Origin of the sequence: Methylobacterium sp. Leaf361 (assembly GCF_001424445.1) — a bacterium.
In the GTDB taxonomy this organism is placed as follows: Bacteria; Pseudomonadota; Alphaproteobacteria; order Rhizobiales; family Beijerinckiaceae; genus Methylobacterium.
This window is the reverse complement of record NZ_LMPY01000003.1, coordinates 1-55,118: the sequence shown is the minus strand read 5'-3', so window position 1 is coordinate 55,118 and position 55,118 is coordinate 1. Positions and strand designations below refer to the sequence as shown.

55 protein-coding genes and 8 pseudogenes (1 of these 63 running past the window's edge) are annotated in these 55,118 nt (G+C 69.3%); 35 read left to right on the top strand and 28 right to left on the bottom strand.

Translation table 11 applies throughout. The annotated features are described in order from the left end of the window. The 12 genes from poxB to ASG32_RS03805 form a co-directional block, all read left to right on the top strand. On the top strand, positions 1–1,524 hold the 3' portion of the coding sequence (gene poxB, locus ASG32_RS03860) for a ubiquinone-dependent pyruvate dehydrogenase (RefSeq protein ID WP_056522834.1). It extends 204 nt beyond the left edge of the window; the window shows 1,524 of its 1,728 coding nt (coding positions 205–1,728); the start codon falls outside the window, past its left edge; it ends in the stop codon at positions 1,522–1,524. 30 nt (positions 1,525–1,554) lie between these two features. Further along, positions 1,555–1,953, top strand: a complete 399-nt coding sequence (locus ASG32_RS03855; protein ID WP_056522832.1) for a hypothetical protein — start codon at positions 1,555–1,557, stop codon at positions 1,951–1,953. An 11-nt stretch (positions 1,954–1,964) separates the two neighbouring features. Continuing rightward, complete coding sequence (gene mqo, locus ASG32_RS03850; protein ID WP_056522830.1) at positions 1,965–3,476, top strand: malate dehydrogenase (quinone); 1,512 nt, start codon at positions 1,965–1,967, stop codon at positions 3,474–3,476. A 107-nt stretch (positions 3,477–3,583) separates the two neighbouring features. Further along, positions 3,584–4,996, top strand: a complete 1,413-nt coding sequence (locus ASG32_RS03845) for a cytochrome ubiquinol oxidase subunit I (protein ID WP_056522827.1) — start codon at positions 3,584–3,586, stop codon at positions 4,994–4,996. 6 nt (positions 4,997–5,002) lie between these two features. Then, positions 5,003–5,989 (top strand): cytochrome d ubiquinol oxidase subunit II, encoded by a 987-nt coding sequence (gene cydB / locus ASG32_RS03840; protein ID WP_056522825.1) that lies wholly within the window; start codon positions 5,003–5,005, stop codon positions 5,987–5,989. 47 nt (positions 5,990–6,036) lie between these two features. Next, a complete protein-coding gene (locus ASG32_RS03835; protein WP_056522823.1) occupies positions 6,037–7,893 on the top strand; it encodes an FUSC family protein in 1,857 nt (618 codons plus the stop codon). Beyond that, positions 7,890–8,114 (top strand): DUF1656 domain-containing protein, encoded by a 225-nt coding sequence (locus ASG32_RS03830; protein ID WP_020091025.1) that lies wholly within the window; start codon positions 7,890–7,892, stop codon positions 8,112–8,114. Before ASG32_RS03835 ends, ASG32_RS03830 begins: the two co-directional genes overlap by 4 nt. A gap of 1 nt (position 8,115) precedes the next feature. Further along, on the top strand, positions 8,116–9,111 hold the full coding sequence (locus ASG32_RS03825) for an HlyD family secretion protein (protein ID WP_056522821.1): 996 nt from the start codon (positions 8,116–8,118) through the stop codon (positions 9,109–9,111). 92 nt (positions 9,112–9,203) lie between these two features. Then, on the top strand, positions 9,204–10,235 hold the full coding sequence (locus ASG32_RS03820) for an aldo/keto reductase (RefSeq protein WP_056522820.1): 1,032 nt from the start codon (positions 9,204–9,206) through the stop codon (positions 10,233–10,235). A gap of 135 nt (positions 10,236–10,370) precedes the next feature. Continuing rightward, positions 10,371–11,309 (top strand): pirin family protein, encoded by a 939-nt coding sequence (locus tag ASG32_RS03815; protein WP_020091028.1) that lies wholly within the window; start codon positions 10,371–10,373, stop codon positions 11,307–11,309. Between the two features lie 165 nt (positions 11,310–11,474). Then, on the top strand, positions 11,475–12,011 hold the full coding sequence (locus ASG32_RS03810) for a hypothetical protein (RefSeq protein ID WP_056522817.1): 537 nt from the start codon (positions 11,475–11,477) through the stop codon (positions 12,009–12,011). Between the two features lie 31 nt (positions 12,012–12,042). Then, positions 12,043–12,561 (top strand): hypothetical protein, encoded by a 519-nt coding sequence (locus ASG32_RS03805; protein ID WP_056522815.1) that lies wholly within the window; start codon positions 12,043–12,045, stop codon positions 12,559–12,561. Between the two features lie 51 nt (positions 12,562–12,612). Here ASG32_RS03805 and ASG32_RS03800 read toward each other — a convergent pair whose 3' ends face one another. Continuing rightward, entirely contained in the window at positions 12,613–13,056 is a 444-nt protein-coding gene (locus tag ASG32_RS03800; RefSeq protein ID WP_020091031.1) for a MucR family transcriptional regulator, read from the bottom strand. 121 nt (positions 13,057–13,177) lie between these two features. Here ASG32_RS03800 and ASG32_RS03795 point away from each other — a divergent pair, with 121 nt between their 5' ends. Further along, positions 13,178–14,146, top strand: a complete 969-nt coding sequence (locus ASG32_RS03795; protein ID WP_026604602.1) for a helix-turn-helix domain-containing protein — start codon at positions 13,178–13,180, stop codon at positions 14,144–14,146. A 7-nt stretch (positions 14,147–14,153) separates the two neighbouring features. On the opposite strand, the gene ASG32_RS03790 is transcribed toward ASG32_RS03795, so the two are convergent. From ASG32_RS03790 to ppk2, 3 genes are all read right to left on the bottom strand, one after another. Then, positions 14,154–14,381, bottom strand: a complete 228-nt coding sequence (locus tag ASG32_RS03790) for a hypothetical protein (RefSeq protein ID WP_020091033.1) — start codon at positions 14,379–14,381, stop codon at positions 14,154–14,156. Between the two features lie 571 nt (positions 14,382–14,952). Then, complete coding sequence (locus ASG32_RS03785; RefSeq protein ID WP_157861893.1) at positions 14,953–15,201, bottom strand: hypothetical protein; 249 nt, start codon at positions 15,199–15,201, stop codon at positions 14,953–14,955. Positions 15,202–15,279: 78 nt separating this feature from the next. Beyond that, complete coding sequence (gene ppk2, locus ASG32_RS03780) at positions 15,280–16,227, bottom strand: polyphosphate kinase 2 (protein WP_244491790.1); 948 nt, start codon at positions 16,225–16,227, stop codon at positions 15,280–15,282. Between the two features lie 154 nt (positions 16,228–16,381). On the opposite strand from ppk2, the gene ASG32_RS03775 reads away from it, so the two are divergent. Together ASG32_RS03775 and ASG32_RS03770 are read left to right on the top strand one after the other, a co-directional pair. Beyond that, complete coding sequence (locus tag ASG32_RS03775; RefSeq protein WP_020091037.1) at positions 16,382–16,657, top strand: hypothetical protein; 276 nt, start codon at positions 16,382–16,384, stop codon at positions 16,655–16,657. Positions 16,658–16,714: 57 nt separating this feature from the next. After that, positions 16,715–17,575 (top strand): hypothetical protein, encoded by an 861-nt coding sequence (locus ASG32_RS03770; protein ID WP_020091038.1) that lies wholly within the window; start codon positions 16,715–16,717, stop codon positions 17,573–17,575. Between the two features lie 24 nt (positions 17,576–17,599). On the opposite strand, the gene ASG32_RS03765 is transcribed toward ASG32_RS03770, so the two are convergent. The 6 genes from ASG32_RS03765 to ASG32_RS03740 form a co-directional block, all read right to left on the bottom strand. Next, positions 17,600–17,980: a response regulator gene (locus ASG32_RS03765; protein WP_056522811.1), complete on the bottom strand. Its 381-nt coding sequence runs from the start codon at positions 17,978–17,980 to the stop codon at positions 17,600–17,602. 128 nt (positions 17,981–18,108) lie between these two features. Next, positions 18,109–19,461, bottom strand: a complete 1,353-nt coding sequence (locus tag ASG32_RS03760) for an LLM class flavin-dependent oxidoreductase (protein ID WP_056522809.1) — start codon at positions 19,459–19,461, stop codon at positions 18,109–18,111. A 19-nt stretch (positions 19,462–19,480) separates the two neighbouring features. Then, on the bottom strand, positions 19,481–20,029 hold the full coding sequence (locus ASG32_RS03755; protein ID WP_056522807.1) for a cupin domain-containing protein: 549 nt from the start codon (positions 20,027–20,029) through the stop codon (positions 19,481–19,483). A 19-nt stretch (positions 20,030–20,048) separates the two neighbouring features. Beyond that, complete coding sequence (locus ASG32_RS03750; RefSeq protein WP_056522805.1) at positions 20,049–20,987, bottom strand: ABC transporter substrate-binding protein; 939 nt, start codon at positions 20,985–20,987, stop codon at positions 20,049–20,051. After that, a complete protein-coding gene (locus ASG32_RS03745) occupies positions 20,987–22,081 on the bottom strand; it encodes an LLM class flavin-dependent oxidoreductase (protein WP_056522803.1) in 1,095 nt (364 codons plus the stop codon). The genes ASG32_RS03750 and ASG32_RS03745 overlap by 1 nt, the downstream gene beginning before the upstream one ends. 27 nt (positions 22,082–22,108) lie before the next feature. Beyond that, positions 22,109–23,254 (bottom strand): acyl-CoA dehydrogenase, encoded by a 1,146-nt coding sequence (locus ASG32_RS03740; RefSeq protein WP_056522801.1) that lies wholly within the window; start codon positions 23,252–23,254, stop codon positions 22,109–22,111. 490 nt (positions 23,255–23,744) lie between these two features. Here ASG32_RS03740 and ASG32_RS03735 point away from each other — a divergent pair, with 490 nt between their 5' ends. Genes ASG32_RS03735 through ASG32_RS03725 form a run of 3 tightly spaced genes read left to right on the top strand, consistent with a single transcriptional unit; the run spans position 23,745 to position 26,643 of the window. Beyond that, on the top strand, positions 23,745–24,845 hold the full coding sequence (locus tag ASG32_RS03735; RefSeq protein WP_056522798.1) for an ABC transporter substrate-binding protein: 1,101 nt from the start codon (positions 23,745–23,747) through the stop codon (positions 24,843–24,845). Between the two features lie 8 nt (positions 24,846–24,853). Continuing rightward, entirely contained in the window at positions 24,854–25,858 is a 1,005-nt protein-coding gene (locus tag ASG32_RS03730; protein WP_056522796.1) for an ABC transporter permease subunit, read from the top strand. Then, entirely contained in the window at positions 25,852–26,643 is a 792-nt protein-coding gene (locus ASG32_RS03725) for an ABC transporter ATP-binding protein (protein ID WP_056522794.1), read from the top strand. The genes ASG32_RS03730 and ASG32_RS03725 overlap by 7 nt, the downstream gene beginning before the upstream one ends. 12 nt (positions 26,644–26,655) lie before the next feature. Here the strand turns inward: ASG32_RS03725 and ASG32_RS03720 are convergent, their stop codons facing one another. The 4 genes from ASG32_RS03720 to ASG32_RS03705 form a co-directional block, all read right to left on the bottom strand. Continuing rightward, positions 26,656–28,014, bottom strand: a complete 1,359-nt coding sequence (locus ASG32_RS03720) for an MFS transporter (protein ID WP_056522792.1) — start codon at positions 28,012–28,014, stop codon at positions 26,656–26,658. 40 nt (positions 28,015–28,054) lie between these two features. Next, positions 28,055–28,969 carry an amidohydrolase family protein gene (locus ASG32_RS03715; protein ID WP_056522790.1) on the bottom strand — a complete coding sequence of 305 codons (915 nt, stop codon included), beginning with the start codon at positions 28,967–28,969 and terminating at the stop codon, positions 28,055–28,057. Between the two features lie 4 nt (positions 28,970–28,973). Next, complete coding sequence (locus tag ASG32_RS03710) at positions 28,974–30,209, bottom strand: MFS transporter (protein ID WP_056522788.1); 1,236 nt, start codon at positions 30,207–30,209, stop codon at positions 28,974–28,976. 86 nt (positions 30,210–30,295) lie between these two features. Further along, positions 30,296–31,036, bottom strand: coding sequence for a GntR family transcriptional regulator (locus ASG32_RS03705; protein WP_056522786.1), 741 nt, complete (start codon positions 31,034–31,036; stop codon positions 30,296–30,298). Positions 31,037–31,259: 223 nt separating this feature from the next. Between ASG32_RS03705 and ASG32_RS03700 the strand changes: the two genes are divergently transcribed. The 8 genes and pseudogenes from ASG32_RS03700 (at position 31,260) to ASG32_RS03665 (ending at position 38,626) form a co-directional block, all read left to right on the top strand. Then, the gene (locus tag ASG32_RS03700) at positions 31,260–31,439 is read left to right on the top strand and encodes a hypothetical protein (RefSeq protein ID WP_234081819.1); all 180 of its coding nucleotides are present in this window, start codon (positions 31,260–31,262) and stop codon (positions 31,437–31,439) included. A gap of 408 nt (positions 31,440–31,847) precedes the next feature. Continuing rightward, positions 31,848–32,187: pseudogene (locus ASG32_RS33240) on the top strand (catalase-peroxidase); the annotation flags it as partial. Position 32,188: 1 nt separating this feature from the next. Next, positions 32,189–34,308 (top strand): annotated as a pseudogene (gene katG, locus ASG32_RS03695) (catalase/peroxidase HPI); the annotation flags it as partial. Positions 34,309–34,547: 239 nt separating this feature from the next. Beyond that, entirely contained in the window at positions 34,548–34,862 is a 315-nt protein-coding gene (locus ASG32_RS03690) for a hypothetical protein (protein WP_056522783.1), read from the top strand. A gap of 92 nt (positions 34,863–34,954) precedes the next feature. Beyond that, positions 34,955–35,941: a phospholipase D-like domain-containing protein gene (locus ASG32_RS03685; RefSeq protein WP_056522779.1), complete on the top strand. Its 987-nt coding sequence runs from the start codon at positions 34,955–34,957 to the stop codon at positions 35,939–35,941. Continuing rightward, on the top strand, positions 35,919–36,521 hold the full coding sequence (locus ASG32_RS03680) for a chromate transporter (protein WP_042671600.1): 603 nt from the start codon (positions 35,919–35,921) through the stop codon (positions 36,519–36,521). The genes ASG32_RS03685 and ASG32_RS03680 overlap by 23 nt, the downstream gene beginning before the upstream one ends. Continuing rightward, positions 36,518–37,045, top strand: a complete 528-nt coding sequence (locus ASG32_RS03675; protein WP_056522777.1) for a chromate transporter — start codon at positions 36,518–36,520, stop codon at positions 37,043–37,045. Before ASG32_RS03680 ends, ASG32_RS03675 begins: the two co-directional genes overlap by 4 nt. Positions 37,046–37,378: 333 nt before the next feature. Beyond that, positions 37,379–38,626 (top strand): annotated as a pseudogene (locus tag ASG32_RS03665) (IS3 family transposase). Between the two features lie 264 nt (positions 38,627–38,890). Here the strand turns inward: ASG32_RS03665 and ASG32_RS03660 are convergent. The 11 genes from ASG32_RS03660 to ASG32_RS03610 all read right to left on the bottom strand — a co-directional run bounded on the left by ASG32_RS03660 (position 38,891) and on the right by ASG32_RS03610 (position 48,044). Next, a complete protein-coding gene (locus tag ASG32_RS03660; protein WP_056522769.1) occupies positions 38,891–39,586 on the bottom strand; it encodes a VIT family protein in 696 nt (231 codons plus the stop codon). Positions 39,587–39,613: 27 nt separating this feature from the next. Next, complete coding sequence (locus tag ASG32_RS03655; RefSeq protein WP_056522765.1) at positions 39,614–39,874, bottom strand: hypothetical protein; 261 nt, start codon at positions 39,872–39,874, stop codon at positions 39,614–39,616. 47 nt (positions 39,875–39,921) lie between these two features. After that, positions 39,922–40,440, bottom strand: coding sequence for a cupin domain-containing protein (locus ASG32_RS03650; protein WP_056522762.1), 519 nt, complete (start codon positions 40,438–40,440; stop codon positions 39,922–39,924). A 302-nt stretch (positions 40,441–40,742) separates the two neighbouring features. Then, on the bottom strand, positions 40,743–41,408 hold the full coding sequence (locus ASG32_RS03645; protein WP_056522759.1) for a response regulator: 666 nt from the start codon (positions 41,406–41,408) through the stop codon (positions 40,743–40,745). A gap of 101 nt (positions 41,409–41,509) precedes the next feature. Continuing rightward, positions 41,510–41,740 carry a hypothetical protein gene (locus tag ASG32_RS03640; RefSeq protein WP_056522755.1) on the bottom strand — a complete coding sequence of 77 codons (231 nt, stop codon included), beginning with the start codon at positions 41,738–41,740 and terminating at the stop codon, positions 41,510–41,512. Positions 41,741–41,871: 131 nt separating this feature from the next. After that, on the bottom strand, positions 41,872–42,927 hold the full coding sequence (locus tag ASG32_RS03635) for a dipeptidase (RefSeq protein WP_056522752.1): 1,056 nt from the start codon (positions 42,925–42,927) through the stop codon (positions 41,872–41,874). Between the two features lie 23 nt (positions 42,928–42,950). Then, positions 42,951–44,300, bottom strand: a complete 1,350-nt coding sequence (locus ASG32_RS03630; RefSeq protein ID WP_056522749.1) for an MFS transporter — start codon at positions 44,298–44,300, stop codon at positions 42,951–42,953. A 163-nt stretch (positions 44,301–44,463) separates the two neighbouring features. Next, the gene (locus tag ASG32_RS03625) at positions 44,464–44,850 is read right to left on the bottom strand and encodes a Rid family hydrolase (RefSeq protein WP_056522746.1); all 387 of its coding nucleotides are present in this window, start codon (positions 44,848–44,850) and stop codon (positions 44,464–44,466) included. Between the two features lie 58 nt (positions 44,851–44,908). After that, entirely contained in the window at positions 44,909–45,781 is an 873-nt protein-coding gene (locus tag ASG32_RS03620; protein WP_056522743.1) for an MBL fold metallo-hydrolase, read from the bottom strand. Positions 45,782–45,820: 39 nt separating this feature from the next. Next, positions 45,821–46,612: a creatininase family protein gene (locus ASG32_RS03615; protein WP_056522740.1), complete on the bottom strand. Its 792-nt coding sequence runs from the start codon at positions 46,610–46,612 to the stop codon at positions 45,821–45,823. Positions 46,613–46,625: 13 nt separating this feature from the next. Further along, the gene (locus tag ASG32_RS03610) at positions 46,626–48,044 is read right to left on the bottom strand and encodes an MFS transporter (RefSeq protein WP_082557738.1); all 1,419 of its coding nucleotides are present in this window, start codon (positions 48,042–48,044) and stop codon (positions 46,626–46,628) included. Positions 48,045–48,176: 132 nt separating this feature from the next. Here ASG32_RS03610 and ASG32_RS34895 point away from each other — a divergent pair. The 4 genes and pseudogenes from ASG32_RS34895 to ASG32_RS03600 all read left to right on the top strand — a co-directional run. After that, positions 48,177–48,311, top strand: a pseudogene (locus tag ASG32_RS34895) (hypothetical protein); the annotation flags it as partial. Between the two features lie 12 nt (positions 48,312–48,323). Further along, on the top strand, positions 48,324–48,572 hold the full coding sequence (locus ASG32_RS34890; protein ID WP_244491814.1) for a TCP11 family protein: 249 nt from the start codon (positions 48,324–48,326) through the stop codon (positions 48,570–48,572). Next, complete coding sequence (locus ASG32_RS34885) at positions 48,565–48,822, top strand: TetR/AcrR family transcriptional regulator C-terminal domain-containing protein (protein WP_348271884.1); 258 nt, start codon at positions 48,565–48,567, stop codon at positions 48,820–48,822. Before ASG32_RS34890 ends, ASG32_RS34885 begins: the two co-directional genes overlap by 8 nt. A 64-nt stretch (positions 48,823–48,886) precedes the next feature. Continuing rightward, entirely contained in the window at positions 48,887–49,609 is a 723-nt protein-coding gene (locus tag ASG32_RS03600; RefSeq protein ID WP_082557737.1) for a TetR/AcrR family transcriptional regulator, read from the top strand. A 389-nt stretch (positions 49,610–49,998) separates the two neighbouring features. Here ASG32_RS03600 and ASG32_RS32120 read toward each other — a convergent pair. Next, positions 49,999–50,235 (bottom strand): annotated as a pseudogene (locus ASG32_RS32120) (transposase); the annotation flags it as partial. Between the two features lie 293 nt (positions 50,236–50,528). Here ASG32_RS32120 and ASG32_RS32115 point away from each other — a divergent pair. The 4 genes and pseudogenes from ASG32_RS32115 to ASG32_RS34880 all read left to right on the top strand — a co-directional run. Further along, entirely contained in the window at positions 50,529–50,990 is a 462-nt protein-coding gene (locus tag ASG32_RS32115; RefSeq protein WP_082557736.1) for a MucR family transcriptional regulator, read from the top strand. A gap of 112 nt (positions 50,991–51,102) precedes the next feature. After that, positions 51,103–51,435 (top strand): annotated as a pseudogene (locus ASG32_RS32110) (transposase family protein); the annotation flags it as partial. Between the two features lie 354 nt (positions 51,436–51,789). Then, positions 51,790–52,119, top strand: a complete 330-nt coding sequence (locus tag ASG32_RS03595; RefSeq protein WP_056522737.1) for a hypothetical protein — start codon at positions 51,790–51,792, stop codon at positions 52,117–52,119. A gap of 71 nt (positions 52,120–52,190) precedes the next feature. Beyond that, positions 52,191–52,388: pseudogene (locus ASG32_RS34880) on the top strand (IS630 family transposase); the annotation flags it as partial. Positions 52,389–52,419: 31 nt separating this feature from the next. Here ASG32_RS34880 and ASG32_RS03590 read toward each other — a convergent pair. Beyond that, a pseudogene (locus ASG32_RS03590) lies at positions 52,420–52,848 on the bottom strand (transposase); the annotation flags it as partial. 1 nt (position 52,849) lies between these two features. Beyond that, a partial coding sequence (locus tag ASG32_RS03585) for an IS256 family transposase (RefSeq protein WP_244491810.1) occupies positions 52,850–53,896 on the bottom strand: 1,047 nt, incomplete at its 3' end. Positions 53,897–54,095: 199 nt separating this feature from the next. Between ASG32_RS03585 and ASG32_RS03580 the strand changes: the two genes are divergently transcribed. Next, positions 54,096–54,908: a hypothetical protein gene (locus tag ASG32_RS03580; RefSeq protein ID WP_056522729.1), complete on the top strand. Its 813-nt coding sequence runs from the start codon at positions 54,096–54,098 to the stop codon at positions 54,906–54,908. The last annotated feature ends 210 nt before the right edge of the window (positions 54,909–55,118 follow it).

The following is a 55,118-nucleotide window of genomic DNA, read 5'->3' as shown; positions in this document are numbered from 1 at the left end:
GTCTGCGCCGGATCCTGCGGGCCGGGCAACCTGCACCTGATCAACGGCCTGTTCGACGCGCACCGCTCCCGCGTGCCCGTGCTGGCCATCGCGGCCCAGATCCCCTCGGCGGAGATCGGCCGGGGCTACTTCCAGGAGACGCACCCGCAGAACCTGTTCCAGGAATGCAGCCATTACTGCGAGCTGGTCTCCTCGCCGGCCCAGCTGCCCGGCGTGATCGAGACCGCGATGCGCATCGCCATCGCCGAGCGCGGGGTCGCCGTCGTGGTGATCCCCGGCGATGTCGGCCTCATGGCCATGCCGGGGAACGCGCCCGAGCTCTCCGCCGCCCTGGTGCCGCCCCCGCCCGTGGTACGCCCGCGCGAGGCCGACCTCGACGCGCTCGCCGGGATGCTCAACGCGGCCGGGCGCGTGACCCTGTTCTGCGGTCGCGGCTGCGCCAGCGCCCACGCGGAGCTGCTGCAGCTCGCCGAGGCGCTGAAGGCGCCGGTCGTCCACGCGCTCGGCGGCAAGGAGCACGTCGAGTGGGACAATCCCTACGACGTCGGCATGACCGGCCTGATCGGCTTCTCGTCGGGCTACCGGGCGATGCTCGACTGCGACACCCTGCTGCTGCTCGGCACCGGCTTCCCCTATCGCCAGTTCTACCCGGACGACGCCAAGGTCGCGCAGGTCGACCTGCGGGCCGGGAGCCTCGGGCGCCACTGCCGGATCGATCTCGGCCTGATCGGCGACGTCGGGGAGACGATCGCGGCGCTGCTCCCGAAGCTGCAGGCCAAGACCGACCGGGCGCATCTCGACGACAGCCTCGCCCATTACCGCAAGGCCCGCGCCGGGCTCGACGCGCTGGCGGTCGGCAAGCCCGGCGGCAAGATCCACCCGCAATACGTCGCCCGGACGCTCAGCGAGGCGGCCTCCGAGGACGCGGTCTTCACCTTCGACGTCGGCACGCCGACGATCTGGGCGGCGCGCTACCTCGCCATGAACGGCAAGCGCCGGCTGATCGGCTCGCTGAACCACGGCTCGATGGCCAACGCCCTGCCGCAGGCGATCGGCGCGCAGGCGGCCTATCCCGGGCGGCAGATCATCTCGTTCTCCGGCGACGGCGGCTTCGCCATGCTGATGGGCGACCTGCTGACCCTCAACCAGCACAAGCTGCCGGTGAAGATCGTGGTGCTGAACAACGGCACGCTGGGCTTCGTCGAGATGGAGATGAAGGCGGCGGGCTTCCTCGAGACCGGCGTCGAGCTGGTGAACCCGGACTTCGCCGCCATGGCGAGCGGGGCCGGCATCTTCGCCCGGCGCGTGGAGGACCCGGCCGCGCTGCCGGACGCGATGGCCGCGATGCTCGCCCATGACGGCCCGGCGCTGCTCGACGTCGTCTCGGCCCGCCAGGAGCTGTCGATGCCGCCGAAGGTCGGCCTCGAGCAGGTGACGGGCTTCGGGATGTGGCTCGCCCGGGCGGTCATCGACGGGCGCGGCACCGAGATCATCGACCTCGCCAAGACCAACCTCTGGCGCTGAGGCGCCCTTCCGAAGCCGGAGCTCTGCCCGATGATCCGCTGCGTACGCATCTGGACCGGTGACGACGACAATTCCTACTTCGAGGAAGGCGTCATCGACCTGCCTCATGGCGAGCGCGGCGACATCCTCAGCGGCACGACCGACGTGGTCTCGATCTCCTTCCGCGAGACCCAGGCCGGCGGGACCTACGCGTGGCACGCGGCGCCGACCCGGCAGTTCGTCATCACCCTGCGCGGCACCCTCGACTTCCAGACGAGGGCCGGCGCGCACTTCACGATCCGCCCCGGTGACATCCTCATCGCCGAGGACACGGCCGGCTCCGGCCATTCCTGGCGCCTCGTCGACGACGAGCCCTGGTGCCGGGCCTACGTGATCCTCGCCTCCGGCGCCGAGGCCCGGCTCCCCTTCGTCCCGAACAAGACCGCCTGAGGAGGGGCCCGATGGCCGCCATGAGCTTCGACGACGCTCCCGACGTGGTGCTGATCGGCGCCGGGATCATGAGCGCGACCTTCGGCACGGTCCTGAAGGAGCTGGAGCCGTCGCTCAGGATCGCGATGTTCGAGACGCTGCACGACTGCGCGCAGGAGAGCTCGGAGGGCTGGAACAACGCCGGCACCGGCCACGCGGCCAATTGCGAGCTGAACTACACCCCCCAGCGCCCCGACGGCAGCGTCGACATCGCCAAGGCGCTCGAGGTCAACACCGAGTTCGACATCTCGCGCCAGCTCTGGGCGCACCTCGTGCGGAAGGGCGCGATCCCGGACCCCCGCGCCTTCATCCATCCCTGCCCGCACATGAGCTTCGTCTGGGGGGCCGAGAACGTCGCCTTCCTCAAGGCGCGCTACGCCGCGATGTCGGCCCACCACTGCTACCACGGCATGGAGTACAGCGAGGACCCGCAGGTCATCGCCGGCTGGGCGCCGCTGATCATCGAGGGCCGCGCCCCCGGCGAGCCGATCGCCGCCACCCGGATCGTCACCGGGACGGACGTCGATTACGGCGCCCTGACGCACCTGCTGGTCGGGCAGCTCGCGGCGCAGCCCGGCTTCGCCGTCCACTACAACCGCAAGGTCGTCGCCCTCGACCGGGTCGACGACGGCCGCTGGGCCGTGACCGTCGAGGACACCTACGACGGCACGCGCCAGACCGTGACGGCCAAGTTCGTGTTCATCGGCGCAGGCGGCGGCTCGCTGCCGCTGCTGCAGGCCTCGAAGATCCCGGAGGGGCGCGGCTACGGCGGCTTCCCGGTCTCGGGCATCTGGCTGCGCTGCGACGTCGACGCGGTCAGCGCGCGCCACCACGCCAAGGTCTACGGCAAGGCCGCCTCCGGCTCGCCGCCGATGTCGGTGCCCCACCTCGACACCCGCATCATCGGCGGCAAGCGCTCGCTGCTGTTCGGGCCCTACGCGGGCTTCTCGTCGCGCTTCCTGAAGCACGGGTCGCTCACCGACCTGTTCACCGCGCTGACGCCGCACAACATCGTGCCGCTGCTGGACGTCGCCAAGGACAACGTCGCGCTCACCGAGTACCTCGTGGGCCAGGTGCTCCAGAGCTCCGACCACCAGTTCGCGACCCTCAAGGACTTCTTCCCCAAGGCGCTGAAGCAGGACTGGACCTCGGCGGTGGCCGGCCAGCGGGTGCAGACGATCAAGCCGACCGGCAAGGCGAACCCGCTGGAGGAGGGCTACCTCGAATTCGGCACGGAGCTGGTGGCCGCGGCCGACAACTCGATCTGCGCGCTGCTCGGCGCCTCGCCCGGCGCCTCGACGGCGGCCTTCATCGCGGTCGAGGTCCTGGAGAAGTGCTTCGCCGACCGGCTCACGCCGGATGCCTGGCTGCCCCGCCTCAAGGCGGTGATCCCGACCTACGGCATCGACCTCAAGCGGGACGCCGAGGCCTGCCGCCGCACCCGGGCCGAGACGGCGCCGGTCCTGAGGATCGAGAACGTCTGACAGATTCGCGAGGCGCGGTTCCCCGCGCCCCGCCGGCGGACATCTGAGGGTGCGGCGCGCCCGGCCCGCGGCGGCGGACCGGCGAGCTTCGGCCGGAGAGAGGAACGATGGACATCTCCGCCCTGATGCTCTCGCGCATCCAGTTCGCCTTCACGGTGTCGTTCCACATCATCTTCCCGGCCTTCACGGTCGGGCTGGCGGCCTGGCTCGCTTTCCTGCAGGCGCGGGCGATGATCTCGCGCGAGCCGGTCTACGACCGCCTGTTCGCCTTCTGGCTCAAGATCTTCGCCGTCGCCTTCGGGCTCGGCGTCGTCTCCGGCATCGTCATGGCGTTCCAGTTCGGCACCAACTGGAGCGAGCTCGCCCGCCGCACCGGCCCGATCCAGGGGCCGCTCCTCGGCTACGAGAGCTTCACGGCCTTCGCGCTCGAGGCCTCGTTCTTCGGGGTGCTGATGTTCGGCCGCGCCCGCGTACCGCGCTGGTTCTACCTGTTCGCCTGCCTGATGGTCTGCCTCGGCACCAGCCTGTCGTCGTTCTGGATCCTCGTGAACAACTCGTGGATGCAGTACCCGACCGGCTTCGCCCAGCGCCCGGACGGCGTGTTCGTACCGACGGACTGGTGGGCGATCATCTTCAACGGGGTCGTCTGGGTCCGCTTCCCCCACATGGTCCTGGCCGCCTACGTCACCACCAGCTTCTGCGTGGCCGCGACGGGGGCGTGGTACATGCTGCGCGGCAGCGACCGGATCGAGGCCCGCGCCATGATCCGGATGGGGCTCGGCCTCGCCGCGATCCTGGTGCCGCTGCAGCTGTTCTTCGGCCACCTCACCGGCGACTACGTCGTCAAGCACCAGCCCTCGAAGATCGCCGCGATCGAGGGCCACTGGGAGAGCCAGGCGCCGGCCGGCGAGATCCTGTTCGCCTGGCCCGACGAGGCGCAGGAGAAGAACCACTTCGTCATCGCGCTGCCCGCCCCGATCGGCAGCCTGATCGACGACGGCACCCTCACCGGCAAGGTTATCGGCATCAAGGACATCCCCAAGGCCGACCGGCCGCCGGTGCTGATCCCGTTCTTCGCCTTCCGCATCATGGTCGGCTGCGGGCTGCTGATGCTGGCGCTGGCCTGGGGCGGGATGGCCTTCTACGCCACCGGGCGGCTGGAGCGGGCGCGCTGGCTGCAATGGGCGATCTTCCTGTCGTTCCCGCTGGGCTTCGTGGCGACCCTGACCGGCTGGTTCACCGCCGAGGTCGGGCGCCAGCCCTGGACGGTCTACGGCCAGCTGCGCACCGCCGACGCGGCGACGCCGTTCCTGGCCGCGCCGCAGGTTGCGACCTCCCTCGCCGTGTTCGGCGCGGTCTACGCGCTGATCTTCGCGGCCGGCACCGTCTACATCTACCGCATGCTCAAGGCCGGCATCCTGCCGACCCCGGCCCGTGCGGGAAGCGCCGCCAACCCCAAGCGGCCGCTCGCCGTGCCGGGCGACAGTCCCGGCACCCCCAGCAGCAATCCTGCGGAGTGAGCGGCCGTGATCGAATTCTGGGCCGCCGCCCTCGCCCTCACCCTGATGCTCTACGTGCTGCTCGACGGGTTCGACCTCGGCATCGGCATGCTGTTCGGGATCGCACCGGACGAGATGGCGCGCCGGCACATGATGCAGGCGATCGCCCCCGTCTGGGACGGCAACGAGACCTGGCTGGTGCTCGCCGCCACGATCCTGTTCGGGGCCTTCCCGACGGTCTACGCGCTGCTGCTCTCGGCCTTCTACCTGCCGCTCCTCCTGATGCTCGCGGCCCTGATCCTGCGCGGCGTCGCCTTCGAGTTCCGCTACAAGTCCCGGCGGCTGCGGCGGGTCTGGGACGCGGGTTTCGTGGGCGGCTCCTACTGCGCGGCCTTCGTGCAGGGCGTGACGGTCGGGGCGCTCGTGCAGGAGCTGCCGGTGCAGGGCGGGCTCTATGCCGGCGGGGCGTTCACGTGGCTCACGCCCTTCTCGCTGCTCTGCGGACTCGGCCTGTGCCTCGGCTACGCGCTGCTCGGCGCCGCGTGGCTGTGCGGTAAGACCGAGGCCGACGTGCGCGACCTCGGCTTCCGGCTGCTGCCGCGGCTCCTGCTGGGCGTCCTGGTCTTCCTCGGCGCGGCCTTCGCGTACGCGCTGGCGATGAACCTGCGGGTGCTGCACCGCTGGGTCGAGCGGCCCGAGATGCTGGTCCTGCCGCTCGTGGGGGCCGCGGCCTGCGCCGGGCTCCTCTACGCGGCGCGGCGCCGGATCGATGCCCTGCCCTTCCCGCTGGTGGCGCTGATCTTCGCCGCCGCCTTCGCGACGCTCGCCGCCTCGTTCCTGCCCTACATGGTGCCGTTCAGCGTGACGGTGACCGAGGCGGCGGCGCCGGAGGCGAGCCTGTCCTTCATGTTCTGGGGCGCGGGCATCGTGGTCCTGCCGATCACCCTGATCTACACCCTGGTGGTCTACCGGGTGTTCAAGGGGAAGGTCGACATCGCCGAGCACTATGACTGAGCCTGCAGCCGGGTTCCCGGACCTGCCCCGGCCGGCGAGGCCGCGCGATGGCCGGTGAGGTTGCGCTCTCCGAGGACGCGCCGGGCCTCCTGCAGCGCCTCGCGGCGTGGTGGCCGCGCGAGGCGGCCGAGGCCGTGCGCATCGCGCTCACCGCCATCGCGGCGGTCTGGCTCGCCATGTGGCTCGAGCTGGCGCTGCCGCACTGGGCCGGCTGGACGGTCATCTCGGTGACGCTCGCCACCCGCGCGGCCTCCCTGCGCAAGAGCCTGTGGCGCGCCGGCAGCACGCTGGTGGGCGTCACCGTCGCGATGGTGCTGGTGGCCAATTTCGCCCAGGCGACCCTGGCCTTCGACCTCGCGCTGGCCCTGTGGATGGGCCTGCTCACCGCGGCCTCCAGCGTCGAGAGCGGCCAGCGCGCCTACGGCTTCGCCTCGATGGGCTTCACCGTGCCGATCATCGCGCTGGCCGACGTGCAGAACCCCGAGGCCGTGTTCCAGATCGGCGTCGACCGCTGCTCGACGATCCTGCTCGGGATCGGCTGCGCCTACGCGTCGAACGTGTTCGTGGCGCCGGGCGTCCCCGCCGTCAGCCGCGCCCTGGCGGGGCGGCTCGAGGCGGCCGCGGAGTCCTGCGACGCCTGGATGGCCGCCCTGCGGCGGGGCGAACGGCCCGGCCCGATGCCGATCGCCGCGGTCATGACCCTGGGCGAGGAGGTCACCGACACGTTCACCGAGCAGCCCTCCCTGCGCTCCGGCGGCCGCGGCATCCGCAACGCCGCCCCCCGACTGCGGCGGGTGCTCGCCGTGGGCCTGCTGCGGGCGCTGCTGCCGGACCGGCCGGGATCGCGCTCGACCGACCTGATCGGGGCCGGCGGGGCGATCGCCGTCCGGCAGGTCGGGCGCGTCCGGGTCTCGGCGCGGCTCCTGCGGGCCGGCGGGCGCGTGGGCCGGCGGCGCGTCCCGTTCCGCCCGCACCTGCTCCTGTGGAACGACCTGGACTGGGACGGCTGGCACGCCTTCGACAACGCCCTGCGCACTGCGGCCGCCGTCCTGCTCGTCAACGGCTTCTGGTACGTCACCGGCTGGTCGCACGGGGCCGGCGCCGCGACCTGGGCGAGCCTCGTCTGCGTCCTGCTCGCCGCCCATGCCGACCCGCGGGCGGAATCCCGCGCCTTCCTGGTCGGCGCGCTGCTCGCCGGCGTGGTCGGGCTCACCGTCCGCTACACCCTGCTGACGACCACCGGGAGCTTCGCGCTGCTGGCCGCGGTGCTGCTGCCGGTGGCGATGCTGGCGGTGGTCGGCCGCGCCGACAAGCGCGCGATCTACGGGATCGGCTTCGGGTTCTTCGTCTTCGGCGTGCTCGATCCCAAGAACCCGATGACCTACGACCTCGCCGACTCGCTCAACACCGTGCTGGCCGAGCTGCTCGGCATGGCGGTGGCGGCGATCGCGTTCGCCGCCCTGCCGCCGCCGGTGAGCGCCGCGACCCTGCGTCTGCGGGCCCGACGCCGGCTGGTCCGGTCGGTGCGGGGCGCGGCCCTCGACCCGGCGCTCCTGCTGCCGCCGCTCGACCGCTACCTCGCCCGGGGCTTCGGCCGACTCGCCCTCATCGGCGCGGACGACGCGGCGGCCCGGAGCGGCGAGCGCCTGCTCGTCATCGGGCTCCTGCTGCTCGCCCTGCGGGAGACGGACGATCGGGAGGGCCGCCGCGTCGGCCGGGCGGTCTGGGCGCGGCTCGCCGCGTCCCGTCCGGCGGGGCCGGAGACGGCGCCGGATCCCTTGCGCGCGCTCGCCGACCGGGCGACCCTGCCCCTCCAGGCGGAGCGCATCGGGGCGCTGGCCGCCCTCGTGTCGGATCTCGACCGCGCGGGCTGGCCGAACCTCGATCCGGGAGGGCGGGCGTGATCGGCGTGGTCGGATTGCGGGCGGTCGACGTGCTCGGGCTCTTCGTCGAGCCCGCGGTGATCTGCCTGCTCGCCGCCCTGGTGATCACCTGGGCCCTGCGCTGGATCCTGGACTGGATCGGCATCAACCACCTTGTCTGGAACCGCGCCCTGTTCGACTTCAGCCTCCTGACCGCCGTGACGGCGCTGCTGATCCTGTCCCTGCGCGTCCAGGGCCCGTGAGATGGCCCTGAAACCGCGACCGTCGCTGCGCGACTGGCAGCCGCCGCCCGCCTACAACGTCGCCGCCACCCTGCTGGCGCTGGCGGCGGCCGTGGGCCTCGCCTACCTCGCCTTCCTCTACTACGCCTACACGCCCTGGACCCGGGACGGGCGCGTGCGCGTCTACACCGTGCAGGTGGCGCCCGAGGTCTCCGGCACGGTGGTGGCGGTCCGGGTCCGCGACAACCAGTTCGTCCGCAAGGGCGACGTGCTGTTCACGATCGATCCCGGCACGTTCAGGAACGCCGTGACCCAGGCCGAGGGCGCCCTCGCCAGTGCCCGGGCGCGGGCCGGGTACCTCGCGGGGATCGCGCAGCGCACCGCCGATCTCGACGACCTCGCCACCACGCCGCAGCAGAAGCAGACGACCAGCGGCCAAGCGCAGGCCGCCCAGGCCGACGTGGTCCAGGCGGAGGGCGCGCTGGCGCAGGCGCGGCTCAACCTGGAGCGCACGACCCTGCGGGCGACCGTGAACGGCTGGGTCACCAACCTGCTGCTGCAGGAGGGCGGGTTCGCCGCCACGGGACAGCCGGCGCTGACGCTGGTCAACGGCGACAGCTTCTGGATCGAGGGCTATTTCGAGGAGACGCAGCTCCCGCGCATCGGCGCGGGCGACGCCGCGCGCGTGTCGCTGATGGCGTGGCCGGACCGTCCTATCCGGGGGCGCGTCACCGGCCTCGGCCGCGGGATCAGCGTCGCCGACGCCGCCCCGGGCGTCCAGGGGCTGCCGACGGTCAACCCGATCTTCACCTGGGTCCGGCTGGCGCAGCGGGTGCCGATCCGGATCGACCTCGACGACGTGCCCTGCCCGATCGTGCTGGCGGCCGGGATGACGGCGAACGTCGCGATCCTGGCGGAGAAGGCCGGGTCGCCGGACGCCCTGCCGCCCGACCGGCGCACGGGCGCGGCCGCCGGCCAGCGCTGCGACGGGGCGCCGGTCGTCGAGTCGCGGCGCTGACGGCCCGCGCCGGCCGGGAAAACCGGGCGGCGCGGCGCGTTGATCCGGCAGGCGCGCCGCCGCGCGGCGGCCGCGATCGCGACGAGGACCCGATGGACTACAGGCAGTTCGGACGCTCCGGCCTCACCGTGCCGGTGCTCAGCTTCGGCACCGGCACCTTCGGCGGCACGAACGAATTCTTCCAGCGCTGGGGGCAGACGGACGTCGCCGAGGCGACCCGCATGGTCGATCTCTGCCTCGATTCCGGGGTCAACTTCTTCGACACGGCCGACATCTACTCGGGCGGCGCCTCGGAGGAGATCCTGGGCCAGGCCCTGAAGGGCAAGCGCGACCGGGCGCTGATCTCCACCAAGGCGACCTTCCGGTTCAACGACGAGCTGAACCAGGTCGGCTCCTCGCGCTACCACCTGGTCCGCGCCTGCGAGGCCAGCCTGAAGCGGCTCGGCACCGACCATATCGACGTCTACTTCATGCACGGCTTCGACGCCCTCACCCCCGTGGACGAGACGCTGCGGGCGCTCGACGACCTCACCCGTGCGGGCAAGATCGGCTATATCGGCGCCTCCAACTTCTCGGGCTGGCAGCTGATGAAGGCGCTCGCGACCTCCGAGCGCCACGGGCTCGCCCGCTACGTCGCCTACCAGGGCTACTACGCGCTGATCGGCCGCCACTACGAGTGGGAGCTGATGCCGCTCGGCCTCGACCAGGGCGTCGGCCTGATGGTCTGGAGCCCGCTGGGCTGGGGCCGTCTCACCGGCAAGATCCGCCGCGGACAGGCCAACCAGAGCGGCCGCATCGCCGCCGGCGGCGCCGAGGGCGGGCCGCCGGTCTCCGACGACTACCTGTTCGGCGTGGTCGACGCCCTCGACGCCGTGGCGGCCGAGACCGGCAAGACGGTGGCGCAGGTCGCGCTCAACTGGCTGCTGACCCGGCCGACCGTGTGCAACATCGTGGTCGGCGCCCGCAACGAGGAGCAGTTGAAGCAGAACCTCGGCGCCCTCGGCTGGACCCTGACGGCCGAGCAGGTCGCCCGGCTCGACGCGGCGAGCCAGGAGACCCCGATCTACCCGTACTGGCACCAGCGCGGCTTCGACGAGCGCAACCCCAAGCCGACACCCTGGTAGGCCGTCGCCCCGGCCGGGACGATCGGGCGATTTTTTGGAAACGATGCGTTTCGATCGTTTCTGTTCCAACCCGGACGCTCCCGGTCCAGGATGCCTGCGGATGGGGGGCCGATCCCCGCGCGGAGGAGCAAGGCGATGAGCTGGCACAGTGCCGATGACCCGATCCCGGGCGACCATTTCAGCTGCGACGCGATCCAGACCCTGATCGTGCCCCGCTCGCGCGATCTCGGCTCCTTCGCGGTGCGCCGGGCGCTGCCCTCCACCGAGTGCCGGATGGTCGGCCCCTTCATCTTCTTCGACCAGATGGGCCCCTCGGAATTCCTCCTCGGGCAGGGCATGGACGTGCGGCCGCACCCGCATATCGGCCTCTCCACCGTCACCTACCTGTTCGACGGCGAGATCATGCACCGCGACAGCCTCGGCACGGAGCTGCCGATCCGGCCGGGCGAGCTGAACTGGATGACCGCCGGCCGCGGCATCACGCACTCGGAGCGCACCGCCCCGACGCTGCGTCAGACCGGCTCCCGGCTGTTCGGCATCCAGAGCTGGGTCGCGCTGACGGACCGGGACGAGGAGAACGCCCCCGCCTTCGAGCACTACGACGCCGCCGCGCTGCCTGTCCTCACCGGCGAGGGCAAGACCGTCCGGCTGATCGCCGGCGAGGCCTTCGGCGCGCGCTCGCCGGTCCGGACCTCGAGCCCGATGGTCTACGCCGACGTGGCCCTCGAGGCCGGCGCCGTCCTGCCCCTCGATCCGACCTACGACGAGCGGGCGATCTACACGGTCGCGGGCGCCATCGAGATCGCCGGCGACGGCTTCGGCCCCGGCCAGCTGCTGGTGTTCCGCCCCGGCGACCGCATCAGCGTGCGCGCCACGGAATCGGCCCGGTTCATGGTGCTGGGCGGCGAGCCAATGGACGGTCCGCGCCACCTGTGGTGGAATTTCGTCTCGTCCCGGCCCGAGCGGATCGCGCAGGCCAAGGAGGATTGGCGCCAGGGCCGGTTCGACACCGTGCCGAACGACGCCGAGTTCATCCCGCTGCCGGAGGACCCGCAGCCCGTCCGCTACCCGTGAGACGGCCCGCGATCCGGCGGTCCCGCGCGACGTCGCACGGGTATCGCCGCGACAGCGCAACCCTAGCGCGAACATTAAGGAGTTGTTAACCATTTTCCGTCGGTGTGAGGCGGACGCCGATGCCTCACCGAAGGCTTGCGCTGCACCCTGTCGGCAGGACGCGTGATGGAACAGACGAAGCACCCCAAGGCCGAGGCGCTGGACCAGATCGATGCCGTCGCGCGCGACGCCCGCGAGCCGACGACCCGGATCCGCACCGGCAACCTCGTCCTGCTCGCCGCGGACGAGCGCGTCTCGGCGCAGGGGCGCAACCAGAACTCGTCGCCGGTCGAGCGGTGGCCCGACTTGCTGGAGCGGGTGCAGGGCGCGGCGCGCTACATCCGGGACGTCGAGGACCGGGCGCAGGAGCAGGAGACGCACGTCCAGGACCTGCTGCGGCAGGTGCGCGCCGACATGGACGCGGCCCGCGCCCAGGTGCTGGCGGCCGAGCGGGAGACCCACGAGGTCCACGCGCAGGCGATCAAGCTGATCCAGGCCGCCGAGGACCGGGCCGCGGCCGCCGAGGAGCGGGCCGCGGCGGCGGAGCAGATGCTCCAGCGCATCGCCGAGACGATCGACGCGGAATTCGTGATGCAGCCGGGCGGACAGGTGACCGGCCAGGCGGGCAGCGCTCGGGCTTCCGCGACGCGGGCGGCTTCGTGACCGGCGCGGGCCCGGCGGGATCGCCACGGCGATGAACGCGACGTTCTGGGCCCAGCTCGACGCCCGCATCGCGCGTGAGCGCGGAGAACCGACGGAGCCGGCTCCGGGGGTCGCCGACGGCCACCTCGTGGCCGACGCACCGAGCCCGGCGGCGCGTTCCGAAGCGTCCCCCGAACCCGATCCGGAGACGCCGTCGCGGCCGGTGGCGGACTGGAGCCAGATCCTCGACACCCTGTCGGCCGCGACCGTCGCGAAGCAGGCGCAGGATCAGCGCCTGCACCAGCAATCGACCGCCTGCGAGACGCTGGCCGCGGATCTGGAAGCCGCCCAGCAGGAGATCCGGACCCTGCGGGCGCTCCTGGAGGAGGCGCGGGCGCAGGCGGCGCGGCAGGTCCACGAACGCGAGGCGGAAGCCGACCGGCGCGTCCGGGAGGCCGAGGCGCGGGCCGAGGCCGCGACCTTGCGGGCGGCGGCGGCCGAGGATTGGCTCAAACGGATCGAGCAGGCGAGCCGGGATCTGCTGCCCGACGGACGGCACGCGGCCGCCTGAGGCCGGGAGCGCCAGCCACGAATCAGCCGCGGCCTGCCGAGGCGGGTCGGCTCAGGCGGCGCGCTCGCCCGGCACGCCGAGGCCGATGGAGCGCGCCAGCGCGGACCGGCGCTCGGCATATTCCTGCGCGACCATCGGATAGTCGGCCGGCAGACCGTAGCGCTCGCGGTAGCTCTGCGGGTGCAGGCCGTGGGCCGTGAGATGGCGCTTGAGCGTCTTGTACCGGCGCCCGTCGATGAAGCTCACGATGCCGTCGGGCCGGATCGAGCTGCGGATCTGCGCGGCGGTAGGCCGGTCGCGCAGCGCGTCCGTGTCCCCCGCCGCCTCGATCGACGCCGCCCCGTTGGCGGCCAGCGCGGTGATCGCGTCGTGACACTGCGCGATGAGGGTCGGAAGGTCGGCGGTCGGAACCCGATTGTTCGATACATAGGCAGCGACGAGCCCTGCCGTCAGCACGATATTGGATTGGGGGCTGACGAGGGACGAATCGGACACGTTATGGGCTCCTGACAAGGTCGAGAACCCTCTTAGGTTGGTCGGCGCCGTTGCGCTTGCCTGAAAGCGTGCTACCGTTTTCCCGAGCGCGCGCGGCGAAGCATGAATACAAGAATTTTCTATGAGGACTTTGTTCTCTACGGCGGATTTCAAGCCGAAAGACAGTTTCCGCCTCTGGCGTGAGACGATCTTCGAGCGGATCGTGCCGGTCGAACTTACGCCTGCCGTGGCGCACGCTTTCACCGGCACGCTGGAGGCCGCGGAGGTCGGGCCGCTGCTGATCACGCGCGTGACGCAGAGCGCCGTCACCACCGTCGCGACCCCGGACACGATCCGCCGGCACGGCAAGTACGAGACCCTGAACGTCGCCATCACGCTCAAGGGCCGCGTGTTCAGCGCGCAGGACGACCGCACCGCGATCCAGAATCCCGGCGACATCGTCGTGATGGACCGTCGGCCGGCGACGATGGCCTCCGACGTTGACACGCAGACGCTGTTCGTCGAGCTGCCGCGCGCGGCCCTGGAGCGCGCCCTCGGCTCGACGCGCCGGTTCACGTGCCTCACGATCGGCGCGGATCAAGTCGGCACGTCGATGGTGACGACCTTTTTCCAGGAACTGGTCCGCAACGCGGAGCGCCTGACGCCGGACATGTCGAACCGCATGGCGTCGGTCGGCGTCGATCTCATCGTCGCGAGCATCGCGGAACGCCTCGCGCACGAGACCCCCAAGAACATCCAGGGCGTCCTGATCTTCCAGCGCGCGCTGGCCCACATCGAGGCCCATCTCGGCGACCTGAACCTCGACCCCGCCCGGCTCGCGGCGGCCGTCGGCGTGTCGCTGCGCCACCTCCAGGCCCTGTTCCGCGAGCAGGACCGCAACATCGCCGACTGGATCTGGCGGCGGCGGCTGGAGACCGCCGCGCAGCGTCTCGCCGATCCCGGCTTCGCCCATCTGGCCGTCGGAGAGCTGGCCTACAGCTGCGGCTTCTGCACCCAGAGCCATTTCAGCCGCCGTTTCAAGGACAGCTACGGGATCTCGCCGAGCGAGTACCGGTGGCGCAACCGCGGCGCGGACCAGCTCGCCGGCTGACGTCCGGCTACTGCAGGACGGCGCCCGCGGTGTTCGCGCGGATCCATCCCGGAGCGAGGATGTCGCCGCCCTCGGTGATGATCCAAGGATTGGCATCCTCAGCGTCGATCGCCGCGACCGCGGCGGCGAGGGCGGCCCGCAGCGTCGGGAAACTGTGCGACACGGCCACCCGGGCCGGCGCGTAGCCCGGCCAGAGGGTCAGTTCGGCGGGTCGGTCGAGATCGGTCGGCAGCATGGGTCGTGCGGGGCTGGAGGGGCACGCCGCCTGGGCCGCGGGCGTGCGGGGAAGCGGACGGAGAGCAGGCGCGCTCAGGCGGCCTTCGGCTTCGGCCGGGGCACGCGCACCTCGACCATCTGGCCGGTCATCGGGTTGAGGATCAGCATGTCAGCACGTCTCCGGTGGACCTGCCCGTAGAACGCCCGCCGATCGCGCCCGGATCGGGGCGGTCGGCGCAATTGTGCGGTTTGGGTAAACCGATCGTTCACCGTGAAGGCGCGCCGTTCATCCGCGCCGTCTCCGCCCCAGATTACAACCGGGCGTCGTGTGGTCGGAGGTCGGTACACCTACCGTTTTAGGCGTAGGATCCGACGCGCGTCGTCGCGATGGCCGAGCCGCGGGCATACAAAAGCCCGCCACGGCAGGACCGGGCGGGCGGAGTGGCGGCATAGGGTCGGGAGGTTCGCCGTGGCGGCGACCTGCCATCCCGCCCATGACGGCCGCATGACAGCGGTATGCCAGCGCGATCACAGCGGCAGGCCACCCCACGAATATCGCGCGACCGTCGCGCGACAGGCGGCCGATCCGGTCAGACCCGCTCCGGCTCCGCCAGCAGGATGGCGGCGCGGATGGCGGCCCGGCGCAGCCCGGCATCGGCCCAGGGCTGATCGATCAGCGTCCGGGCGAAGGGATGCGAGGCCACCGCGGCCGCGGGATCGATGCGGAAGCCGTTCCCGAACGCCACCGAACCGGGCGTGGGATCGGCCAGATAGGCGTCGACGACGGCCGAGACGTCGTCATCGACGATATCCAGGGTCGTGAACAGGTCGAGAGTCATGGGGCGCTTCGCCATGGCGGCGCTATAGCCGCGGCACCGCGACAGGATCACGACTCCCGCGCCGTCTCCGCGCGGCGATCAGAACGCGGCCGGAACGATCATCGCGGCGGGGACCGGGCCGCGCACGTAGTCCGCGTGCCGCAAGCGCTCGGGCAAGTGGACCGCCGGGTGGTCCACGCTGCCGTAGGGGATCTGGTCGAGCAGGTGGCTGATACAGTTCAGGCGGGCCCGTCGCTTGTCGACTGCCTCGACCACCCACCAGGGCGCCTCGGGGATATGGGTCCGCGCCAGCATGTCCTCCTTGGCCCGGGTGTAGTCCTCCCAGCGGCGCCGCGACTCGACGTCCATGGGCGACAGCTTCCACTGCTTGAGCGGATCGTGGATCCGCATCCGGAAGCGGAATTCCTGCTCGGCATCGGTGATCGAGAACCAGTATTTTACCAGGACAATGCCGGAGCGCACCAGCATGCGCTCGAACTCGGGGACCGACCGGAAGAACTCCTCGACCTCCGCCTCGGTGCAGAAGCCCATGACCCGCTCGACGCCGGCGCGGTTGTACCAGGAGCGGTCGAACAGCACGATCTCGCCGCCGGCGGGCAGATGGGAGACGTAGCGCTGGAAATACCATTGCATCCGCTCGCGCTCGCTCGGGGCAGGCAAGGCGGCGACGCGGCAGACGCGGGGATTGAGGCGCTGGGTGATCCGCTTGATCACGCCGCCCTTGCCGGCCGAGTCGCGGCCCTCGAACAGCACGACCACGCGCAGTTTCCGGTCCTGCACCCAGTCCTGGAGCCGGACCAGCTCGTGCTGCAGCCGGAGCAGCGCGCGGAAATAGACCTTGCGGTCGAGATGATCGGGCGGCGCGCCGTCGAGCTCGGCCGCGAGCCGGTCGAGGCGATCCTCCTCGAGCCCGAGTTCCAGCTCCTCGTCGTAGCTGTCGGCGAGGTCACGCCGGATCGCCTCCAGGGTGGCATCCGAGGTGGCATTCAAGGTGGCATCCGGTGCAGAGCTGTCGTCGGGCCGCATCGCCGGTTCTCCTGCGCGTCGCGGGGCCGACCTAGAGCAGCGTTCCGTGACACGCCTGAGAAAGCGCCGCGCCCGCGGCGGCCGATCACATGTCGCGCCCGTGATCGTTCCGTCATACGGTTCCGCCACCGATCGGGGCGACCGGAGATGCGTCATGGCTGGAGAAGCGAAGAGGGCCGGGCCGAAGCGCCGGCGGGACGACCCCGATCCGGCGCGCGCCGAGGGCGAGAAGGTCGGCGCGCGCATCGATGCCGCCTTCGAGAAGCTCGCCGGGAAGCTGCGCGCCCGCGCCGACAGGGCCCGCGCCAAGCTCGACGCGGCGACGAAGGCCGAGAAGCGGGCGGTGCTGCTGCGCCGCTACGAACTCTACGCGGACGCGGCGGCCTATCTCGAGGAGCGGCTCGTCGATCGCGGGGGGCGATCCGCGTGATCTCCATCGACCCGGCCGGGCGCGGCGCCGCCCGACGCAGCTGACGGCGAGGATCCCATGTTCGACGCGACCAAGATGCTCGCCGACGCCCTCGGCGAGCACCTGGCCCTGACCTACCAGCGGACCTTCGGCAGCCGGGAGCCGCGCTACGCCGAGATCATCGAGGCCGCGGCGCGCCTGACGATCGAGCGGATCGTCGGGAGCGACGCCCTCTACCATGACGGCGACCACACGGCCCTCGTCACCCTGGTCGCCCAGGACATCCTCCGCGGCCGCTTCCTGCAGCAGGGCATCACGCCCGAGGACTGGCTGCACATGATCCTGGCCGCCCTCTACCACGACATCGGCTACGTGCGCGGCGTCTGCGCCGGAGACCGGCTGCAGGCCTTCGTCATCGACGCGCAGGGCACGACCGTCAGCCTGCCCCGTGGCGCCTCGGACGCGGCGCTGGCGCCCTACCACGTGGAGCGCTCGAAGCTGGCCGTGCAGGAGCGCTTCGGCACGCACGATCTCGTCGACGCGTCCCGGGTCATACGGGCGATCGAGCTGACCCGCTTCCCGGTCCCCGAGGACGATTCCCATCGCGAGACCGGGACCGAGGCCGGGCTGCTGCGGGCGGCCGACCTGATCGGTCAGCTCGGCGACCCGCTCTACCCGCGCAAATTGAACGCCCTGTTCCACGAATTCGCCGAGATCGGCGTCAACGCGGAACTCGGCTACGACAGCCCGGCCGACCTCGCGGAGCGCTACCCGTCGTTCTTCTGGGGCAAGATCGAGCCCGTGATCGGGGACGCGATCCGGTTCCTCGACCTCACGGTCGAGGGGCGGGGCTGGGTCGCGAACCTCTACGCTCACGTCTTCGCCATCGAGCACGACCGCCGGCGCATGGGCCCGCATCCCGGGCCGGGCCCCCTCTGAGGCCGCGCGGGCGGCGCGGCGGCCTCAGGCGGCCGCGACGAGCCTGGTCACGGCCCGGACCAGCTCCGCCGCCACGAAGGGCTTCTCCAGGATGGGCCGGCTCGCCTCGGCCGGGGCGCCGGTGACCCGCACGTCGCCGGTGGCGAACAGGTACGGCACGCCGAGGACGCCGAGACGCTCGGCGACCGGATAGACGCTGTTCCCGTCGCCCAGATTCACGTCGAGCACCGCGGCGTCGGGCGTCTGCTCGGCGATCAGGTCCAGGGCGAGATCCGCGCGCGGGACCGGACCGATCACCTCGGCCCCGGCGCTGTGCAACCAGCGCTTGACCTCGCTGGCGATGAGATACTCGTCCTCGACGACGAGGACGCGGCACCCGGACAGGGGCGGAACAGCCTCGAGCACGATCCCCTCCCATCGGCGCGCGACGATCCGAGAACAACCGCGCGACACGACCGGAGGTTCGCGCCGTTCGCATGATCCGCCACGCACCCCGACGGCGCGGGACCGCGCCGGCCCGCGCGGCGGGTCGATCAGCCCCTTGGCCGAGCCGGGGCGTCGGGCGGGAAGAAGCGGTTGGCCGGCCGCGCGAGGCCGAGATGGTCGCGCAGCGTCGTCCCCGCGTAGTCCCGGCGGAACAGCCCGCGCCGCTGCAGCTCCGGCACCAGCCGGTCGACCACGTCGTCGAGACCCTCGGGCACGAACGGGAACATCACGTTGAAGCCGTCGCAGGCGCGCGTATCCAGCCACTCCTCCATCCGGTCGGCCACCTGCGCGGCCGTGCCGACCATCTGCAGGCCGCCGTAGCCGCCGACCTTGCGGGCGTGTTCCCGCACGGTCGCGCCGGTGCGCCGGGCGTAGTCGACGATCTGGGCCTGCCCGCTCTTGCTGGCGTTGCTCTCGGGGAGCTCCGGGAGCGGCGCGTCGAGGTCGAAGCCCGTCGCGTCGACGCCGAGGCGGACCGAGAGGTTGGCGAGGCCGCTGTCGGGATGGACGAGGTCGTCGAGACGCGCCTTCTTGGCCTGCGCCTCGTCCTCCGTCTCGCCCAGGACGATGAAGCAGCCGGGCAGGATCTTGAGCTGGTCCGGGTCGCGCCCCGCCGCCGGCATGCGGCCCTTCACGTCGGCGTAGAAGGCCCGGGCCGCCTCCACGGTCGAGGCCGCGCCGAACACCATCTCGGCGGTCTCGGCGGCGATCTGCTTGCCGGCCTCGGAGGCGCCGGCCTGGACGATCACCGGCCAGCCCTGCACCGGCCGGGCGACGTTGAGCGGGCCCTTCACCTTCAGGAAGTCGCCGCGGTGGTCGAGGACGCGCATCTTCGCCGGGTCGAAGAACAGGCCGCTCGCCGGATCCATCGTGAAGGCGTCGTCGGCGAAGGAATCCCACAGGCCGGTCACCACGTCGAAGAACTCGCGGGCGCGGGCGTAGCGGGTGGCGTGCTCCAGATGCGCGTCGCGGCCGAAGTTCAGGGCCTCGTCCGGGTTGCCGGAGGTGACGAGGTTCCAGCCGGCCCGCCCCTTCGAGATATGGTCGAGCGAGGCGAACTTGCGGGCGACGTGGTAGGGCTCGTTGTAGGTTGTCGACGCGGTGGCGATCAGGCCGATCCGATCGGTGAGCACGGCGAGCGCCGGCAGCAGGGTCAGCGGGTCGAACGACGTCACGGTGGCCGAGCGGCGGAGCGCCGCCACTGGCATGTTCATCACCGCGAGGTGGTCGGCCATGAAGAACGCGTCGAACTTCGCGGCCTCCAGCCGCCGGGCGAAGTGCGCGAGGTGCTCGAAGTTGAAGTTCGCGTCCGGATAGCCGCCCGGATAGCGCCACCACGCGGTGTGGATGCCGACCGGGCGCATAAAGGCGCCGAGATGCAGCTGGCGGTCCCGGCTCATCGCTGCCGTCTCCGGTCTCTCACGGATGCTTGTGGATCGGGTCGACCCAGTACACCGTCTCGGGCGCCTCGGCGGCCTCGACGTCGGGCAGGTTGACCACCACCGCCTCGTTGTCCGAGCGCACCAGCACGCAGTGCAGCGGCTCGTCGGTCGAGGCGTTGATCTCCTGGTGCGGCACGAAGGGCGGCACGAAGATGAAGTCGCCCGGCCCGGCCTCGGCGACGTATTCGAGCCGGTCGCCCCAGCGCATCCGGGCGCGGCCCGAGACCACGTAGATCACGCTCTCCAGTTCGCCGTGGTGGTGCACGCCGGTCTTGGCGTCGGGCTGGATCGCCACCGTGCCGGCCCAGATCTTCTGGGCACCGACCCGGGCGGCGTTGATCGCGGCCTGCCGGTACATGCCGGGCGTCTGCGCGGTGTTGGCGTCGAGCCGGTCGCCGGGGATCACCCGAACGCCGTCGTGCTTCCAGCGCTCGGACGCCCCGTGATCGTGGGCGTGAGCATGGGCGTGATCGTGGGCGTGGCCATGATCGTGGCTGTGGCCGTGGTCGTCGCCGTGGTCGTGCATGTCGGGTCCTCCCGCGCCATCATTGCACGGTGGCGGCGGTTTGCGAGACGCTCGTGTCGAGGATCGCCTCGGCCCGCGGCGCGCGGGCCTTCGGGATCAGCCCGGCGCGGACGTAGAGATCGATGTTGCGCTGCTCGTCGGCGATCACGGACGCGTCGATCGGGACGGCCCGGTAGGCGGCGCGGCCGAACCAGCGCAGCGGCACCGCCTCCGGCAGGCCGATGAGCTTCGACCAGACGGACGCGTAGGGCGCCGGATCCTTCAGGGCCCAGGCCCGGGCGCGGGCGAGGCGCGCGCCGAAATCGGCGAGCAGCGCCCGCTTGGTCCGGATCGCGTCGTCGCTCGCCACCGCGAAGGTCAGGCCCGGGGTGATGCCGTTGCCGTCGCGGATCACCCGGACGAGGCCGGCGAGCTCCGCCGTGGAGGTGTAGGGCTCCCAGGTCGACCAGGCGTCGACCGCCCCGGAAGCCAGCGCGATCTTGGCGTCGGCCGGCGGCAGGAAGCTGAAGGTCACGCTGTCGGCGGGCAGGCCCGCCTCCTCCAGCGCCGCCAGGACCACCTGATGGCCGATCGAGCCGCGGTTCGTGGCGACGCGCTTGCCCTTCAGGTCGGCCACGGTGCGGAGGGGCGATTCCTTGAGCGCCAGGATCGCCAGCCCGTCCTGCCGGTTGCGGAAGGCCAGGAACGCCTTCACCGGCACCCCGGCGGCCGCCGCGAAGGTGAAGGGCGCGTCGCCGACGCCGCCCGCGTCGATCGCGCCGGCGTTCAGCGCCTCGAGCAGGGGCGCGGCCGCCGGGAACTCGCTCCAGTCGAGCCGGTAGGGCAGCCCGTCGAGCACGCCGGCCGCCTCCATCAGCGCGCGGGCGTTGCCGCGCTGGTCGCCGACCCGCAGCACCTCCTGCGCGTGCGCCGGCCGGACCGCCAGGAGCGCCAGCAGGGCGAGGATGACGGCGCGCATCAGGCGGCCTCGGCGGCGCCGCGGCGCCCGAGGGCGGCCCGGACGGCGGGCAGCAGCGCCCGGCCGTACTGGAGCGCGTCCTCCAGCGGGTCGAAGCCGCGGATCAGGAAGGTGCGCACGCCCAGGTCGTGATAGTCGAGCAGGGCGTCGGCGACCTGCTCGGGGGTGCCGACCAGGGCGGTCGAGTTGCCCGCCGCCCCGGTCTCGGCCGCGATGGCGGTGAACAGGCGCTTGTCGTGGCGCGGCCCCGCGGCGGCGGCCGCGAGGAGCCGCCGGGAGCCCTCGTTCTGCGGCGTCGCCGCCGGGCCGAGGCCCTTGGCGGCCCGGACGGCCCGGGTCCGGGCCAGGATGTCCTCGGCGCGCTCCCAGGCCCGCGCCTCGGTCTCGGCCAGGATCGGCCGGACCGACAGGCTGAAGCGCGGCGCCCGCCCGTGGGCCGCGGCCGCCGCCCGCACCCGGCCGATCAGCTCGGCGACCTGCGCGTGGGTCTCGCCCCAGAGGGCGTAGGTGTCGGCGTGGCGGCCGGCCACCGCCAGCGCCGCCGGCGAGGCGCCGCCGAAATAGACCGGGATCGCGTTGACCGGCTTAACCTCGGAGAAGCCGCGCTCCACCCGGTAGTAATCGCCCGCGTAGTCGAACGGCTCCGCGGCGCTCCAGCTCTGCCGGACGATGTCGAGGAACTCCCGGGTGCGGGCGTAGCGCGCGTCCTTGGTGAGGTGGTCGCCGTCCTGGGCGAGTTCCCGGTCGTCGCCGCCGCTGATCACGTGGATCGCGACCCGGCCGCCGGTGAGCTGGTCGAGGGTCGCGAATTGCCGCGCCGCCACGGTGGGCGCCGTGAATCCGGTGCGGTGGGCGATCATCAGCCCCAGCCGCTCGGTCACGGCGGCGACCTGCCCGGCGAGCAGGAGCGCGTCCGGCGTGGTCGCGTGGAAGGCCACCAGCACCCGGTCGAACCCGCCCCATTCGTGCGCCTGCGCCAGGAGCTTCAGGTAGTCGCGGTCGATGGACGGCCCCGCCGCCGGGTGGATCTCGGAGGTGTGGCGGGGGGCGACGAAGCCGATGAACTCGACGGCGTCGGGGGGAAGCAGGCTCATGGTGCGATCTCCGGGTCGAGGGCGGATTCAGGCGCCGAGGGCGGCCCTGCCGGCGGCGGCGCGGACGGCGTCCCCTTGCGGCCAGTGGATGCGCGCGCACAGGACGTCGCGCAGGTGCCGCTCCAGCGGGTTCGCCCGGGACAGGCCGGCGTTGCCGGACAGCTCCGCGGCGCGCTGGACCGCCGCGACGGCGTTCTCCGTGGCGGTGAGCTTCACGAAGCCGGACTCGCGCGGCGTCGGGGGATGTCCCGCATCGACCTCGGCGGCGAGCCCGGCGACGAGGCGCGCGTTGACGGCGAGCAGCCGCTCGTTCTCGCCGACCGCCTCGTGGAAGCGCGGCAGGCTCGCCAGCGGCGCCCCGAGGCTGCCGGGCCGGCGCGCCCGCAGGAAGCCGGTGAACCAGTCCTGCGCCGCCCGGGCCACGCCGTCGTAGAGGGCGGCGAGCAGGGTGCAGCTCCAGGCCTGCTGCCAGGGATCGGGCCCCGACCAGACGCCCGGCGGCCGCAGGTCGACGGCGTGGTCCCCGGGGATCGGCACGTCCGTGAAGTGGACGTCGTGGCTGCCGGAGGCGCGCAGGCCGAGATGGTCCCAGGTCTCGGCGATGCGGATGCCCGGCGCGTCGAACGGCACCAGGACGGTGCCGGTGCGCGGCTCCGCCTCGTCGGTGCGGACGAAGACGAGTCCGTAGGCGAGCCCCGGCGCCCCGGTCGCGTAGATCTTGTGCCCGGAGATCCGCCAGCCCGCGCCGTCGCGGCGGGCCACCGTGGCCGGCAGGCCGCCCCGCGAGGGCGTCCCGAGTTCGGGCTCGACCCGCAGGGCGTTGATCAGCGCCCCCCGCGCCACCGCCGCCGCGCCGACCGCGTCGGCGAGCGCGCGCGGCCACGGGGTGTCGGGCCGGTGGATCAGCCCGTGCTGGAGGTACTGCATCGCCACGACCAGGGCGGTCGCCGGGTCGGCGGCGCCGAGCACGCGCACCAGTGCGGCGGCCCGCGCGAGACCCGCACCGCCGCCGCCGAGACGCCGCGGCACGGTGACGGCCAGGAGCCCGGCCTCCCGGAGCGCCGCGAGGGAGTCGTGCGGGAAGGTCCCCGCGCGGTCGTGGTCGGCCGCGCGGGCGGCGAGCCGTCCGGCGAGGCTGCTGACGATGTCGGGGGGCGGGACGGCGACGGTCATGGGGTGTTCGGCGACGTGATCGGCGGGCGGCCGCGCGGCACCATACCGGGAGCCGCGATGGTCCGCCCGGACCCGGGTCGCGTCAACGGAATGCCGTTCCGAATATTCATGGATCGGCAGGAGGATGTTGCCGCGTCGTCGGACGGCGAAGGAGAACGTGTTTCCGCCCGCCGGGGGCAGGAATCGATCGTTCTCCCGGTCGTCGTTCGGGATCCCGTCATCGAGAGACAGACGAGCGACGCTTCTCGCCGATGAGACGGGGCGCCTGAGCGCCGCGCGACGGCGCCGATCCGTGAATGATCTTGCCCGATCGCGCGAAAATAGAGGAAACGCTTTCGTTGACTCGGTTCTGCAGCGATCGAATACTCGGCACCCTGATCCCTCGACGGATCATTCCCGAAGACGAGGACGCCAGATCCGCCCGGTCGCGCCACCGGTGCGGTGACGCGCGCCGTTCCCGCCGCGCGGTCGCGCGGCCCGGAGACCCGAGATGACCGACGCGCCCTCCCGACCGGGCAGCCCCTCCTCCGATCCCTCGCCCTCCCGGCGGCGCCTGCTGCAGGTCGGCGCCGCGGCCGCCGCCCTGCCGCTCGGCCTCGGCATGGGCACCGGCCGCGCCTGGGCACCCGGACCGGGGGCGCCGTTCGACCCCGGCCCGCTCTGCCGACCCGCCGCCGCGGAGGCGCCCGCGGGCCCGCTCCGGACGGTCAAGCTGGCCTGGAACGCCACGGCCATCTGCACGGCGGCCGCGCCGCTCGCCAAGGAGCAGGGGATCTTCGCCCGGCACGGCCTCGACGTGGAGTTCGTCAATTTCGGCGGCTCGACCGAGGCCCTGCTGGAGGCGATCGCCACGGGCAAGGCCGATGCCGGGATCGGCATGGCCCTGCGCTGGCTCAAGCCCCTGGAACAGGGCTTCGACGTGAAGATCACCGCGGGGCTGCACGGCGGCTGCCTGCGGCTGCTCAGCGCCAAATCCTCCGGCATCGCCGACATCGCCGGGCTGAAGGGCAAGACCATCGCGATCAGCGACCAGGCGAGCCCGGCCAAGAACTTCTTCGGCCTGCTGCTCGCCAAGGCAGGGATCGACCCGGAGAGCGGGGTCGAGTGGCGGCAGTACCCGGCCGACCTGCTCAACCTCGCGGTGGAGAAGGGCGAGGCGCAGGCGCTGGCCGATTCCGACCCGCGGACCTGGATCTGGCTGAAGGACCCGCGCTTCACCGAGGTCGCCACCAACCTGTCGGGCGAGTTCGCCACCCGCACCTGCTGCGTCGTGGCCGCCCGCGGCAGCCTGATCCGGAACGACCGCGCGGTGGCGGCCGCGCTGACCCGGGCGATCCTGGAGGGCGGCCACGCCGTCCACCGGGATCCCGAGGCCGCGGCCCGGGCCTTCTCCGGCTACGGCGGCAAGGGCTCGATCGCGGACCTCGCCGCGATGCTGCGCAGCCAGCAGCACGGCGACAGCCCGGTCGGCGGCGATCTCAAGCAGCAGCTCGCGCTCTACGGGGACGAGTTGAAGCAGGTGAACGTCCTGCGGCGGTCCACCGACACGGCGAAGTTCGCCGAGCGGATCTACGCCGACGTGCTGAGCTGAGGCGCGCCATGTCCGGAAGCATCGCCGCCGGCGTCGCCCCGCGGGCCGCCGCCCCGTCCCGAAGGCTGCCGCGTCCGCCCTGGCGGATCGTCCTCGCGGGCGGGGCCTGGCTCGCCCTGGCCGGCGTGACCCTCGGCCTGCCCGAGGCGGACGACCTGCCCGAGACCGCGGCCCTCGGCTACGGCGCGGCGGCGCTCGGCCTCGCCCTCCTGGCCCTCGCGCCCGTGGCCGGCCGCCTCGGCGCCCTCGGATCGCGGCTGCGGCACGGGAGCCCCTGGCTCGCGGCGCTGGCCCTGGCGCTGATCGCCTGGGAGGCGGTCACGGCGAAGCTCGCCCTGCTGCCGATGCCGTTCTTCCCCTCGCCCCAGGCGATCCTGGAGGTCTTCCTCGACGACTGGCCGAAGCTCGGCGGCAGCATCCTCAACTCCCTGATCCTGCTCTCCGGCGGCTACGCCATCGGGGCGGCGACCGGCTTCGTCCTGGGCGTCGCCATCGGCACCTTCCGGGCGGTGGGCTACTGGGCCCACCCGGTGCTGCGCTTCGTCGGGCCGCTGCCGGCCACGGCGTGGCTGCCCCTCGCCTTCTTCGTCTTCCCGTCCTCGTGGTCGGCCAGCACCTTCCTGGTGGCGCTGGCGACCGGCTTCCCGGTCACGGTGCTGACTTGGTCGGGGGTGGCGGGCGTCAACAAGGCCTATTTCGACGTGGCGCGGACGCTCGGCGCCTCGCGCGGCTTCCTGATCCTGCGCGTGGCGATCCCGGCGGCGCTGCCGCACGTCTTCGTCGGGCTGTTCATGGGGCTCGGCGGCGCCTTCGCGGTTCTGGTCGTCGCCGAGATGCTCGGCGTGAAGTCCGGTCTCGGCTGGTATCTCCAGTGGGCGCAGGGCTGGGCCGCCTACGCCAACATGTACGCGGCGCTGATCGTGATGGCGCTGATGTGCTCCTCCCTGATCACGCTGCTGTTCCGCCTGCGCGACCGCCTGCTCGCGTGGCAGAAGGGGCTGGTGCAATGGTAGCCGCCGCGACCCTCGAACGCCCCGCCGCCCAGAGCGCCGGGGCCCGCCTGGCGGTCGAGGCCGTCAGCCACGCCTTCGCGATCCGCGGGGCGCCGCTGCCGGTCCTCGACCGGGTGAGCCTCGACGTGGAGCCCGGCGGCTTCGTGGCGCTGCTCGGCCCCTCGGGCTGCGGCAAGTCCACCCTGCTGCGGCTCGTCGCCGGCCTGGAGCCGCCCGACCAGGGCGCGATCCGGGTCGACGGCGACCTCGTCGAGGGGCCGGACCCGTCCCGGCTCCTCGTCTTCCAGGACCCGACGCTCTATCCGTGGCGGACCGTGCGCGGCAACGTCGCCCTGGGGCTGGAGGCCCGCGGCGTCGGGCGGTCGCGGGCGGCCCTCGTCGACCAGGCGCTCGGGCTCGTCGGCCTCACGGGCTTCGCCGACGTCTACCCGCACCAGCTCTCCGGCGGGATGGCGCAGCGGGCGGCCCTCGCCCGGGCGCTCGTCAACGCGCCGCGGCTGCTGCTCCTCGACGAGCCGCTGGGCAAGCTCGACGCCCTGACGCGGCTCGCCATGCAGGCCGAGATCCTGCGGCTCTGGCAGGAGAAGCGCTTTACCGCGCTCCTCGTCACCCACGACGTCGAGGAGGCGCTGGTGCTGGCCGAGCGCGTGATCGTGCTCTCCGACCGCCCGGCCGCGATCCGGGCCGAGCTGCCCGTCGCGGCGCCCTATCCGCGCCACCGCGACGATGCCGAGATCGTGCGGCTGCGCCGGGAGATCCTGGGGATCCTCGGCCAGCCGACCTGACGGGTCGCCGCCTCAGCCCCGGGCGATCGACGGGGTCGCCCCGACGGTCGCCGCCCGCGGCTGGTGCCGGCCGATCCAGAAGACCAGGGCGCAGCCGACGCCGGTGAGCGCGCAGAGCGGCAGCAGGGCGACGGGGAAGCTGCCGGTCTGCTCGCGCAGCACGCCGATCAGCGAGGTGATCGCCCCGGTGCCGAGATGCGCCAGGGTGTTGATCGCCGCGATGCCGGCGGCCGTCTGGGCCGGCGGCAGCGTCTCCGTGGCGAGGGCGAAGAACGGGCCCTTGATCGCGTAGTTGCCGAGCAGAACCAGCGAGAGCAGGACCAGCGTCATCCAGAGCGAGCCCGTCAGCAGCGTCAGGGCGAAGCTCACCGAGGTCAGCGCCAGCGGCAGGGCCGTGCTCCAGATCCGCTCGCCGCTGCGGTCCGCCCGCAGGCCCCAGACGATCATGAAGACCGAGGCGATGCCGAACGGGATCATGTTCAGCAGGCCGGTCTGCAGGTTGCTGAGGCCGAACCCCTTGAGGATCTGCGGCATCCACAGCGACAGCGTGTTGCTGGTGGCGGAACTGCCCGCGTAGATCACGGCGAGCAGCCAGACCTGCCGGCTCGCGAGCACCGCCCAGACCGCCGCGAGGCCGTGGGCGTGGTGCCCGGCGCTCGCCTCCGCGGCGCGCCGCTCGGTCTCCAGCCGGTCCGTCAGCCAGCCGCGCTCCGCCGGGCTCAGGAAGGTCGCCTCGGCCGGCCGGCTCGGAAGCAGCGCGAGGGCGGCGACGCCGAGCAGGACGGCCGGGACCGCCTCCATGATCAGCAGCCACTGCCAGCCGCGCAGGGACGCGGCGCCGTCGAGGGTGAGCAGCGCCGCCGAGAGCGGCGAGCCGAAGAAGCTGGAGAGCGGGATCGCGACCATGAACATCGCCACGATCCGCGCCCGGTAGGCCTTGGGGAACCAGTAGGTCAGGTACAGGATCACGCCGGGGAAGAACCCGGCCTCGGCCGCGCCGAGCAGGAAGCGGGCGGTGGCGAAGCTCAGCGGACCTGTGACGAAGGCCGAGCCGATGCCGACGAGCCCCCAGGTGATCATGATCCGCGCGATCCAGATCCGCGCGCCGACGCGCTCCATGGCGAGGTTGCTCGGCACCTCGAACAGGACGTAGGCGACGAAGAACAGGCCGCCGCCCAGGCCGAAGGCCGCGGCGGAGAGGCCGAGATCGTGGTTCATGGTCAGCGCCGCGAAGCCGACATTCACCCGGTCGACGTAGGCGATGAAGTAGCAGAGCACGAGGAAGGGGATCAGGCGCAGGCCGACCTTCCGCATCGTTCGGCTCTCGAAGGCGGCCGCGTCCGCCGCGTGTGGCGTGGTCGGTGTTGCCATGGTCCTGTCCTCGCTGGAATTCGGGCGGCCCCGCCTCGGCCTAGCGGTCGAAGCGGAAGAGTTCGGCGGGCGTCTCGGCCAGGACGATCCGGCGCTCGGCCGGGTCCGGCACCCAGGCGTCGAGGTCGCGCCGGGCCTCGGCCGGGCTGGCCTGGGTCTCGAACTGCGTGTGCGGCCAGTCGCTGCCCCAGAGCAGGCGCCGCGCCCCGAAGGCGCCGCGCAGGCGCTCGGCGGCCTGCAGCGCCGTCTGCCGGCCGGCCTCGCCGCTGCCGATGCGGTAGGCGCCCGAGAGCTTGACCCAGACGCGGCCGTCGCGGCCGAAGCCGAGCAGGTCGGCGAAGCCCGGATCGGCGATGCCGAGGGCGGGGTCGATCCGGCCGAAATGATCGACCACGACGGGGACGCCCGCCTCGACCAGCGGCGGCAGCAGCCGCGCGAGGCGCCGCGCCTCGGCCTGGACCTCGATCTGCCAGCCGAGATCCGCGACGCGCGCGAGGTGGGCGCGCCAGACCGGGCCGGCGAAATCCGGGTCCGGCCGGCCGATCAGGTTGAGGCGCAGGCCGACGACGCCCTGCCCGGCGAGGTCGCGCAGGGTCGCGGTCTCGGCCTCCGGGGCCAGCACGGCGATGCCGCGCAGCCGCTCCGGCGCGGAGCGCAGGGCCGAGACCATGTAGCCGTTGTCGGTGCCGAGGAAGCTCGGCTGGATCAGCACGCCGCGGGCCATGCCGTTCCGGTCCAGCATGGCGCGGTAATCGGCGATGCTCGCGTCGTAGTCGGGGGCGTAGCGCCGGTCGCCCGTGAGGGTGAGGGAGCGGGTGAAGACGTGGGCGTGGGTGTCCACCGCAGCGACGCCGTCGTCGGCGGCAACGGCGGTCCCGGCCGCGCGGCCGCGGGCGGGAAGCGCGAGCGTGACGCCGCCCGCGAGCAGGGTGCGGCAGAAGTGGCGCCGGTTCATCGGATCATCTCACGGTCTGGGGGATCAGCGCGCCGCCGGGCTGCCGATCCGGCAGGAGCGCGACGGCGAGGAGGACGAGCCCGTAGGCGCCGAGGGCCGACAGGCCGATCGCCGGGCCGAGGCCGCAGATCTCGCTGAGCAGGCCGACGCCGAGGGGCAGCAGGCCGGAGGCGAGGCGGCCGGCGTTGTAGCAGAAGCCCATCCCGGTCCCGCGCAGCCCGTCCGGGAAGAGTTCGCTGAACAGCGCCGCGAGACTCGCGGGGATTCCGGCCGTGCAGAAGCCGAGGGGCGCCCCGAGGAGGAGCAGGCCCGTGCCGCCGACCGGCAGCAGCAGGTAGAGGACGACCAGGGCCATGCAGCCGGCGGCGTAGAGCGCCACGGTCCGGCGGCGGCCGAGCCGGTCCACGAGGCCGCCGGCGACGAGGCATCCCAGACCGAAGGCCGCGATGATGATGGCGAGGTAGAGCCCGGTGCCGAGGACCGAGGCGCCGCGCTCGACGCTCAGGTAGGTGGGCAGCCACGTGAACAGGGCGTGGAAGCCCCCGTGGGCGCCGAGGCCGAGCAGCGTCGCGAGCACCGTGATCCGGCGCAGGCCGGGCGCGAAGATCGCGAGCCCTCCGGCCCGTGACGGCGCCGTCCCTGCCACGGATCGGACCGGCTCGGGGACGGAGCGGCGGAGGTAGAGCAGGAGGAGCGCCGGCGCGAGGCCGCAGGCGAACAGGGCTCGCCAAGCGGTCTCCTGATCCAGCACCGAGAACGCCGCCGTGGACAGGAGCACGGCGGCGCCCCAGCCGAGCGCCCAGCCGCCCTGGACGGCGCCCAGCGCCCGGCCGCGGTGCTCGGGCCGGATCGCCTCCGCCATCAGCGCGGCGCCGGCCGCCCACTCGGCGCCGAAGCCGATCCCCTGCAGCGCCTTCAGGGTCAGCAGTTGCGTGAAGCTCTGCGCGAAGGCCGCCAGGAAGGTCGCGACCGCGAACCACAGCACCGTGATCTGGAGGGCCCGGACGTGGCCGATCCGATCCGCCGCGAGGCCGCCGAGCCAGCCGCCGATCGCCGCCGCCACGAGGGTGAGCGCGCCGATCAGGCCGGCCTCCGAGCGGCTCAGGCCGAAGCTCGCGACCAGCGCGGGAATGGCGAGGCTGAACATCTGCACGTCCAGGGCGTCGAGCGACCACCCGCCCAGACAGGCCCAGAAGGTGCGACGCTCGGCCGGACCGACCTCTCGGTACCAGCGGAACACGGGCTTTCCTCCGTCCTCTGAAGAGGACTAGTCATTTATATGAATAGATGAGCACGCGTGGGTCGGCACGTCAAGGCGCCCGCCTTTCAGCGGATGTCGACGTGATACCGGAAGTCCCGGGCGGCGCCGCGCGTCACCCGCCACTCGATCGGGCGGGCATCGAAGCCGTAGGCGAGGCGCTCGATGACCACGACCGGGTCTCCGTCGGCGATCGCGAGGCGCCCCGCGTCGGTCGCGTCGGCGATGCCGACGGTCAGGGTCTCCTCGGCGCGGGCGACGATTTCGCCGCAGAGACGCTCGTAGGCGGGGTAGAGGAGGTCGCCGATCTCCGTCAGCGGGGCCTGGAGGAGCGGCGCGAACCGCGCGGCCGGCAGCCAGATCGTCTCGGACAGGATCGGGCGGCCCTGGAGGTGGCGTGTCCGGATCAGCCGGATCGCGTCGCCGCGCGCGTCCAGGCCGAGGGCCTCGCGGACGGTCGCGGGGGCCGGACAGGCCTCGCGCGACAGGATCCGGCCCTCCGGCACCGCCTGGGTGCCGTACGGGCCGAGATGCCGGAAGAACCGGAACAGGGACCGGTCGAAGCGCGGCCGCCGAACGAAAGTGCCGCGGCCCTGCTGCCGCTCGACGAGACCGTCGGCGACGAGGACGTCGATCGCCTTGCGCACGGTGCCGATGGCGACGCGGTGGGTCGCCGCCAGTTCCGCCTCCGTGGGGATCGGTTCGCCCGACCGCCAGACGTTGCGGGCGATCTGGAAGGCGATCTCGTCCCGCAGGCGCTGGTAGAGCGGCAAGCGGAGATCGGGCTGGGGTGCGGTCACGACGGTCATGTGTATGACTGTATGACTATCGCCGGCAGGCGCCAATGGGCGACGGAGCGGTGCCGGCGCGCGCCGATCCCGTGGTCCACAGCGTCGCAGTACAGGACCCATTCGCCGGGCCGCGGGTTTCCGCCGGGATTTCCCGGGATCATGGTCCAGCGAGGCGCGGATGGTCGAATATCGTACGTCTCGAGAGACCCGTCAGGGTCGGCGCGGCAGGCCGGTTCTGATCGTGCTCCTCGTGAGTGTGGGGTTGATGGTCGCCGCCCTGGCCGGCCTGATGATCTGGCAGGGTGAGACCGCGCCGCCCGACTACGCCAGCCAGAGTCAGGCCGCCGCCCGCAAGGTCGTCACCGGCTCCGAGAGCGGATCAATCAGCGCCCCGCCGGCCGGGACGCGATCCACGCCCTGACCGACGTCGACCGACGTCGACCGGCGACGGCCGTTTCGATCGGTCCGCGCGGGGACAGGACCTCCCCCCGCGAGACGACCATCATGACGGTCGGCCCACAGCTCCAAGACGAAGGGCAATGCCCGGGCGCGGGCCGTTGTCGACGTCGAGTCGATGCCGGCTCTCCGCGACGGCGGCGACAGGGCAGATCGCGACAACGTCATCGCGGTCTCTGCGGGAGCCTCCACCGCAAGCCCGGCAAGACTTCGACGCCCCGCGCTTGATCCAGCCGGAGACCGCCTCATTTCGTCACGAGTCTCGAGCGCGACGGGAATCGCCTGAGGGTTCGGACCGCCTGCACCGCCCACCGCCTTCGACGTCCGGGCCCCGCGCGCCCGGCCGTCGCGCAACACCAAGGGGGACCACCCGATGAGCGAGACGATCGACAAGACGGACACGACGTCGTTTCACATGGCAGGCCAGTGTCCGTTCGGCGGCGACCGGATCGGCGGCGCCCACGGCAACCGGCCGACGCTGGAGAACTGGTATCCCCACCGCCTGCGGGTGGAAGTGCTCCACCAGAACGGGCTGGCGGCCGATCCCCTSGGCCCGGATTTCGACTACGCGGCCGAGTTCGCCAAGATCGACTTCGACGCGCTCAAGCGCGACATCAAGCAGTTCCTGACCTCGTCGGTGGAGTGGTGGCCGTCCGACTACGGCAATTACGGCCCGCAGATGATCACGGGAGGCCCCGGGCGCACCCTGCACGNGGCCCGGATTTCGACTACGCGGCCGAGTTCGCCAAGATCGACTTCGACGCGCTCAAGCGCGACATCAAGCAGTTCCTGACCTCGTCGGTGGAGTGGTGGCCGTCCGACTACGGCAATTACGGCCCGCAGATGATCCGCATGGCCTGGCACTCGGCCGGCACCTACCGGATCGCCGACGGGCGCGGCGGCGCCGGCACCGGCATGCAGCGCTTCGCCCCGATCTCGAGCTGGTGGGACAACGGCAACACCGACAAGTCGCGGCGCCTCCTGCAGCCGATCAAGCACAAGTACGGCAACGCCCTGTCGTGGGCCGACCTCATGGTGCTCACCGGCAACTGCGCCCTCGAGATCATGGGCCTGCCGACCTACGGCTTCGCCGCCGGCCGCCTCGACGCCTGGGAGGCGGACGACGCGACCTACTGGGGACCGGAGGTCGTCGAGATGGGCTCGGTCTCGAGCTTCGACGACATGGTCAACCGCGACAAGCGCTGGCGGGGCAAGAACGGCGACGCCGATTACGACCTGGAGAAYCCGCTGGCCGCCTCGCACCAGGCGCTGATCTACGTGAACCCGGAGGGCCCCTACGCGAGCGGCGATCCGCTGGCCTCCGCGCGCGACATCCGGATCACCTTCACCCGCATGGCGATGAACGACGAGGAGACCGTGGCGCTGATCGCGGGCGGCCACGCCTTCGGCAAGAGCCACGGCATGGTGCCGGCCAAGGAGATCGGGCCGCCGCCCGAGATGGCGCCGATGGAGGCGATGGGGCTGGGCTGGCACAATCCGAAGGGCACCGGCTCCGGCAAGGACACGATGACCAACGGCATCGAGGGCAGYTGGACCCCGGATCCGACGAAGTGGGACAACGCCTACCTGGAGAACCTCTTCAAGTTCGAGTGGGAGCAGACCAAGAGCCCGGCGGGCGCCCTGCAGTGGACGCCGAAGGATCCCGCCGCGCCGAAGACGCCGGACGCCCACGTCTCCGGCCAGATGCACCCGCTGATGATGATGACGTCCGACATCGCCCTGAAGGTCGATCCCGACTACCGCAAGGTCTGCGAGAAGTTCCTCAACGACTTCGACGCCTTCACCCAGGCCTTCTCCAAGGCGTGGTACAAGCTCACCCACCGCGACATGGGTCCGAAGCACCGCTATCTCGGCCCGGAGGTCGTGATCGAGGACGGGCTCCTGTGGCAGGACCCGCTGCCCGAGCGGGACTACGACCTCGTCGGCGAGGCGGAGATCGCCGCGCTGAAACAGGCGATCTCCGGYACGGGCCTGTCGGTCTCGGATCTCGCCTTCACGGCCTTCTCGGCGGCCTCGACCTACCGCGACAGCGACAAGCGCGGCGGGGCCAACGGCGGCCGCCTCGCCCTCGCGCCGCAGAAGGACTGGGCCGTCAACCGGCGGGCCGCGCCCGTGATCGAGGCCCTGCGCGGCGTGATGGCGACCTTCAACGGCGGCCGCAGCGACGGCAAGAAGATCTCGCTGGCGGACCTGATCGTGCTGGGCGGCTGCGTYGCCGTGGAGAAGGCGGCCCGCGATGCCGGGGTCGAGACGCCGGTCCCGTTCACGCCGGGCCGGGTGGACACGACCCAGGCGCTCACSGACCTCGAGATGTTCGAGTGGCTSAAGCCGGTGGTGGACGGGTTCCGCAACTACGTCGACGACGGCTTCGGGCAGATGACGCGCAGCGTCTCGCCGGAGGAGATGTTCCTCGACAAGGCCAACCTGCTGACGCTGACGGCCCCGGAATGGACCGTCCTGACCGGCGGCCTGCGCGCGCTCAACGCCAACYACGACGGGTCGARCCGGGGCGTCCTGACSGACCGGGTCGGGGYGCTGACGACCGACTTCTTCCGCAACCTGACCGACGTCGATCTGGTCTGGGAGAAGGCGGATGCGGASGGGATGWCCTTCGCGCTCAAGGACCGCGCGASCGGGCAGACGAAGTTCGAGGCGACCCGCAGCGACCTCGTCTTCGGCTCGAACGCGCAGCTCCGGTCCATCGCSGACGCCTACGCGGGCAGCGACGGCCAGCGGCGCTTCGTGGCGGACTTCGTCAAGGCCTGGGACAAGGTCATGATGCTCGACCGCTTCGACGTGAAGGGTCACCGGCGNGCGGGCAGCGACGGCCAGCGGCGCTTCGTGGCGGACTTCGTCAAGGCCTGGGACAAGGTCATGATGCTCGACCGCTTCGACGTGAAGGGTCACCGGCGCTACGGGCCGATGGCGGCCTGACGGCCGCCTCCGGCACCTTCGCTTCCGCATAGCCGTCGAGCGCACGGCCTGAGCGTATGCATGCAGGAGAAAAAAGGTGTCCGACACAGAGGGCCACTCGCGCTCGAACGATAGGGCTGTGACCTACGACGTCGAGGCAGACGGGTCATGGACCGCGAAGACAGCGCTCGGCGAAGTGAGACGGGATGCCTCCGGCAGGGTCGACGGCATCATCAACGACGTGCACGCTATCGCGATCGGCAACGTCACGGCTCTCAAGGCCTACCTGATCGACGAGAGTCCAGGTGCCGTGAGCCATTGGATGACGTTCCGAAACGGTGGTTCGTGTCGCCTGACCTACCGTAAGACCGGTGATGTCATCGAATTCACGGCAGGGCAGGTTAGGTTGCGGGTGACGGATTATGGGGTGTTGACGATCAATCCGATCGATTGACAGCAGACGATCGTAGCTGCAAACGTCCTGTTTTTCAGATTTCGGTACCCTGGACTTGGTCATCAACTCGCTTCGGAGGCGTTCCTAAGGACATGGACTCGCCCCAACTCATCGTCCAGCCGGATCACGGGATCGAACCGGTCATCGCTTTGTTGCGAAGCGCCGCAAACGAGATCCTGCTCAAACAATTCACCTTCGACCATCCCGTCCTGCTCGACGAAGTCTTGGCGCGGCATGCAGATGGCGTCGCAGTGCGCATCCTGCTGAACCTTGCCAAAGCCACAGGGGAGCGGAACAACGACGAGACCTTCGTGCGGCTTGAGGCGGCAGGCGTGCCGGTGCGATGGGCTCCTCCGCACTTCCTAGTCACCCACGAAAAGTCACTGGTCGTCGATGGTGCCCGAGCCATGATCGCCACGTTCAACTTCATGGAGAAGTACTTCATCAAGACCCGGGACTACGGGGTGGTCATATCCGACCCTGGCCAGATCGCTGAAATTCGAGCCTGCTTCGAGTGTGACTGGAGCGGCAAGCCTTACATGCCCGGCGAACCAGCTGGTCTGTCCTGGAGCCCGGGCAACGCCCGCGCCGTCCTGTGCGACTTGGTCGACGGTGCCGAACGGAGCATCGACATCGCACATCCGAAATTCGCCGAGCCAGTTATCTTCGAGCGGATCCATGCCGCCCTAGGGCGCGGCGTCCACGTCCGGCTCCTGTGCGGGGGCAAGCACGGCCTTCACCAGCCTGATCTAATGTACTCCTTTGCCCTGTGGCGATTGTTCCATGCGGCCGGCGGCCGGCTTCACAAGCAGCGACACCTGCGCAGCCATGCTAAGGTCGTGCTTGTCGACGAAGACCGCGTGTATCTCGGAACGCAGAACCTAGACCAGCCCGCCTTCGATCTGCGGCGCGAGCTGGGGCTGATCTTACGGGATCCTGTGGTGGTCGGCGGGATAGCCGCCGTGTTCCAAGCGGACTGGAAGAGCTCGCGCAAGTACGAGCCGCCTTATCCGATCTTGCTCCCCGACGACGCGGAGAACACGGAGTTCGAGTCGGATGTCGACCTGCGACACGACTGAAGGTCGTAACGGCTACCATCCATCCCCGACGCTCCGCGAGCTCTTCCTGCTTTTCAATAAACTCACGCTCGTCAGCTTCGGGGGAGGTCTCACCGCCTGGGCGCGGAAACTGATCGTCGAGGACAAGGGCTGGCTCGACGACGCCGAGTTCCTGAGCGCCTACGCTCTGGCACGGGTTCTGCCGGGCGCGAACCAGGCGAACTTCGCGATCTACGTTGGACATCGCTTCCGCGGCATGCCCGGTGCCACCGCCGCACTCTTCGGCCTGACGTTGGTACCGTTCTGCATCGTCGTGGGGCTCGCCTGGATGTACTTCGACACCGGCACGCCGCCGGCGGTTCAGGATGCCCTTCGCGGGGTTACCGCAGCTGCGGTCGGACTGGCGCTCGCGGCGGGACTGAAGGCTGGGGAGGGGTTCGCTCGCCAGCCGGCCGCGTTGACGTTCATCGCGGTTGCGTTCGTTGGTTCGGTTCTGCTGCACCTGCCTCTGCCGGCGGTCCTGGCGATCCTCGCGCCGCCAGCCTTTCTGCTGGCATGGCGTGACTCGCACCGGACCGGCGAGCGCGGGAGCAAGCCGTGAAAACCGCCGATCTCATCGCACTCATGAGTTTCTTCGGCACGCTGTCGATCCTGTCGATCGGTGGCAGCAACAGCGTCGTGCCGGAGATGGCCCGCCATGCCGTACACGAGCAGCACTGGCTGAGCGGTACGGCATTCTCGGATCTCTTCGCGATCTCACAGGCCGCGCCGGGGCCGAGCAACCTGATCGTCGCGATGATCGGCTACAAAGTTGCCGGGATCGCCGGCGCCGCGGTGGCTCAGGCCGCCATGATGGGGCCGGCCGGACTTCTGATGATCCTGGTCGCGCGAGTATGGCAACGAACCTCGGCAAGCGACTGGCACGTCGCTCTGGAGCGTGCGCTCGGTCCGATCGCGATCGGCCTGATCCTGGCAAGCGGCTGGATCGTCGCCGAAAACGCAGGTTTCTCGCATCGCGGCTACGCTGCAGCCGGCCTGTGCACTCTGCTGTTCTGGCGCACGAAACTCAATCCGCTCCCCATCATGGCCGCCGCGGGATTCCTGGGCTGGACGGGTGTGATCTGACTTCGAGCCTCTCCGATCTGCTCAATCGACGGCCGCCGATGAAGGCCGCTTGAGGCATCTGGCACCTCGAACGAGAAGAGCCATGACCGAAAGAACACGATTGTGCGCAGCTGCAATCCGGTTCGCCATTCATCAAAGGCATAGGATTGGCGCGAAGCCGGTAATTACCCAGGCCTGTGATGGACTTGCTCCGCAAAAGTGGAGAGCTCTTTTCCTGAAGGAGGAGGGTTCCGATGGCAGACCGGAAGCAAACCTTTACCCCTGAGTTTCGTGCTGAGGCGGTNCTTGCTCCGCAAAAGTGGAGAGCTCTTTTCCTGAAGGAGGAGGGTTCCGATGGCAGACCGGAAGCAAACCTTTACCCCTGAGTTTCGTGCTGAGGCGGTGCGATTGGCGCAGACGAGCGGGCGGTCTCGCCGGGAGGTCGCCGCCGATCTCGGCGTCGGGCTCTCGACGCTGCGCAACTGGATCGACGGCCGGCGTGAGCGGGAGATGGACAACCCGCCGGCCGATCGGCAGGAGGACATGGCCGCCGAGCTCAAGCGCCTGCGGCGCGAGACCGAGGTGCTACGCCAGGAGCGAGAGATCCTGAAGCGGGCCACGGCTTTTTTCGCCAAGGAGGGAAGTCGATGAGGTTCCGCCTCGTCGACGCGGCGAAGAAGGACTTCCCGGTCGCGCGCCTGTTTTTTTCGCCAAGGAGGGAAGTCGATGAGGTTCCGCCTCGTCGACGCGGCGAAGAAGGACTTCCCGGTCGCGCGCCTGTGCAAGGTCCTCGATGTCAGTCCGAGCGGCTATTTCGCCTGGAAGAACCGTCCGGCCTCGACGCGGCAGCGCGAGGACCTCGTGCTACTCGCCCATGTCCGATCCGCCTTCACGCTCTCGCACGAGACGTATGGCAGCCCGCGCATGACCCACGAGCTGCGCGAGCAGGGCCTGGCGGCAGGCCGGCGGCGCGTGGCCCGGCTGATGCGGGAGAACGGGCTCAAAGCCCGCCAGCCGCGGCGCTTCCGGCGCACGACGGACAGCGGCCACGCCTTTCCAGTCGCGCCCAACCACCTCGACCAGGACTTCACGGCGGCCGGACCGGATCGGAAGTGGGGAAGCGACATCTCCTACATCTGGACGCGGGAGGGCTGGTTGTACCTGGCGGTGGTCCTCGATCTGTACTCCCGACGGGTCGTGGGCTGGGCGGCGGGCGACCGGCTTCACAAGGAACTCGCGCTGACCGCGCTGCGGCGTGCCCTCGTCGTCCGGCAGCCCGGACTAGGTTTGTTGCATCATTCCGACCGCGGCAGTCAGTACTGTTCGAATGAGTATCAGGCGGAACTACGAGGACATGGCATCGTAATCTCGATGTCCGGCAAAGGAAATTGTTATGATAACGCGATGGTCGAGACGTTCTTCAAGACGCTGAAGAGCGAGTTGGTCTGGCGCACCGCGTTCCAGACGCGAGCCGAGGCCACCGTCGCGCTGGCCCGTTACATCGATGGCTTCTACAATCCCTGCCGCCGTCACTCGGCGCTGGGCTTCAAAAGCCCCACTGAGTTCGAGAGGGGTATCGCCCACCAAACCGCTCTCCACTGAACTGAAGCAAGTCCAAGACGGCCTTGGTCCACTTTCTTGCACTCGTAGATCTGCGCACCGACGCCCTGCACCTGGAGCGTCTCCGAGCCATGGACATCCGCTAAGTCGGTCTGGGACGTCTGCGCGCTGGAAGATGTCGCATGAGAGAGCGATATTGCGGCACACATCACGGCGGTCTGCAACTTCATCACGCTACACTCCAGGATTGATAAGTCGTGGTCCCCTTGCGGCTCACGACAAGATCGTTCGGCGGCGGTCGGTCAGTCATACCGCCCTGCCGACGACGTTCCCGATGCCGGCGGTGACCGTCATCGCCAGCGCTCCCCAGAATGTCACGCGCATCGTCGCGCGTGCGATCGGGGCGCCACCGGTCTTGGCACCCAAGGCGCCGAGGACCGCCAGGAAAGCGAGCGAGGCCGCCGAAACCGTGTAGACCGCGATGGATGCGGCGGAAGCTGCGGCCACGAGAAGTGGCAGGGCCGCGCCGGCCGAGAAGGTCGCCGCTGAGGTCATCGCCGCCTGAACCGGACGGACCGAGGTAATCTCCGAGATGCCGAGCTCATCCTTTGCATGGGCGCCAAGTGCGTCCAAGGCCGTCAGCTGATCGGCGACCTGCAAGGCCAAGGCATGTTCGAGCCCGCGATCGACGTAGATCCGGGCGAGCTCCTCCCGCTCCGCGGCGGGCTCGTCGGCCAGCTCGCGGCGCTCACGATCGAGTTCGGCCCGCTCGGTATCGGCCTGGGAGCTCACGGAGACGTACTCGCCCGCCGCCATCGACATCGCGCCCGCGACGAGACCGGCACTGCCTGCCAGTAGGATCTGACCCGTACCGGCAGAGGTGGCGGCCACGCCTACGATCAGGCTCGCGGTCGAAACGAGTCCATCGTTCGCGCCGAGCACGGCAGCCCGAAGCCAGCCGATGCGGCTTATCAGGTGCTTCTCGACGTGGACGGGACGCATCTCGATTGTGCCAAACCGCGTCCGATCTCAGCGACCGATGACACCCGTCCCGCCCCTCGGACCGATGGCGTCCGGCCCGGTGTTGGGGGCAGGCGTCGCACTTAGATTCTGCTCCGAATTCATCTGCAAGGTGTCGCTCTGGGTCGTCTGCTCCTGCTGCAGGCTGCGCACGTTGCTGTCGTTTTCAAAGGACCGGTTGGCTGCGTTGGGATTATTCTGCTGGACCTGAGCCAGGGACGGAGTCGCGACGGCGGCCAGACACAGTCCTGTCAGGAGATGGAGGCGCATGTGGGTTCTCTCCCGCTGCTGGATCATCGGACGAAGCTTGCGATGCCTTAGACTTTGCGCCAGCCCGGCTTGTTCGGATCGGTAAGGTGGTAGTGGATCGGTCCGATCCCGCTGATCGCGATGATCGCGGGATCGTTGATGCCGGCTTTGACGCCGTCGTAGTGCGGCGTCTTCGCGACCCGATGGACGAACGAGCCTGCCGGAACCGGCACGGTCGCGTCCGGTGCGAAATCCTCGCCGCTGGCGACGTACCAAGTTCCGGACAGGACGACGCAGAGCCGGTCGGTCTCGTACCAGTGCGGCGCGCTCATGTAGCCCGGATGCCATCGGATCAGAACGAAGTATTGTCCCGGTGCGCCGGTCTGACCGAACATCGGCGCCTGCTCGGCCATGCCCGGCGGGAAGTTGTAGAGGGGCTGCCACGGAATCTGATCCGGCAACTTGATGATGGTCTGTGACGGATCAACGCCGGCCGCATGCGCCGGACCGGTCCCGAACTCGGATGCGGCAGCGGCGACCAAGGGGGCGAGCAGCAGGTCGCGTCGGTTTGCAATAAGATCGACCATCGGTGTCCTCCCGTCGAGCTTTATGATCGCCCGATCTCTCGTCCCGAGCTTCCGAAGGCCGGTCCGGCGCAAGTTGTTGTCGGCGAACGGTGTTCCATTAAGACCTACGCGGATCGTCCCGTAGGAAGCATGATTCAGGGCATCTCTCAGCCTCGCAATCATAGAAATCTATGATTCCGCATCGTCCAGACATCCGGCATACTTGTCCGGAAGGTGTCTTCGGTTTTCGGACGCGATTGGTCGCGTCCGTCCAGCTTTCTGGCCGGCCGTCTTGACGATGGTGCCGAAGCCCGATTTTCAGGTTAGTCGTCAATCTGCGAGCGCCTCTCTAGTCGGGCGTGCTGAATTGGGACCTGCAACCTGTCGGCGAGGCGGACGAGCTCCGCGAGCGAGGACGCAGCCATTTTCTGCATGATCTTGCTGCGGTGGATCTGCATGGTCACGTCGCTGATGCCCAGCTCCGCAGCAGCCTGCTTGTTCAACAGCCCGCTGACGATCAGGGGAAGCGCTTCGCGCTCGCGCGGCGTGAGACGCTCATAGCGCGTCTGGAGAACTTCCAGTTCCTTGCGCTGCGCGCGGGCGGTCCGGTCCAGCTCGAGCGCCGTGCGAATCGAGGTCAGCAACTCGACGTCGTTGTAGGGCTTGGTCAGGACGTTGACAGCTCCATGCCGGATAGCGCGGACGGTCGACGGAATGTCGCCGTAGCCGGTGATGAATACGATCGGTGGGTGCGCGGCCTTGAGTTTTGATTCAAGCTGCTCCTGGAAATCGAGGCCGTTCAGGTCCGGCAGATCGACGTCCAGGACGAGGCAACCCGGCGTGTCGACCCGGGCGTGCTGCAGGTAGGCGCTGATCGACGGGAAGGTGAGCGCGGCCAAACCGCTCGCGGCCATCAGCTCTTCTAGCGCCTCGCAGATGCGCCAGTCGTCGTCGACGACATACACGATGCCGTCCGTGTTCGGGGTCATGCCGCGGCCTCCGTCAGGGGAAGGGCGAAGGCGAACACGGTGCCCGCCGCCACGATCTTGAACAGGTTTCCGATGCTCCGAGCGTTACGGGCGCGATGCCGTCAGCAGATCTCGGATCCCGAGTTGCGGGCGCCTAGCAGAGTCTGCAGCATCGGATCGGTCGCCACGAGCTCGCCCGCGCGCGCTGCCTGGAAAACGCCGAGAAGCATTTCAGCATAGTCCGCGGGCATACCGGACGCGATCCGCCTCACCCGCCACTCGTCGTCCGATACCGTCGTGAACCGCACCTCGCGTGCCGGCACTTCGGATGCGATGTTCGCATGGTCGGCCATTGTTACTGCCTTCCTTGCGGTCAATAGAAACCTGTGGCTCCGCAACGCCGAGATGCTGCGTAAGCTGATGCTGCCTGTCTTCCTCGCCACAGACGAGGAACGATTTCGACTTGGGTTGACGCCGTGTGGGATCAACCGATGGTTTGTTGCAGGACTCGGATCCAGTTCTCGATGGCAAACTTCCGAAGAAGGTCGCTCCCGAACCCACGGGCGGACAGCGCCTGGAAGATCGCCTGCGCTCCGGCTACCGAGCCGATATCGTTTGGAACGACCGCTCCGTCGAAATCCGACCCAAGGCCGACGCGTGTCTCGCCGAGACGCTCAATGAGTTGCTCGACGTGACGCACGACGATGTCCAGATCGGTGTCGGCCAGCATTTGACCATCCGGCCGCAGGAAGCATGTGGCCAAGTTCAGGCCGACCATGCCGTCGCTGTCCCGGATCGCGTCGAGTTGCCGGTCCGTCAGGTTGCGCGAGGATTGGCAGATCTCGTGCGCGTTCGAATGGGTCGCTACGAGGGGTGCTTCGGACAGCCGAGCGACGTCCCAGAAGCCTTGTTCCGTGAGGTGCGACAGGTCGACGAGGATGCGCAGGCGGTTGCAGGTCTTGACGAGTTCGACGCCGGCCGGTGTGAGTCCAGGCCCAGTATCGGGTGAACTCGGAAAGCGCATCGGGACGCCGTAGCCGAAGATGGTGGTCCGGCTCCAGACCGGCCCTAGGGACCGCAGGCCCGCAGCGTGCAGGACATACAGCGCGTGCAGATCCCCGTCGATCGCCTCCGCGCCCTCCAGGTGGAGCACGATCGCAAATCGGCCGGCAGCGATTGCGGATCGGATCTCGCCGACGTTGCGGCACACGACAACCTGTCCCTCCGACGCGGCCACAATCCTCATGAGGATTGACGTCTGCTTCAGAATGATCTCCTGGGCGTCGGGGACCGACACTTCGGGTGGCAGCGGGCAATCGTATGACGCGCCGTGGAAATGATCGAAGCTCAAGCCGGTCTTGGACGGGGCGTACAGCGCGAAGAGGCCACCCAACATCCCGCCGCGCTTGGCCCGCGGCAGGTCGATATGTCCGTCAGGTCGCCCATCGAGAAAGCTCCGCTCTGGATCGGACTGCTCGTACATGGACAGGCGAAGCAGCGTGTCGTTGTGGCCGTCGAAAAATTTTACTGGGGTATTCATTTTCGATATCTCCGGGCTTGAGCTTACGACTGGGAGTTGCTTGCGGCCGGAACGCATTCGTCACTCACGTAACGCTGAATGCGGCTGGGTCGAGGCAGTCGGTTTGCAAGCATCACGATCGATCCCGCGATCAGCAGGGCGATCATCACCGACATGCCCGCGGCCATGCTGCCCGTCGCCGTCTTCACCCCACCGATGATGATCGGGCTGAAGAAGCCGCCGAGGACGCCGACGACGTTGACGAAGGCGATGCCGCCAGGTGCTGACCCGGCATCGAGGTAGTCGGCGGGGATGGCCCAGAGCACCGTGTACGAAGCCCACATCATCGCGGTCGCGAGCGTGATTGCGGGTAGCGCCGCGGCGAGGGTATGCGGGTAGAGCGTCGCGCCCAGGAGCGCCGCGGCACCCACGAAGCCGCACAGGGCGCTGTGCCAACGGCGCTCCCGGCGCCGATCGGAACTGAGACACAGGAGCCGCATCGCCACCAGCGCGGCGATATAGGGAAGAGCCGAGACCAGACCGATGGCGGTCGTGCCGGTCATGCCCGCCGCGCTCAGGATCGTCGGTAGCCAGAAACTGACCGTATAGATGCCGCAGATCACGCAGAAATTGCTGAAGGCGATGCCTATCACCCGCGGATCGCGCACGGCCTTGAGTAGCGAGCCGTGACTCGCGGATCGGTCCGCCGCCGTCAGGTCCGACGCCAGGATCGCCTTCTCGCGATCATCGAGCCATCTGGCCTGTTCGGGCCGGTCCGTCAGGGTCAGGTACGTTATGACGCCCAGCACCGTGCAAGGCAGTCCTTCCACAAGGAACATCCACTGCCAGCCCTGTAGTCCATGGAAACCGTCGAGCGCCGACATGGCCCATCCGGACAGGGGACCGCCCAGGGATCCGCCGATCGGCCCCGCGGCCATGACGACTGCCATCACGCGGGCCATCCGCGACGGCGCGTACCAGTAAGTGAGATAGAGGATCATGCCGGGCGCGAACCCGGCTTCGAAGACGCCGAGCAGGAAGCGCAGCGCGTAGAACGTCGTCGCGTCATGGACGAACATCATCCCGGCTGAGACGAGCCCCCAGAGGATCATGATCCTCGCCAGCGTCTTGCGAGCACCGATTTTGGAAAGAAGCAGATTGCTCGGGATCTCGAAGATCACGTAGCCGATGAAAAATATTCCGGCACCGGTACCGTAGACTGCATCGGAAAAGCCCAGATCGGCCTGCATCTGCAGCTTGGCGAAGCCGACATTGATCCTGTCCAGGAATGCGAACATGTAGCACAGGGTCAGGAAGGGCAGCAGCCGCCACGTTATCTTGGAGTAAAGTCGCTCCAACGTGGCGTCTTTGGTGGCTGAGGCAGGCGATGTCATGGAACCCCTCAATCGAAGTTTGGAGGGCGGATCGGCGTCTCTCCGCTTGAATGTGTGATCGACAGTACAGTAAAGTATTAGGTGCGAAGGCTGCTTGAGCCGACGCGGTTGGGCGATAGACGGTTCTAAAGATCCGCCCCGAGCCCTCTCAGGCCAACGCGTCTCACCTCCCCAATGTCGGAGCTGCCGCCAGAGCCGTCACCTCGATCTCCACGTCGACGCCGCCAACAAGTTTGGCCTCGACCGTGCTGCGAACCGGGAGGTGAGGACCGAAGTAGGACGCATAGACCGCGTTGAACCGTTGCATGAGGCCGAGGTCGGACAGCCACACCGTGCAGCGGATGACCGCGGACAGGTCGAGCTCGAACTCGGCAAGCGTGGCTTGGATCGCTTCGATGACGGCGGTCGTCTGCGCCTCGATGCTTCCGGCCACAGGCGTCAGGTCAAGGTTCCTGGGCGTCTGGCCGGACAGGAACAGCAGGTCGCCGGCGCGCACGGCCTTCGAGAGTGGGGCCGGCAGAGGTGAAGCGAAGCGGACGAGGTCGGTCATGTGGTCGATGTCCTGAGAAGCGTTTGGTAACGGGAACGAGTCAGCGCAGGCGTCCTTCTCAGCGGAATGTCCACGCGAAGTGGTCGCCGTCCCTACTGACGGTCCCGATCGAGGTTTCCGCACAGTGCGAGCTGAACCAGGGGATGTTCCGATCGGCCGCAAGCTCGAGCATGCGCTGCCGGGACCGGCGTGCTTCCTCGTGGCTTTCGCAGTACATCGAGCACCAGTCCGGGTGCGTGACCTGTACCGGATTGTGCAGCACGTCGCCCGCGAACAGGGCCTCCTGGCCGTCGGAGTTCAGAAGGATCGACATGTGGTCGGGGCTGTGCCCTGGCGTCGGCAGATAGGTGAACCCGGCGAGCACTTCGCCCCCTTCCGGCGACACGAACTCCGCCCGTCCCGCCGCGATGACCGGCAGGACGCTGTCGGCAAACATGTCATAGTTCGGCCGTGCGCGTCCCTCGAGTGACATGAACAGCTCATAGCCGCGGCGGGGCAGGTACGTGCGCGCGTTCGGGAAGGTCGGCACCCAGCCGCCGTTGCCCGGTATCGTGTTCCAGCCGACGTGATCGGTGTGCAGGTGCGTCAGAAGAACATGGGTGACGTCCTCGGGACGCGCTCCCGCGGCGGCCAAGCGGTCGAGCCAGGGGGTGGCGAGATGGTCGAACAGCTTGGATGAGCGCCGCTTGCCGTTGCCGATCCCGGCGTCGATCAGCACAGTCAGGTTGCCGATCCGGACTAGCCAGGAATGGATCGACACGTTGAGCTGCGAGCCTTCGGGATCGGAAGGTGACCGATCCGCTGGGTCTGGACGAACCAGGGCCGGATCGAAGTCCGGCAGGAGCTTGCTTGCGGGGAACGTGGCGCTGATCTCGAAGATCCGCGCCACCGTGGCTTGACCGATCTGCTGAAAGGCGGACCCATTGTTCATCGTCAGAACTCCTTCATCCACTTGCTGTCGTCCGTTTCTTCATGCCCAGGGTTCGCCAGCGCGCAGACGTGCGGCCAGTGCCGTCGCGCAGGCCTCCAGCACGGCCTCACCCTTGGCCGCGCTGGCGCGCCGTGCGTCGCCGGCCACGCCGCTGGGCGAGACCTCCTGCCAGCCGTGCACGCGCTTCAGGGTCGGCATCAGGGACGCAGCTATGTCGAAGGCCGGCCCGTACGCCTCGGGGAGGCGAGCCGCATCGACGAGACCGGGCTCGAGCGCCATCATCATCGCGGTCTCAGCTTCGCAAGCGTGCATCACGTTGCCCTGGTCTTCCAGGAGCTCGGACACTGCCTCCGCCGCTTCCATGAAGTAGGTGGTCGTCGCGATGGGGGCGTCCAGCTCGCGTGTCAGTTCGACTGCGAGCGAGGCGAGGGCGCTGATGTTCCCGCCGTGGCTGTTCACCAGCAGGATCTTCCGGAAGCCGGCCGTGAGGATCGACCGGCACAGGTCGCGTAGCACGGCGTGGAACGTGGCGAGCGAAAGAGTGAAGGTGCCACCGAAGGCGACGTGGTGGTCGGCCAAGCCGCACCACAGGGTGGGCGCGACTACGACCGGGTGGTCCGGGGCGAGCCGCTCGGCCGTCCGCCGGCAGAAAGCGGTGCCGAGGATGTCATCCACACCGGTCGGCAGGTGCGGCCCGTGCTGCTCGGTCGAGGCCACGGGTAGCAGCACGATCGCGTCGCGACACGCGAGGTCGTTGAGGGCCTCGGCGGTGAGGCGGTTCCAGGCGGACTCCTTGGGCGTCGGTTCAGACGATGAGTGCGAGGGATGCATGGGTTCCTCCCTATCAAGCGTGGGTTGAGTCCGCTGCCGATGCGGCGTTTGCTGCCACGCAGGTGCGGTAGGGCCGCAGACCCGCGAAGGCGGCGAGCGCGGACAGAACCGCCAGGGCCGGCGCGCCGACGGCGAGCGCCCGCCACAGCAGCGCCTCGTTGCCCAAGACCCGGTCGGTCAGCAGCGCGAACACCGTGGGGCCGAGCGACAGGCCGAGACCGTTGAACACGAACAGGTAGACCGCCGAGGCGGTCCCGCGCATCCGCGCCGGGGCGAGTTCCTGCACGCCGGTCGAGCCGGTGGTCGAGATCGCCGCCGTGAAGAAGATCATGCCGCCTGTCAGCGCGAGCGCGAGGGTCGGCGTCGCCGCCTGCGGGAAGGCAGCGGCGAAGGGCAGCGCGCAGAGCGCCGCGATCCCGGTCACCCGGAGCCGCGCGTCGGTCCGGCCGGCGCGGAGCATCCGGTCGGAGATCGCGCCGCCGGTGAGGACGCCGAGAGCGCCCGCCGTGACGGTAACGCAGCCGAACCACAGCCCGCCCTGGGCGATCGGCAGGCCGTAGGTGCGGCGCAGAAATTCCGGCACCCAGGCGCCGGTGCCGTAGAACAGCATGGCCAGCAGGGTGCTCGCCGCGTGCTGGGTCGCGAAGGCGCGCCAGTGCCGCCGGTAGTGCGCGGCGACGCGGCCAAGGTCGGGCGCCACGACGTCCGTCCTTCCGGCGCCGCCCGCCGCGCGGGATCGCCGCGGCTCGTACAGCGACAGCACGAACGGGATGACGAGCAGGCCGGGCGGACCGATCAGCAGGAAGACGAACTGCCATGTGCGCACCGGGCCGATCACCGGAACGTCCACCGTCACGAGGCCCTCGAAGGCGCGCACGATGACGCTGCCGGCCACCAGCGCGAGCCCGGTCCCGACATAGGCCGACACGGCGAAGACCGCGAAGGCGAGCCCGCGCCGGTGCGGCGGGAACCAGTCACCGAGCAGCGACACGACGATCGGGGTTCCGGTCGCCTCGCCGATGCCGACGCCGGAACGCGCGAGCGCCAGCTGCGGGAACGACCGGACGAATCCGCACAGGAAGGTGCAGCCGCACCACAGCGCGAGCCCTGCCGAGAGCAGCGCGGGGCGGGAGACGCGGTCCACGAGACGGCCGATCGGCAGACTGGCGACCGCGTAGGCCTGGGCGAAGCCGAGCCCGATGACGAGGCTGACTTCGGTGTCGCTCATGCCAAGATCGGCCTTGATCGGCGCGATGAGCAGGCTGAGCGCCTGCCGGTCGACGAACGAGAAGATCTGTACGACGAACAGGACCGCGACCCCATACCAAGCGACGGCAGGGCCAGGCGGGGCAGGCTGCAGAGTGGTTGGTTTCGGTATGGCGGGTGCCGCTGGGTCGGCGGGAAGAACCGAATGGCCGATGTTCTGGATCATGGCGTTTTCCCAGGTCGGGGGCGGCCGTAATCCCCCTGCCTTCGTGGGAGCGACGACTCGATGGGACGAGCGTCATAGATTGACTTTACAGTAAAGTAAAGTACGTTGCGTGCATGTTTCAGCGTAGCGTGGATGCTTGGCGGGTGGATCAGATGGCGGGGGAGGGGGGGCGGCACGTCGGGCGCGGTCCTGGACGCGGCCTGCTCCTTGTTTCTCAAAGCTGGCTACGAAGCTGGGAGCCGGGAAGAGGTAAGTCACGCGGCAGGTGTGTCGCGGCAGATGGTCTACAATCATTTCGACAGCAAGGACGCAGTATTCCGCGCGGTCATGGATCGCTATTGCGACTCGATCCGGGCAGAGGTCGCCGCGATTGTGCCGTTTTCGGCAGCCATTGCGGCCATGGCGACTGAGTTGGCCGAGATTTTGTGCTCCTTCGCGCGGGCGATTTTCCAATTTCTCAAAAGGATGGATCAAATCGCTTTCACGCGCCTCGTAATCGGAGGCGAGCCGTCTTCCCTGGATCGCTGAGGACTTCTATCGGGCTGGCAAGAAGTCGCTTGTGGAGGCGTTTGCGGACGTGCTGGCAGTCCTGACGGACCGGGGACTGCTGATCTGCGACCGCCCCGTGCTCGCGGCACGGCAATTCATGGGCTTATTCCAGCAATTCGCGATCTGGCCGAGTGTCATGGCGGTGGCTTCCCTGACGGATGATCCAGGCGACGACCTCATCGTAGAGGAAGCTGTCGCCACCTTCCTGGCCCGCTATGCACCCCACTGATCCGACATGGCCATCTGAACCAAGGTACGGGAATATTGACTTGACGGTAAAGTAGGTTAGCGGCATGGCACGGCGTAGCGCGACGGTTCGAAGGTTGGATCCAGTGGGAGCGGATGATGGGGCCGGCACGCCGGTCGCGATCCTCGACGCGGCCCGGCGGCTGTTCCTCGAATCCGGCTACGAGGCTGTGAGCCTAGAGCAGGTCGGTCGTGCGGCGGGGGTGTCGCGCCAGACTGTCTACAACCAATTCGGAAGCAAGGACGCGGTGTTCCGCGCGGTTGTCGACCGCCATTGGGACACGATCCGGGCGGAGGTCGCCGCGATGGTACCGTCCTCGGTGGACGCCAGCGCGACAGAACCTACCCAAGCACTGCGCGGCTTCGCGAAGGCGCTCCTGCGTTTCGTCCGCGAAACCGATCAGATCGCCTTCACGCGTCTCGTCATCGCCGAGTCGCGTCATCTTCCTTGGATTGCCGAGGCCTTCTACCGAGCGGGTAAGGCGCCGCTCGTGGCGGCGTTCGCGGGCGTGCTGGCGGATCTGACGGGGCAAGGCCTGCTGGTCTGCGAGCATCCGAACCTCGCGGCGCGGCAATTCATGGGACTCATCCAGGAATTTGTGATCTGGCCAAGCGTGATGGCGGTCGGCACCCTGGCGGAGAACCCGGGTGACGAAATCGTCGTGGAAGAGGCCGTCGCGACCTTCCTCGCTCGATTCGCGAACCATCGATCCGACTCGACGCCGCCCCGTTCGGTGGGTTCTCCTACAAGGAGGCGCTCGCCGCGATAAGCCGAATGTTTCGCGAACGCGGCAGCATCGACGGCACCGCGCTGCAAGTGGTTCTCAGATCACGCTACCGTTGGCGCAAACGACCTAACCGTTGATCCGGCTGCCGTCCGGTCCGACAAGAAGGGATACGGTGCGCGCGCTCGCGCCAGTCGCGCTTTGCCGCCAGCAGAGCCTTCGTGTCCCCGATCAGGCCGGCTAGGGTGCAGGCGGCATCCTCGAGCGTTGCACGGTCGCCGGTGGCCTTGCTGCAGGCCTCCGCGCCGGCCTGCCGGGCATCCGAGGCGTCCACTTCGGTGAGGAACTTCCGCTGCTCGATGACCGCAGCCTCGTAGAGGGGCAGTGGCAGCGGTGAGCTGGTTCATCACGCCCGAGCGGGGCGCCTCCAGGTTCGCTACCCCGGCTACCAGCCGCCGCAGCCGCGCGTTCTCGCGCTCCAAGTCCTTCATCTTCCTGGCCTGATCGACTTGGAGACCGCCGTACTCCTTGCGCCAGCGGTAATAAATCTGCTCGGAGATCTCCGCCTCCTTGCACGCCAGTGACGAACTCTTGCCCTGGGCTGTCTGCACCTCGATCTGCCGCAGCTTCAGCACCACCTGCTCCGCGCTCGTCTTCTGACCTCGCCGCATGTCCGATTCCTTCGGTCCTGGCTGATCCTCACAATCCACCCGGTCCAAAGCTCGCCGGTCGATGATCGGCTCACCCATTGACTGTAGGCGCTTATCTGGCATTCCGTGAGCTCATGACGTATTTGCTCTCAAATTGATAGTTATCAACGATCTCCTTCGCGTGTTGAGCTATAATTCCGGATTTTCAACCCTATGACCGATGTGGCGGAACGCTGCATTGCCAAATTGTAACTTGTGCACTGCTGCAGGGCATCACATGTCGCGATCGAGGGCGCACAATTGGAGCATGTGATATGTCGAAATCGACTCCTCGGATCAGCTTAGGTTCGACCGATTTGGTCAGCAAACTGGTGACTGCCTATGTCTCGAACAACTCCGTCCCTGCACCGGAACTTCCAAATCTAATTCGCAGCATGCATGCATCGCTCGTTGAGCTGACATCAGGCGCCAGGTCCGCCCAAATTCCGGTCGAGCAGGTTGAAAAACCGACGGCGGCCAAAATTCGGAAGTCGGTCGGGAGCGACGGGATCGTCAGCTTCATCGACGGGAGGCCGTACAAGGTGCTCAAGAGGCACTTGACCACCCACGGCCTCGATCCGCGTCGCTACCGCGAGCGCTTCGGACTTCCAGCGGATTATCCAATGGTCGCACCGAGCTACGCCGCCCGACGCTCCGAGATTGCTAAGGAGATTGGCTTGGGTACTCCTGGAGCCATGGCTGAAGTCGGCTTCAAACGCAGGACCGCGGCCCCGTGAACCATCTGGAAGTCTGCGATCCGCCACCTGGGGACTTGCCCCGTGAAAGTGGCTCTTCGTCATTTCGTGTGGCTTCCCCGCGCGTTCTCCGTTCGTGTGAGAAGGACGGAGCTTGGCGATGGCGCGGCTGCACGAGGTTCCTGGCTTCCGGGTACTCTCCATCGAAGACGGGCATGAGGCGAGCGTTGTGATGCACGTTCGCGGCTGCCCCTGCCCAGGACGATGTCCCGATTGCGGCTCGCCGAGCACCGCCCGTGACTGCTCCTATCAGCGGCACCCCGCCGATCTACCCTCCGTTGGACGAGCCGTTCGGCTCGACCTCACCATCCGGCGTCTGCGCTGCCGCAACCCCTCCTGTCCTCGACGCACATTCTGCCTTCCTACCTCTTCTCTTCTGGCTCCGCACGCCCAACGAACCCGACGTCTGGCCAAAGCGCAGCAGCGCGGCGACGACAGTACTCGATGTCGCGAACCATGGTTTTCCGCCAACATCGCGATACATTTGTGTTTTTGAAGTCATATTCATAGCCTAGAATATGCTCGTCGCCGCGTGCTGCATGCCTTGCTACATCTGCCTAGGAGCCGGAAGACCGGTACTGCCATCGGCGCCGCGGTCACCCTGCGTACCGTTCACATATGCCGGTCTGACGACAGCGAACAGCTTCGGGTCAATGTCTCACGATCCGCCAGCGATATACGAACGTATAGATTGACGGTGCGGCACGGCAGATGCGTCAAGCCGCGCTCTTGGCTGAAATGACGGCCGCACCCAAGAACGGGCGAACCGGAAGCCAGCACGATGACCGACAAGATCATCCCGCTTCGACGCAAAAGCGATGAGACTGCAGCGATGGCGCGTTTCTACACACTCGCAGCAGAGCTGTTGGCCAATGGACGTGCGGCGACCCTCACGGCGGCTCAGCGAGAGGTGCTCCTGATCCATGTCCGTGAGCAACGAGCCAAATTCGCCGTGGTGCTCGAGGATTTGCAAGGACGTCCGTCGACTGGGATCGTTGAACTCGACGGCGTTAACGCGGATTTGAGCGCGGTGACTATTGAAGGGATTGCTCGAAGCGACGAGCTGATCCGGATTTTGGAGGCTTGGCGCTCAAGCCTCTCGATCCATTGAGGCGGTAGAGGAGCGCCCGACCAATCTGCAATATGGTTTGGGTGAGGCGTTGATAGGCCGAGGAAGCTTCGATGCCGTTAGCCCTGTCGATCGATCTACGTGAGCGCGTCCACGCCGCGATGGCGGAGGGAGTGTCCTGCCACGGGGCGGCCGCCCGCTTCCGGGTGAGTGCGACGAGCGTCAGCCGCTGGGCGGGACGCTTACGGCGGGAGGAGCGGGTCGCGCCACGGCCACGCGGCGGCGATCAGCGTTCACTGGAGATCGAGGCGAGCTATGCAGGATTTTAGGTGACGGCAGCGGTCAGGCGGCGCGGTGATCTGGGCTCGCGACAACCTCGGTCCCGTCGCGGAAGATGACGCCGGCGACGACCTTCGGCAACTGGTTTTCGCTCTTCAGCCGGCGCCAGGTTTTCGACGCCGCCWTCACCAGCTTGAACACCATCAGCTTGGCGGTCGTGGCCGAGAGCGCCCCTTTGGTCCGCACGGTCCGATGCCGCACCGTAGCGAACACGCTCTCGATCGGGTTCGAGCTGCGCAGGTGATCCCAGTGCTCGGCCGGGAAGTCGTAGAACGCCAACAGCCTGTCACGATCCTTGGTCAGGCAGGCGGCGGCCCGAGGGGACTTGGCCCCGTACTTCTCGACGAAGACGGCCAGCGCCGCCTCGGCCGCCGCCCGGGTCGGCGCGCCGTGGATCTCCCACCTGGTCGTCGGTACCGGCAAGGGCCTCATNGGTCCGCACGGTCCGATGCCGCACCGTAGCGAACACGCTCTCGATCGGGTTCGAGCTGCGCAGGTGATCCCAGTGCTCGGCCGGGAAGTCGTAGAACGCCAGCGCCTCCCGATCCTTGGTCAGGCAGGCAGCGGCGCGGGGGTACTTGGCCCCGTATTTCTCGACGAAGACGGTCAGCGCCACCTCGGCTGCCGCCCGGGTCGGCGCGCCGTGGATCTCGCGCAAGTCCGCCTTCATCGSCGGCTGGATGGACTTCGGCACCTTGTCGAGGACGTTGGCCGTCTTGTGGACCCAACACCGCTGGTGAGCGGTGCCGGGGAAGACCTCGTCCAGCGCCCGCCAGAAGCCGAGAGCGCCGTCGCCGACCGCGATCTCGGGCGCGATCGACAGCCCGCGCCGCTTCACGTCGACGAGCAGCTCCCGCCAGCTCTGGGCACTCTCGCGCACGCCCACCTGGAAGCCGACGAGCTCCTTCCGGCCCTCGGGCGTCGCCCCGATCAGCACGAGCATGCACTCGGCCTGGTCCTCCATCCGGGCCTGCAGGTAGACGCCGTCGGCCCAGACGTAGGCGTAGCGGCGAGCCGAGAGGTCGCGACCCTGCCAGCGGGCATACTCGTCTGCCCAGGTCGCGGTCAGCCGGGCGATGACGGCCGGCGAGAGGTTCGGGGCGTCACGGTCCAGCAGGGCGGCCAGCGCCTCCTGGAAGTCGCCGGTCGAGACACCGCGTAGGTACAGCACCGGCAGCAACGCATCCAGGCTGCGGGTCCGCCGCGCCCATTTCGGCAGGAGCGTCGAGGTGAACCGGATCCGGTCCTCAGACCCGCTCGCGCCACGGTCCCGGACGCGAACGCGCGCCACGGGTACCGGGCCGATGCCGGCCTGGATCGCTCGCTCCGGGCCATGGCCGTGCCGCACGAGGCGTGCGCGTCCGTCCGGCAGCCGCAGGTCCTGCATCGCACTCAGGAACGCGTCCGCCTCCATCTCGACAGCTTGGGCGAGCAGGCGGCGGGCGCCGCTGCGCAGCACCTCGGTCAGGGGATCGTCGATCTCCTAAGGCTGACGAAGCCGGACGATGTTGGTAGGTGTCTCCATGGCGTATCGCTCTCGCTGAGAGGTTCTGGCAGGCTTCGACACCCGCCTCGATACGCCGCCTTCAACACACCGTCGTCACCCAATCTCCCGCATAGCTCCGGCCCTTCGATGCGCCCTCTGCACCCGACACAGGCTATCACGAGAGAATAAGTCCATGCCCGGCGCCCCGATCGATCTCTGGGACAAGACTTTCGTTGACGAGCTGATGGCGGAGCTTCGCAGCGCAGCCGGGATGATCCGGGACTACTTCATGACGGAGCGTGCGAATTACGAAGCGTACTGTGCTCCGGACAATAAGGACTCCCTCCGGGAAAATCCGCACGGCCGCGCCTACACCCATTTCGTCGAGGATGTCCTCACACCCGTGATGGCGGCCAGGTCGGTCCGTGGATGGCACTACACGCGCATGACCGACGCCGAGGTCAAGCTGTTGCGCCAGCGAGGCATTTACCCATCGAACCTTGAGATGATCCGGCGCCGGCTGGACAGCCTCGTGGCCGCGGGGGAGATCACGCCGGAAGTGGCCGACGTGCTGTTCTCGGATAGCCCTTTCCATCACGACGAGATGGGCGGGCGGACCGGCAAATTCTGGACGGTGTCGCAGCCGCTGCCGGTCACCCGGAGCGACGTCACTCCGCTTCTGCGCAGTTGGGGAGGCGAATCTATCTACTGGCGTGTCCAGAATGCCGATCTCCAAGCCTCGCTAGCCAGGATTGGCAGGCCGCGAGTGCTAGAGATCGCTACTCCCCTTGATGCCGGCACGGAGGCGTACTCGGCTGCCAAAGCCGTGGCGCGCACGTTCGCGATGTCGCTTGGATGCAAGGTCACCAGGGAGCACCTCGACCTACAGGTCGTTCGCGCTCTCGGGCCGGAAGCCGTTCTCGCGGTCCATACGGAGGGAGACGAGGTCTACCCACAGATCGCCAGAGGGTACCCGGCTGGCATCATGGAAGAGCACGACGGGTAGCTCGGTACGGCGTCGACCTACCCTACGTCAGACTGTCGTAAAAATGATCAATATCCCATACATTCAGAGCCACATCGTATGGGATATTGATCATGAGGACGACGGCGATCATGACCTGCCCCCACGAGGTGGTCCGAGTTCAAAATTAGTGCAGGGTCGGCCTCTGCTCTACGGGTAGCTTGGCCGCGGGAGCCGGTCGGGCGAGCGCAG

Excerpts from the sequence above, each read along its gene's own strand:
- ASG32_RS34890 (WP_244491814.1), top strand. The coding sequence starts at position 48,324 with ATGGTCTACAATCATTTCGACAGCAAGGACGCAGTATTCCGCGCGGTC.
- ASG32_RS03640 (WP_056522755.1), bottom strand. The coding sequence starts at position 41,740 with ATGGCCGACCATGCGAACATCGCATCCGAAGTGCCGGCACGCGAGGTG.
- ASG32_RS32115 (WP_082557736.1), top strand. The coding sequence starts at position 50,529 with ATGTCGAAATCGACTCCTCGGATCAGCTTAGGTTCGACCGATTTGGTC.
- ASG32_RS03825 (WP_056522821.1), top strand. The coding sequence starts at position 8,116 with ATGGCCCTGAAACCGCGACCGTCGCTGCGCGACTGGCAGCCGCCGCCC.
- ASG32_RS03790 (WP_020091033.1), bottom strand. The coding sequence starts at position 14,381 with ATGCTGCCGACCGATCTCGACCGACCCGCCGAACTGACCCTCTGGCCG.
- ASG32_RS03725 (WP_056522794.1), top strand. The coding sequence starts at position 25,852 with ATGGTAGCCGCCGCGACCCTCGAACGCCCCGCCGCCCAGAGCGCCGGG.
- ASG32_RS03625 (WP_056522746.1), bottom strand. The coding sequence starts at position 44,850 with ATGACCGACCTCGTCCGCTTCGCTTCACCTCTGCCGGCCCCACTCTCG.
- ASG32_RS03735 (WP_056522798.1), top strand. The coding sequence starts at position 23,745 with ATGACCGACGCGCCCTCCCGACCGGGCAGCCCCTCCTCCGATCCCTCG.
- ASG32_RS03755 (WP_056522807.1), bottom strand. The coding sequence starts at position 20,029 with ATGCACGACCACGGCGACGACCACGGCCACAGCCACGATCATGGCCAC.
- ASG32_RS03740 (WP_056522801.1), bottom strand. The coding sequence starts at position 23,254 with ATGACCGTCGCCGTCCCGCCCCCCGACATCGTCAGCAGCCTCGCCGGA.
- ASG32_RS03685 (WP_056522779.1), top strand. The coding sequence starts at position 34,955 with ATGGACTCGCCCCAACTCATCGTCCAGCCGGATCACGGGATCGAACCG.
- ASG32_RS03630 (WP_056522749.1), bottom strand. The coding sequence starts at position 44,300 with ATGACATCGCCTGCCTCAGCCACCAAAGACGCCACGTTGGAGCGACTT.
- ASG32_RS03680 (WP_042671600.1), top strand. The coding sequence starts at position 35,919 with ATGTCGACCTGCGACACGACTGAAGGTCGTAACGGCTACCATCCATCC.
- ASG32_RS03810 (WP_056522817.1), top strand. The coding sequence starts at position 11,475 with ATGGAACAGACGAAGCACCCCAAGGCCGAGGCGCTGGACCAGATCGAT.
- ASG32_RS03615 (WP_056522740.1), bottom strand. The coding sequence starts at position 46,612 with ATGCATCCCTCGCACTCATCGTCTGAACCGACGCCCAAGGAGTCCGCC.
- ASG32_RS03745 (WP_056522803.1), bottom strand. The coding sequence starts at position 22,081 with ATGAGCCTGCTTCCCCCCGACGCCGTCGAGTTCATCGGCTTCGTCGCC.
- ASG32_RS03655 (WP_056522765.1), bottom strand. The coding sequence starts at position 39,874 with ATGCGCCTCCATCTCCTGACAGGACTGTGTCTGGCCGCCGTCGCGACT.
- ASG32_RS03795 (WP_026604602.1), top strand. The coding sequence starts at position 13,178 with ATGAGGACTTTGTTCTCTACGGCGGATTTCAAGCCGAAAGACAGTTTC.
- ASG32_RS03720 (WP_056522792.1), bottom strand. The coding sequence starts at position 28,014 with ATGGCAACACCGACCACGCCACACGCGGCGGACGCGGCCGCCTTCGAG.
- ASG32_RS03805 (WP_056522815.1), top strand. The coding sequence starts at position 12,043 with ATGAACGCGACGTTCTGGGCCCAGCTCGACGCCCGCATCGCGCGTGAG.
- ASG32_RS03660 (WP_056522769.1), bottom strand. The coding sequence starts at position 39,586 with ATGCGTCCCGTCCACGTCGAGAAGCACCTGATAAGCCGCATCGGCTGG.
- ASG32_RS03650 (WP_056522762.1), bottom strand. The coding sequence starts at position 40,440 with ATGGTCGATCTTATTGCAAACCGACGCGACCTGCTGCTCGCCCCCTTG.
- ASG32_RS03855 (WP_056522832.1), top strand. The coding sequence starts at position 1,555 with ATGATCCGCTGCGTACGCATCTGGACCGGTGACGACGACAATTCCTAC.
- ASG32_RS03715 (WP_056522790.1), bottom strand. The coding sequence starts at position 28,969 with ATGAACCGGCGCCACTTCTGCCGCACCCTGCTCGCGGGCGGCGTCACG.
- ASG32_RS03730 (WP_056522796.1), top strand. The coding sequence starts at position 24,854 with ATGTCCGGAAGCATCGCCGCCGGCGTCGCCCCGCGGGCCGCCGCCCCG.
- ASG32_RS03620 (WP_056522743.1), bottom strand. The coding sequence starts at position 45,781 with ATGAACAATGGGTCCGCCTTTCAGCAGATCGGTCAAGCCACGGTGGCG.
- ASG32_RS03600 (WP_082557737.1), top strand. The coding sequence starts at position 48,887 with ATGGCACGGCGTAGCGCGACGGTTCGAAGGTTGGATCCAGTGGGAGCG.
- ASG32_RS03785 (WP_157861893.1), bottom strand. The coding sequence starts at position 15,201 with ATGACTCTCGACCTGTTCACGACCCTGGATATCGTCGATGACGACGTC.
- ASG32_RS03845 (WP_056522827.1), top strand. The coding sequence starts at position 3,584 with ATGGACATCTCCGCCCTGATGCTCTCGCGCATCCAGTTCGCCTTCACG.
- ASG32_RS03645 (WP_056522759.1), bottom strand. The coding sequence starts at position 41,408 with ATGACCCCGAACACGGACGGCATCGTGTATGTCGTCGACGACGACTGG.
- ASG32_RS03750 (WP_056522805.1), bottom strand. The coding sequence starts at position 20,987 with ATGCGCGCCGTCATCCTCGCCCTGCTGGCGCTCCTGGCGGTCCGGCCG.
- ASG32_RS03770 (WP_020091038.1), top strand. The coding sequence starts at position 16,715 with ATGTTCGACGCGACCAAGATGCTCGCCGACGCCCTCGGCGAGCACCTG.
- ASG32_RS03705 (WP_056522786.1), bottom strand. The coding sequence starts at position 31,036 with ATGACCGTCGTGACCGCACCCCAGCCCGATCTCCGCTTGCCGCTCTAC.
- ASG32_RS03580 (WP_056522729.1), top strand. The coding sequence starts at position 54,096 with ATGCCCGGCGCCCCGATCGATCTCTGGGACAAGACTTTCGTTGACGAG.
- ASG32_RS03835 (WP_056522823.1), top strand. The coding sequence starts at position 6,037 with ATGGCCGGTGAGGTTGCGCTCTCCGAGGACGCGCCGGGCCTCCTGCAG.
- ASG32_RS03820 (WP_056522820.1), top strand. The coding sequence starts at position 9,204 with ATGGACTACAGGCAGTTCGGACGCTCCGGCCTCACCGTGCCGGTGCTC.
- ASG32_RS03595 (WP_056522737.1), top strand. The coding sequence starts at position 51,790 with ATGACCGACAAGATCATCCCGCTTCGACGCAAAAGCGATGAGACTGCA.
- ASG32_RS03775 (WP_020091037.1), top strand. The coding sequence starts at position 16,382 with ATGGCTGGAGAAGCGAAGAGGGCCGGGCCGAAGCGCCGGCGGGACGAC.
- ASG32_RS03610 (WP_082557738.1), bottom strand. The coding sequence starts at position 48,044 with ATGATCCAGAACATCGGCCATTCGGTTCTTCCCGCCGACCCAGCGGCA.
- ppk2 (WP_244491790.1), bottom strand. The coding sequence starts at position 16,227 with ATGCGGCCCGACGACAGCTCTGCACCGGATGCCACCTTGAATGCCACC.
- ASG32_RS03635 (WP_056522752.1), bottom strand. The coding sequence starts at position 42,927 with ATGAATACCCCAGTAAAATTTTTCGACGGCCACAACGACACGCTGCTT.
- ASG32_RS03815 (WP_020091028.1), top strand. The coding sequence starts at position 10,371 with ATGAGCTGGCACAGTGCCGATGACCCGATCCCGGGCGACCATTTCAGC.
- ASG32_RS03760 (WP_056522809.1), bottom strand. The coding sequence starts at position 19,461 with ATGAGCCGGGACCGCCAGCTGCATCTCGGCGCCTTTATGCGCCCGGTC.
- mqo (WP_056522830.1), top strand. The coding sequence starts at position 1,965 with ATGGCCGCCATGAGCTTCGACGACGCTCCCGACGTGGTGCTGATCGGC.